The sequence below is a fragment of the Bosea sp. 124 genome (genome assembly GCF_003046175.1).
GTDB lineage: Bacteria > Pseudomonadota > Alphaproteobacteria > Rhizobiales > Beijerinckiaceae > Allobosea.
On record NZ_PZZM01000001.1, the window covers coordinates 5,220,532 to 5,277,504 of the forward strand.

The 56,973-nt window shown below is 67.2% G+C and carries 53 protein-coding genes (2 of these 53 cut by a window edge); 24 read left to right on the forward strand and 29 right to left on the reverse strand.

From position 1 onward, the window contains the following. Positions 1-474: the end of an MFS transporter gene (locus C8D03_RS24710; RefSeq protein ID WP_108050579.1), read on the forward strand. 843 nt of this gene lie to the left of the window's left edge; 474 of the gene's 1,317 nt are visible here — the last part of the coding sequence; its start codon lies off the left edge, out of view; the stop codon is at positions 472-474. Here C8D03_RS24710 and C8D03_RS24715 read toward each other — a convergent pair. The 7 genes from C8D03_RS24715 to C8D03_RS27020 all read right to left on the reverse strand — a co-directional run bounded on the left by C8D03_RS24715 (position 428) and on the right by C8D03_RS27020 (position 8,989). After that, positions 428-1,177: an FCD domain-containing protein gene (locus C8D03_RS24715; RefSeq protein ID WP_108050581.1), complete on the reverse strand. Its 750-nt coding sequence runs from the start codon at positions 1,175-1,177 to the stop codon at positions 428-430. The genes C8D03_RS24710 and C8D03_RS24715 overlap by 47 nt on opposite strands. A 134-nt stretch (positions 1,178-1,311) precedes the next feature. Next, positions 1,312-2,361 (reverse strand): aminopeptidase, encoded by a 1,050-nt coding sequence (locus C8D03_RS24720; RefSeq protein WP_108050583.1) that lies wholly within the window; start codon positions 2,359-2,361, stop codon positions 1,312-1,314. 223 nt (positions 2,362-2,584) lie between these two features. Continuing rightward, the gene (locus tag C8D03_RS24725; protein WP_108050585.1) at positions 2,585-3,361 is read right to left on the reverse strand and encodes a glutaredoxin family protein; all 777 of its coding nucleotides are present in this window, start codon (positions 3,359-3,361) and stop codon (positions 2,585-2,587) included. A gap of 91 nt (positions 3,362-3,452) precedes the next feature. Continuing rightward, complete coding sequence (locus C8D03_RS24730) at positions 3,453-5,063, reverse strand: ABC transporter substrate-binding protein (protein ID WP_108050587.1); 1,611 nt, start codon at positions 5,061-5,063, stop codon at positions 3,453-3,455. A 60-nt stretch (positions 5,064-5,123) separates the two neighbouring features. Then, a complete protein-coding gene (locus C8D03_RS24735) occupies positions 5,124-6,029 on the reverse strand; it encodes an ABC transporter permease (RefSeq protein ID WP_108050589.1) in 906 nt (301 codons plus the stop codon). Then, positions 6,026-6,979: an ABC transporter permease gene (locus C8D03_RS24740; protein ID WP_108050592.1), complete on the reverse strand. Its 954-nt coding sequence runs from the start codon at positions 6,977-6,979 to the stop codon at positions 6,026-6,028. The genes C8D03_RS24735 and C8D03_RS24740 overlap by 4 nt, the downstream gene beginning before the upstream one ends. A 12-nt stretch (positions 6,980-6,991) precedes the next feature. Further along, complete coding sequence (locus tag C8D03_RS27020; RefSeq protein WP_282568607.1) at positions 6,992-8,989, reverse strand: ABC transporter ATP-binding protein; 1,998 nt, start codon at positions 8,987-8,989, stop codon at positions 6,992-6,994. Between the two features lie 320 nt (positions 8,990-9,309). On the opposite strand from C8D03_RS27020, the gene C8D03_RS24750 reads away from it, so the two are divergent. After that, the gene (locus tag C8D03_RS24750) at positions 9,310-10,182 is read left to right on the forward strand and encodes an SDR family oxidoreductase (RefSeq protein ID WP_248308615.1); all 873 of its coding nucleotides are present in this window, start codon (positions 9,310-9,312) and stop codon (positions 10,180-10,182) included. Positions 10,183-10,276: 94 nt separating this feature from the next. On the opposite strand, the gene C8D03_RS24755 is transcribed toward C8D03_RS24750, so the two are convergent. From C8D03_RS24755 to leuC, 15 genes are all read right to left on the reverse strand, one after another. After that, positions 10,277-10,915 carry a GntR family transcriptional regulator gene (locus C8D03_RS24755; protein ID WP_108050596.1) on the reverse strand — a complete coding sequence of 213 codons (639 nt, stop codon included), beginning with the start codon at positions 10,913-10,915 and terminating at the stop codon, positions 10,277-10,279. Positions 10,916-11,218: 303 nt separating this feature from the next. Then, positions 11,219-13,786, reverse strand: coding sequence for a CaiB/BaiF CoA-transferase family protein (locus tag C8D03_RS24760; protein ID WP_210203961.1), 2,568 nt, complete (start codon positions 13,784-13,786; stop codon positions 11,219-11,221). A gap of 62 nt (positions 13,787-13,848) precedes the next feature. Continuing rightward, complete coding sequence (locus tag C8D03_RS24765) at positions 13,849-14,478, reverse strand: flavin reductase family protein (protein WP_108050600.1); 630 nt, start codon at positions 14,476-14,478, stop codon at positions 13,849-13,851. Between the two features lie 16 nt (positions 14,479-14,494). Beyond that, the gene (locus C8D03_RS24770; RefSeq protein WP_108050602.1) at positions 14,495-14,890 is read right to left on the reverse strand and encodes a Zn-ribbon domain-containing OB-fold protein; all 396 of its coding nucleotides are present in this window, start codon (positions 14,888-14,890) and stop codon (positions 14,495-14,497) included. A gap of 11 nt (positions 14,891-14,901) precedes the next feature. Then, positions 14,902-16,086 (reverse strand): thiolase family protein, encoded by a 1,185-nt coding sequence (locus C8D03_RS24775; RefSeq protein WP_108050604.1) that lies wholly within the window; start codon positions 16,084-16,086, stop codon positions 14,902-14,904. A 25-nt stretch (positions 16,087-16,111) separates the two neighbouring features. After that, a complete protein-coding gene (locus tag C8D03_RS24780; protein ID WP_108050606.1) occupies positions 16,112-17,329 on the reverse strand; it encodes a CaiB/BaiF CoA transferase family protein in 1,218 nt (405 codons plus the stop codon). Positions 17,330-17,340: 11 nt separating this feature from the next. Next, on the reverse strand, positions 17,341-18,537 hold the full coding sequence (locus C8D03_RS24785; RefSeq protein ID WP_181301229.1) for a CaiB/BaiF CoA transferase family protein: 1,197 nt from the start codon (positions 18,535-18,537) through the stop codon (positions 17,341-17,343). A gap of 294 nt (positions 18,538-18,831) precedes the next feature. Beyond that, positions 18,832-19,674: an alpha/beta fold hydrolase gene (locus C8D03_RS24790; protein WP_108050610.1), complete on the reverse strand. Its 843-nt coding sequence runs from the start codon at positions 19,672-19,674 to the stop codon at positions 18,832-18,834. Between the two features lie 13 nt (positions 19,675-19,687). Continuing rightward, entirely contained in the window at positions 19,688-20,092 is a 405-nt protein-coding gene (locus tag C8D03_RS24795) for a Zn-ribbon domain-containing OB-fold protein (protein ID WP_181301231.1), read from the reverse strand. A 10-nt stretch (positions 20,093-20,102) separates the two neighbouring features. Beyond that, positions 20,103-21,233, reverse strand: coding sequence for a thiolase family protein (locus tag C8D03_RS24800; protein ID WP_108050614.1), 1,131 nt, complete (start codon positions 21,231-21,233; stop codon positions 20,103-20,105). A gap of 66 nt (positions 21,234-21,299) precedes the next feature. After that, on the reverse strand, positions 21,300-22,211 hold the full coding sequence (locus tag C8D03_RS24805; protein ID WP_108050616.1) for an SMP-30/gluconolactonase/LRE family protein: 912 nt from the start codon (positions 22,209-22,211) through the stop codon (positions 21,300-21,302). 365 nt (positions 22,212-22,576) lie between these two features. Continuing rightward, entirely contained in the window at positions 22,577-23,581 is a 1,005-nt protein-coding gene (locus tag C8D03_RS24810) for an amidohydrolase family protein (RefSeq protein ID WP_108050618.1), read from the reverse strand. A gap of 116 nt (positions 23,582-23,697) precedes the next feature. Then, complete coding sequence (locus C8D03_RS24815) at positions 23,698-25,392, reverse strand: dihydroxyacetone kinase family protein (RefSeq protein ID WP_108050620.1); 1,695 nt, start codon at positions 25,390-25,392, stop codon at positions 23,698-23,700. Positions 25,393-25,777: 385 nt separating this feature from the next. Next, complete coding sequence (leuD, locus tag C8D03_RS24820; RefSeq protein WP_108050622.1) at positions 25,778-26,377, reverse strand: 3-isopropylmalate dehydratase small subunit; 600 nt, start codon at positions 26,375-26,377, stop codon at positions 25,778-25,780. 1 nt (position 26,378) lies between these two features. After that, on the reverse strand, positions 26,379-27,842 hold the full coding sequence (leuC, locus tag C8D03_RS24825; RefSeq protein ID WP_248308729.1) for a 3-isopropylmalate dehydratase large subunit: 1,464 nt from the start codon (positions 27,840-27,842) through the stop codon (positions 26,379-26,381). Between the two features lie 359 nt (positions 27,843-28,201). On the opposite strand from leuC, the gene C8D03_RS24830 reads away from it, so the two are divergent. The 8 genes from C8D03_RS24830 (at position 28,202) to C8D03_RS24865 (ending at position 35,941) form a co-directional block, all read left to right on the forward strand. After that, the gene (locus tag C8D03_RS24830) at positions 28,202-29,491 is read left to right on the forward strand and encodes a CaiB/BaiF CoA transferase family protein (protein WP_108050626.1); all 1,290 of its coding nucleotides are present in this window, start codon (positions 28,202-28,204) and stop codon (positions 29,489-29,491) included. Positions 29,492-29,518: 27 nt separating this feature from the next. Then, positions 29,519-30,052 (forward strand): MaoC family dehydratase, encoded by a 534-nt coding sequence (locus tag C8D03_RS24835; RefSeq protein ID WP_108050628.1) that lies wholly within the window; start codon positions 29,519-29,521, stop codon positions 30,050-30,052. A gap of 25 nt (positions 30,053-30,077) precedes the next feature. After that, a complete protein-coding gene (locus C8D03_RS24840) occupies positions 30,078-30,863 on the forward strand; it encodes an alpha/beta fold hydrolase (protein WP_108050630.1) in 786 nt (261 codons plus the stop codon). 60 nt (positions 30,864-30,923) lie between these two features. Further along, complete coding sequence (locus tag C8D03_RS24845; RefSeq protein WP_146170282.1) at positions 30,924-31,538, forward strand: DUF4286 family protein; 615 nt, start codon at positions 30,924-30,926, stop codon at positions 31,536-31,538. 110 nt (positions 31,539-31,648) lie between these two features. Continuing rightward, a complete protein-coding gene (locus C8D03_RS24850; protein WP_146170283.1) occupies positions 31,649-32,863 on the forward strand; it encodes a CoA transferase in 1,215 nt (404 codons plus the stop codon). After that, positions 32,856-34,055, forward strand: coding sequence for a CaiB/BaiF CoA transferase family protein (locus tag C8D03_RS24855; RefSeq protein WP_108050636.1), 1,200 nt, complete (start codon positions 32,856-32,858; stop codon positions 34,053-34,055). Before C8D03_RS24850 ends, C8D03_RS24855 begins: the two co-directional genes overlap by 8 nt. Before the next feature lie 29 nt (positions 34,056-34,084). After that, entirely contained in the window at positions 34,085-35,074 is a 990-nt protein-coding gene (locus tag C8D03_RS24860) for a Gfo/Idh/MocA family protein (RefSeq protein WP_181301233.1), read from the forward strand. A gap of 57 nt (positions 35,075-35,131) precedes the next feature. Beyond that, positions 35,132-35,941 (forward strand): alpha/beta fold hydrolase, encoded by an 810-nt coding sequence (locus tag C8D03_RS24865; RefSeq protein WP_108050640.1) that lies wholly within the window; start codon positions 35,132-35,134, stop codon positions 35,939-35,941. A 104-nt stretch (positions 35,942-36,045) separates the two neighbouring features. Here the strand turns inward: C8D03_RS24865 and C8D03_RS24870 are convergent, their stop codons facing one another. Genes C8D03_RS24870 through C8D03_RS24890 form a run of 5 tightly spaced genes read right to left on the reverse strand, consistent with a single transcriptional unit; the run spans position 36,046 to position 41,595 of the window. Further along, complete coding sequence (locus tag C8D03_RS24870) at positions 36,046-37,194, reverse strand: iron-containing alcohol dehydrogenase (protein ID WP_108050642.1); 1,149 nt, start codon at positions 37,192-37,194, stop codon at positions 36,046-36,048. A 36-nt stretch (positions 37,195-37,230) separates the two neighbouring features. Further along, on the reverse strand, positions 37,231-38,199 hold the full coding sequence (locus C8D03_RS24875; RefSeq protein ID WP_108050644.1) for a D-2-hydroxyacid dehydrogenase family protein: 969 nt from the start codon (positions 38,197-38,199) through the stop codon (positions 37,231-37,233). A gap of 9 nt (positions 38,200-38,208) precedes the next feature. Next, positions 38,209-39,414: an acyl-CoA dehydrogenase family protein gene (locus tag C8D03_RS24880; RefSeq protein WP_108050646.1), complete on the reverse strand. Its 1,206-nt coding sequence runs from the start codon at positions 39,412-39,414 to the stop codon at positions 38,209-38,211. A gap of 46 nt (positions 39,415-39,460) precedes the next feature. Then, a complete protein-coding gene (locus C8D03_RS24885; protein WP_108050648.1) occupies positions 39,461-40,615 on the reverse strand; it encodes a CaiB/BaiF CoA transferase family protein in 1,155 nt (384 codons plus the stop codon). A 23-nt stretch (positions 40,616-40,638) separates the two neighbouring features. Next, on the reverse strand, positions 40,639-41,595 hold the full coding sequence (locus C8D03_RS24890) for a hydroxymethylglutaryl-CoA lyase (RefSeq protein ID WP_108050650.1): 957 nt from the start codon (positions 41,593-41,595) through the stop codon (positions 40,639-40,641). 154 nt (positions 41,596-41,749) lie between these two features. Between C8D03_RS24890 and C8D03_RS24895 the strand changes: the two genes are divergently transcribed. Then, positions 41,750-42,919, forward strand: a complete 1,170-nt coding sequence (locus C8D03_RS24895) for an NADH:flavin oxidoreductase/NADH oxidase (RefSeq protein ID WP_248308616.1) — start codon at positions 41,750-41,752, stop codon at positions 42,917-42,919. 67 nt (positions 42,920-42,986) lie between these two features. Continuing rightward, positions 42,987-43,874, forward strand: coding sequence for an MBL fold metallo-hydrolase (locus C8D03_RS24900; protein ID WP_108050654.1), 888 nt, complete (start codon positions 42,987-42,989; stop codon positions 43,872-43,874). Between the two features lie 47 nt (positions 43,875-43,921). Here the strand turns inward: C8D03_RS24900 and C8D03_RS24905 are convergent, their stop codons facing one another. After that, positions 43,922-44,791, reverse strand: coding sequence for an IclR family transcriptional regulator (locus C8D03_RS24905; RefSeq protein ID WP_181301235.1), 870 nt, complete (start codon positions 44,789-44,791; stop codon positions 43,922-43,924). Between the two features lie 8 nt (positions 44,792-44,799). Continuing rightward, on the reverse strand, positions 44,800-45,642 hold the full coding sequence (locus tag C8D03_RS24910) for an IclR family transcriptional regulator (protein WP_108050658.1): 843 nt from the start codon (positions 45,640-45,642) through the stop codon (positions 44,800-44,802). Positions 45,643-45,803: 161 nt separating this feature from the next. Here C8D03_RS24910 and C8D03_RS24915 point away from each other — a divergent pair, with 161 nt between their 5' ends. From C8D03_RS24915 to C8D03_RS24970, 12 genes are all read left to right on the forward strand, one after another. Next, positions 45,804-47,024 carry a CaiB/BaiF CoA transferase family protein gene (locus tag C8D03_RS24915; RefSeq protein ID WP_108050660.1) on the forward strand — a complete coding sequence of 407 codons (1,221 nt, stop codon included), beginning with the start codon at positions 45,804-45,806 and terminating at the stop codon, positions 47,022-47,024. 18 nt (positions 47,025-47,042) lie between these two features. Further along, the gene (locus C8D03_RS24920; protein ID WP_108050662.1) at positions 47,043-47,564 is read left to right on the forward strand and encodes an FAS1-like dehydratase domain-containing protein; all 522 of its coding nucleotides are present in this window, start codon (positions 47,043-47,045) and stop codon (positions 47,562-47,564) included. A 40-nt stretch (positions 47,565-47,604) separates the two neighbouring features. After that, entirely contained in the window at positions 47,605-48,825 is a 1,221-nt protein-coding gene (locus tag C8D03_RS24925) for an acyl-CoA dehydrogenase family protein (protein ID WP_248308730.1), read from the forward strand. Further along, positions 48,822-49,712 carry an alpha/beta fold hydrolase gene (locus C8D03_RS24930; protein ID WP_108050666.1) on the forward strand — a complete coding sequence of 297 codons (891 nt, stop codon included), beginning with the start codon at positions 48,822-48,824 and terminating at the stop codon, positions 49,710-49,712. The genes C8D03_RS24925 and C8D03_RS24930 overlap by 4 nt, the downstream gene beginning before the upstream one ends. Before the next feature lie 159 nt (positions 49,713-49,871). After that, positions 49,872-50,381 (forward strand): hotdog family protein, encoded by a 510-nt coding sequence (locus C8D03_RS24935; RefSeq protein ID WP_108050668.1) that lies wholly within the window; start codon positions 49,872-49,874, stop codon positions 50,379-50,381. Positions 50,382-50,519: 138 nt separating this feature from the next. Then, positions 50,520-51,704, forward strand: coding sequence for an ABC transporter substrate-binding protein (locus C8D03_RS24940; protein ID WP_108050670.1), 1,185 nt, complete (start codon positions 50,520-50,522; stop codon positions 51,702-51,704). A gap of 228 nt (positions 51,705-51,932) precedes the next feature. Continuing rightward, the gene (locus C8D03_RS24945) at positions 51,933-52,799 is read left to right on the forward strand and encodes a branched-chain amino acid ABC transporter permease (protein ID WP_108050672.1); all 867 of its coding nucleotides are present in this window, start codon (positions 51,933-51,935) and stop codon (positions 52,797-52,799) included. A 2-nt stretch (positions 52,800-52,801) separates the two neighbouring features. Continuing rightward, entirely contained in the window at positions 52,802-53,815 is a 1,014-nt protein-coding gene (locus C8D03_RS24950) for a branched-chain amino acid ABC transporter permease (protein WP_108050674.1), read from the forward strand. Beyond that, complete coding sequence (locus C8D03_RS24955) at positions 53,802-54,560, forward strand: ABC transporter ATP-binding protein (protein ID WP_108050676.1); 759 nt, start codon at positions 53,802-53,804, stop codon at positions 54,558-54,560. Before C8D03_RS24950 ends, C8D03_RS24955 begins: the two co-directional genes overlap by 14 nt. Next, positions 54,560-55,252, forward strand: coding sequence for an ABC transporter ATP-binding protein (locus C8D03_RS24960; RefSeq protein WP_108050678.1), 693 nt, complete (start codon positions 54,560-54,562; stop codon positions 55,250-55,252). Before C8D03_RS24955 ends, C8D03_RS24960 begins: the two co-directional genes overlap by 1 nt. Before the next feature lie 4 nt (positions 55,253-55,256). Further along, positions 55,257-56,051 carry an enoyl-CoA hydratase/isomerase family protein gene (locus tag C8D03_RS24965; RefSeq protein ID WP_108050680.1) on the forward strand — a complete coding sequence of 265 codons (795 nt, stop codon included), beginning with the start codon at positions 55,257-55,259 and terminating at the stop codon, positions 56,049-56,051. An 8-nt stretch (positions 56,052-56,059) separates the two neighbouring features. Continuing rightward, positions 56,060-56,973: the 5' portion of a class I adenylate-forming enzyme family protein gene (locus C8D03_RS24970; protein WP_108050682.1), read on the forward strand. The gene runs 625 nt beyond the window's last position; only the first 914 of its 1,539 coding nucleotides appear in the window; its start codon is at positions 56,060-56,062; its stop codon lies beyond the right edge, outside the window.

Here is a 56,973-nt window from a genome sequence, read left to right on the forward strand (position 1 = left end):
ATCATGCAGGCGGCCGGCATCGTCGGCCGGATTGCACTCGGCTGGGTCGCCGATCGGACCGGCTCGGCCGTCGCGACGCTGAAGGCAGCGACAGGGCTCTCGGCCCTCTGCACCCTAGCTCTGGCCTTCATTGGGCCAGAGACATCCTGGCCTCTGCTCGCCGCGCTGTGCCTCGTCGCGGGCGCCACCGTCACGGGCTGGAACGGGGTGCAGGTCTCCGAGGTGGCGCGGCTGTCGCCACCGGGCCGTGTGAGGGAGGCCGCAGCCGGCGCGACGCTCCTGCTGTTCTCCGGCTATGCCGCCGGGCCGGCGATCTTCGCCCTCTTCGTCGAGATCACCGGCAGCTATACCGGCCCGCTGCTTGCAGTCGCGGCGCTGACCGCCGCCTCGGTCCTGCTGCCCGGCGGCGCAAGGCCCAAGGGACCTGTCACGGCGCCTGGCCGATCCGGCTCTCCAGAGCCGCCAGCGCGTTGATGTGATTGGACTGGATCAGCGCCGCCGCGAGCTGCGCGTCACGGTCCTCATAGGCGTTGATCAGACGGGCATGATCGTCATAGGAGCGCGCCATCCGGCCGGGGCGCGACAGGCTGAGGCGGCGCAGGCCGGCCGTGCGCAGCAGCAGCGAATCGAGGATGCGCTTCACCGTCTGGTTGCCAGCGAGCTGCGTGTTGAGTTCGTAGAAATCGACATTGGCCCAGACGAAGGCGTTGAGATCGTTCGACCGATAGGCCACCTCCATGTCCCGGAAGCCGGCCTTCAACCTGTCCAGCCCCTCCTGGCCGATCGAGCGCGCGATCTCGCCGGCGATCATCGCGAACAGGACCGCGCGCGCCCGGTAGATCTCGCGGATCTCGTCGATGCCGGGCGAGGCGACCCGCGGCCGCTTGCGCGGCGGCACATCGACGAGCCCTTCCTTCTCCAGCAGCATCAGAGCTTCGCGGATCGGCGTCCGGCTGGTGCGATAGCGCTTCGACAGCTCGACCGAGTTGAGGTCGTCGCCGGGCTGCCTGATGCCCTCGATGATTTCGGCGCCCATCTCGATCGCGATGCGCGAGACCAGCGACGGCCGGTCGTGCCGCTCGGCGACGATGCGCTGGACAAGGGCCTGTGCGCGCTCCAGCGAGCGCGCGTCGATGTCGGACCGCTCGGATGCGGCACGCTCTTCCTGCGGTCCGATGGCCGGACTCCTTCGATTTTGGACCGCGCGACCATATCAGCGCGGCTGTCGCCGCGAAAGGCTCGCCGCCGGAGCGGCCGCGTCCTCCCCCGCTGCGAGCCGCGGCGGGAGGACGCGATACCCCGGGCCCCGGTTCAGCCCTCGATGTCGACGAGGAAGCGGCCGTCCTCGATCCGCTTGACGCCGTCGACATAGAGCGTCGGGTGCAGGATCACGCCATCCATGTGGATCTTCGAGAAGATCGAGCCGCCGACATCGACATTGGTGCCGAGACCGAAATGCATCGTCCCCATGATGTTCTTGTCCTCGCGCTGGATGCCGCGGATGACCGCCTTCGCGTTGACGCCGACCGAGGCTTCGGCCGGGCACATATAGGCGTTCTCGTCGCCATAGGTTTCGAGGAAATCACGCAGGATGCGGGCGTCCGCGCCGCCGTCGATCTGCACGACCTTGCCTTTCTTCACGGTCAGTTCGATCGGGCTGCCGAGCCGGCCGAGATGGTGCATCGTCAGGTCGATGACGAGCTTGCCCTCGGCCGTGCCCTCATGCGGCGCCACGTTGAACTCGCCGGTCGGGTACAGGTAGTAGTAGAGCTTGCCGGCCGGGCGGTTCTCGTCTTTCTGGAAGTTGATGACCTTGTAGGCATCGTAATCCGGCTTCGGCAGCGGCGGGATCCAGATCTGGTTCTCGACGCTGTAGGTGAAATCGGTGCCATGGCGCGAGGTGACCCGGCAGGTCTTTGCGCCGGCGCCGAAGACCCGCTCACCGACATAATGCTTGCGCACCGCGATCTGGCGCATGTCGTCGGCGATGGCGCCGGACTGGAGCCATTCGAGCTGCATGCCGCCATCGAGGCAGATCGAGGGGATGCCGGCCTCCATCGAGCGCAGGCTCGCGGCGCAGTGCAGCATGCCGGTCGAAGCGATCAGGATGTTGGCGTCCGACTTCATCATCGCTTCGCAGACGGCAGCCGGGGGGTCGTAATAATCGGCCGGGCGGCGCTCGAACAGCGTCACGGTCGTGTCAGCGCCGATCTCCTGCAGGATGCTCATCACCGCCTGCCAGACGCGCGGATCGTGAGCGGTGTCCGACAGCACCAGCACCTTGTCGCCCGACTTGATGTTGCGGACGAGCGGACGGCGCAGATGCTCCATGCTGCCCGTCATGAGTGAACCTGCCGACATGTGCGTCTCCCAACGATGCGCAGGTTGAAGAGCCTGCTTTCAAATGTCGACAGATAACCATATCACAGCGCCGCAGTGAAGCCGTAACCCGAATTATTTCATGAAGTGTGGACATTTATAAGAAGGCAGGCCGCACACACATGGCGCAAAGAAAACGGCGCGCCGCCCTTTGGCGACGCGCCGGATGATGATGCTGTTGCTGCCGGCCGAAGCCGGGCCGGGTTCAGGCCCAGATCGCCTTCGGCATCGGCAGGCCCTCATAGGCCTTCAGCTCGATCGGGTTCTTCACCGCGAGGCCGAACTCGTCGAGCACATGGTTGAGCTGCCGCGTATGCTGTGCCGAATGCCAGGTGCCGCGCTCGAGGATCTGGTGCAGCGGCTGGTCGCCGTAATAGGTCGCGATCCGCTTCTGCCCGGTCTGGTCGCTGCGCGCCCACCATTGCCTGTGCTGTTCGACGACGCCCTGGCCGAAGGCAAGGATCTCATCGACGGTCGTCAGATGGTCGTAGATGGCATTGTCGTAGTCGCGCGAGTCGAGCGTGCGGCCCTCGGTCATCGCCATGACGCCTTCGGGCACCTGGAAGATGTGATAGGCAAGATTGCAGACCGTGCGCGGGCGCTTCGTGATCGGGAACTCCTGCAGCCGCTCGGGCGGGATCTGCGCGATCAGGCCCAGTGCCGTGTCGAGGAAATACTGCCAGCGCTCGTACAGTTCGGCCGGCGGCAGGCGGTGGACCTCACGCGTCTTGCCGACGAATTTGGCGACGTCCTCCAGCGATTGCGTGAACAGGATTTCGTCGCCCTTGATCAGCACCGGCACGGCGCGGATGTGGCGCCGGTTGAGCTCCTCGAATCCCTCCTCATCGTCGAGGATGTTGATCGAGTCGAAATCGACCTCCATCTCGGCCAGCAACTCCTTGACCCGAACGCAGCTCGAACAGCCGGGTTGCCAGAAGAATCGGAACCGGCTGGCATCCGGCGTCTGAAGGCTTTTCGTCATCGACTTGTCCCTCCTCGGGCTTCGCGAACTGACCGTGACGGCTCGATCCGTCCTCCCCGCGCGCTGAGGCGCGGGTAGGACGGCGCAGGCATCAGGCCAGCCAGACTTCTCCCAGGTCCTGGTAGAGCATGTGGCTCGGCGACATGGTCCACCCCTTGACGCTGTCCTGCATCACCGTGATCCGGCGCCACCACAGGATCGGCACCGAATAGGCCTGCTCCATGGTGCGCGCCTCGAAGGCGCGCACGAGCTTGCGGCGCTCGGCCTTGTCGTTGGCCTCACCCTGCTTGGCGTAGAGCGCGTCGAGCTCGGGATCGTTGAACTTGGACGAAGCGATCGGCCATTTGTCGGCCGAGAGGAACTTCGGCAGGCCCGTGGTCGGATCGTCCGTGTAGTCGGTGTAGCTGTCCATCACGACGTCGAAATTGTCGCCGCTGATCGAGGCATACCAGGTCGCCGTCTCGACATCGTGGTTCTCGACCGTGACGCCGATCTGGCGCCATTGGTCGATCAGGTAGATGCCGGCGGTAATGTAGGGTTCGATCGCGCGGTTGAGGAGCTGGATCTTGAGGTTCTCGGCACCGGCCTCCTTCAGCAGGCGCCTGGCCTCGGCCCGGTTCGCGGCCATGTCCCGGCCGAAGCCGGGCAGCTTCTCCAGCTCGGCTTCGGTCGCCGCCCACTGGCCGCCAGGCATCACCACGCCGCCGACATCCCGCAGCACCGAGATGCGGCCCAGCGAGCGCGAAGCGCCCCAGCGGTCGATCGCCAGCGACAGGGCACGGCGCACCCTCGGATCGTCGAACGGCTTGCGCTTGGGGTTGAAGCTGATGTCCTGATGCAGCAGCCAGCCGCCTTCCTGCACCTTCGCGGCCGGCCCCATGCCCTTGGTGATGCGGTCGCGCTCGGCCGGCGAGAAGCCGCGGAATTCGGCGAGGATCTGCTTGCCGACCAGCGCGTTGACCGTGGCCGCGGGCGACATGGTGATGGCGCGGAACCCGTCGAGCAGCGGATAGCCCTGGCGGAAATACTTGTCGAAGCGCTTGCCCACCCAATGCGAGCCGGCGACATGCTCGACGAACTCGAACGGGCCCGTGCCCATGATGTTGCGGATCGGGAAGGCCGGGTCCTTCTCCAGCCGCGCGGCGCTGTAGATGATGTTCCACGGCGAGGCGCAGGCTTCGTCGATGAAGGAGGAGGCGACCGCCGACATCTTGAAGACGATGGTCTGCGGGTCGGGCGTCTCGATCGCGGCGATCTTGCTCAGCGAGGCCTGCCGCGACGACACCACGCCCTTTGGCGGGTTGCGGATGCGCTCATAGCTCGCCTTCACATCGGCCGAGCTCATGATCGTGCCGTCATGGAACGGCACGTTGGCGCGCAGCTTGAAGGTATGGGTCAGCCCGTCGGGCGCGCTCTGCCAGCTCTCGGCGAGATCGCCGACGATCTCGGGATAGGCGCCGCCCTTGTAGCGCAGCAGGGTGGAGTAATGCGGCGCGACGCGCTGGAGCACGGCGAAGGTCGACGAGCCATGCAGGTCATAGGTCGGTGGCTCGGCGGCGATGGCGAAGGTCAGGATGCCACCGCGCTTGGGCGTCTCGTCGGCCGCGAAGGCCTGTGGGCCCGCAGCCAGGAGGGCGACGCCTGCCGCGCTGGACTGCAACACGGTCCGGCGGCTCGGCCGGGATACGAATGACTCTGTCATGATCGGGTCTCCTCCTTGGTTTCTTTTGGTAGCGGTCGTTCAGGCCTCAGCTCTTCAGTCTCAGGTCTTCAATCTTGGATCGAGCCAGTCGCGCAGCGCATCGCCGACCAGGTTGAATCCGAACACGGCAAGGGAAATGGCGGCGCCCGGAAACAGGATCATCCAGGGCGCGGTCTGGTAGAAATTGGCGGAGTTGCCCGACAGCATCAGCCCCCAGGCCGGCGTCGGCTCGGTCACGCCGAGACCGAGGAACGACAGCGACGCCTCGAGCAGGATCGCCTGGGCGATATAGGCCGTCACCAGGATCAGGTACGGCCCGAGCACGTTCGGCGCCATGTGGCGCAGGATGATGCGTGACGAGGAATAGCCGGCGGAGCGCGCCGCATCGACATAGGGCATTTCGCGGATCGAGAGCGCGGCCGACCGCACGACGCGCGCGGCGCGCGGGATAATCGGCACGGTGATCGCGCAGATCAGATTGACGTCGATGCCGCCGACGCGGTTGTGCCCGAGCATCGCGACCACGACCAACGCCAGCACGATGATCGGGAAGGAGAGCAGCAAGTCGATGCCGCGCTGGACGATCATATCCTTCCAGCCGCCGTAATAGGCAGAGGCCAGGCCGATCATCGCGCCGAGCGAGCAGCCGACGAAGGAGGAGATGAAGCCGATCGTCAGCGCCGTGCGGGCGCCGTACATGATGCGGGTGAGGATGTCGCGCCCGAAACTGTCCGTCCCGAACGGATGCTCCAGCGAGGGCGCCGCCAGCATCGCCTCGAAATCGATCGCGAGCGGATCGTAGGGCGCGATGACCTCCGCGAAGATCGCCGCCACCACCATCACCAGGATGGCGACGAGGCCGGCGACGCCGAGCGGCTGGCTGATCGCGAAATCGATCACGGGATTGTCGCGCCAGCGACGCCGCGACGAGGTCTGCCGGGTAGCGGTCTGCACGAGCGTCGTCATGAGTTCGTCACCCGCGGATCGAGCACGCCGTAGAGCAGGTCGACGATGAGATTCACGACCGCGAAGATGACCGCGACCAGCATCACCAGCGTCTGGACCAGGGTGAAGTCGTTGCGCGTCACGGCCTCGACGAAGAGCCGCCCGATGCCGTTGAGGTTGAAGACCTGCTCCGTCACCACGAGGCCGCCCATCAGGAAGGCGAATTCGAGCCCGATCACGGTGATGGCCGGCAGCAGTGCATTGGGCAGCGCGTGCCGGACAATCACCAGCCGCTCGAACACGCCCTTGGCCCGCGCCGTGCGGATATAGTCTTCCTGCAAGGCTTCGAGCACCGAGGAGCGCAGCATCCGCGCCACCACGGCGGCATAGCGGTAACCCACGGCCAGCGCCGGCCAGATCAGTTGCGAGAGATTGGCCACCGGATCGACGAAGAACGGCGTGTAGATCACGGGCGGTGACCAGTTGAAGACCGCGATCAGCCCGAGCACGATCAGCATGCCGAGCCAGAACGAGGGCACGGCAAGCCCCGCGATGGTGACGATCCGGACCAGATAATCGATCCAACTGTTGCGAAACAGCGCCGAGATCGTGCCGAGCGGCACGGCTATCAGCACCGCGATGATGGCGGCCATGACCGCGACCTGCATCGAGAGCCCGAGCCGGATGCCAATCTCGCGGGCGATCGGCTGGCCCGTCCACATCGAGACACCGTAGTCGAAGGTGACGATGCCCTTCATCCAGTCGCCGAACTGCACCGGCAGCGGCTTGTCGAGACCGAGCCTGGTGCGCTCGCGCTCGATCAACTCCTGCGAGACGTTGCCGCCCTCGGCGCGCAGCTTCACCTCGACGATGTCGCCGGGGATGACGCGCAGCAGGAAGAAGGTCAGCAGCCCCACCGTGAACAGCATCGGGATCATCAGAGCGAGGCGTTTGACGACATAGCGCAACATGACGGCCTCCCCTCAGAGCTTGATGCAGGCGGCGAAATGGCCGGGGCGGATTTCGCGGAGCGGCGGCACGATTGCGGCGCATTCCGACGTCGCGCGCGGGCAGCGCGTGTGATAGGTGCAGCCGCTCGGAGGGCTCAGCGGCGAGGGCGGCTCCCCCTTCAGCACGCGCCCGGCGCGGAGCTTCTCGACTGTCGGATCGGGCACCGGCGCGGCGTCGAGCAGAGCCTCGGTGTAGGGATGCAACGGCTCGCGATAGAGATCATCGCAATCGGCCATCTCGACGACACGGCCGAGATACATCACCACGATGCGCTGCGAGATATGGCGGACCACGGCGAGGTCGTGGGCGATGAACAGGAACGTCATGCCCAGCGAATGCTGGAGATCCGTCAGCAGGTTCATGATCTGCGCCTGGACCGACACGTCGAGCGCCGAGACCGGCTCGTCGCAGACGATGAAGCTCGGCTGCATCGCCAGTGCCCGGGCGATGCCGACGCGCTGGCGCTGGCCGCCCGAAAGCTGGTGCGGATAGCGCGACGCCATCTCCGGGACGAGCCCGACACGCCGCAGCAGCTCGGCGCTGTGCTCGTCCGCCTCGCGCCGGTTGCGGACCTTGCGGTAGACCAGTTGCGGCTCGTTCAGCGTGTCGCCGATCGACATGCGCGGGTTGAGCGAGCTGAACGGGTCCTGGAACACCACCTGCATGCGCAGGCGCAGCTTGCGCATCTGGTCCTCCGACGCCGCGGCGATGTCGGCGCCCTCGAAGATCGCCTCGCCGCTCGTCGGCGGCGTCAGCCTGAGGATCATCCGGCCCACGGTCGTCTTGCCGCAGCCGGACTCGCCGACCACGCCGAGCGTGGTGCCGCGCGGGATGTCGAAGGAGACGTCGTCGACAGCGCGCACGAGGCCGTTGCGGCCATGGCCGATCGGCACGTGGAAATCCTTGCGCAGGGAGCGCACGGACAGGAGCGGCGCCTCGCCCGCGGGGATGCGGATTTCCTCCAGCAGCGGCCGCGTCGGCAAAGCGGCGAGCTTCTGTTCCAGCTTGGCGTGGCGATGGCAGGCGGAGCGCCGCCCCTCGGGCAGCTCGTAGAGCGGCGGATCGGTCTCGCAGATGTCGTCGCGCAGAAGGCAACGTGCGGCGAAGCGGCAGCCGGGCGGCGGGTCGAGCAGATTGGGCGGCAGGCCCTCGATGGTGTCGAGACTGCCGCTGCGCGGCCGGTCGAGACGCGGCACGGAGCGCAGCAGACCCAACGTATAGGGGTGTCGCGGCAGGGCGAAGAGCTGCGCGGCCGTGCCCTCCTCCACGACGCGGCCGGCATACATCACCGTCAGCCGGTCGGCATAGCGCGCGACGATACCAAGATTATGCGTGATGATGACGAGCGCGATGCCCAACCGCTGGGAGAGCTCCTTCATCAGCTCCAGGACCTGGGCCTGGATGGTGACGTCGAGCGCCGTCGTCGGCTCGTCGGCGATGATCAGCTTGGGATTGCAGGTCAGCGCAATCGCGATCATCACGCGCTGGCGCATGCCGCCCGAGAACTGGTGCGGATATTGATCGAGGCGACGCTCCGCGTCGGCGATGCCAACGAGGCCGAGCAGTTCGATCGCGCGCGCGCGGGCCGCCTCCTTGCTCATCCCGAGATGGATCCTGAGCGGCTCGGCCAATTGCAGGCCGATCGACAGAACCGGGTTCAGGCTCGTCATCGGTTCCTGGAAGATCATGGCGATGTCGCGCCCGCGCAGCTCGCGCATCTGCGAGCTCGGGAGCTGGGTCAGGTCGCGGCCGCCGAACATGATCCGGCCGTCGCTGATCCGGCCTGCCGGCCTTGCGAGCAGCCCCATCACCGCCAGCGCGGAGACCGACTTGCCGCAGCCGGACTCGCCCACGATCGCCATGGTCTCGCCGGGATAGACCGTCCAGCTCACGCCATCGACCGCACGGACGACGCCACGGGAGGTGTGGAAATCGACGCGCAGACCCTCGACGGACAGAAGCGGAGTCACGGGCGATATCGCAGGCGCCGGATCGCCCTCGATCTGAAGCGCGTTCAACAAGCCTGCCACCATCCGGCCGCAAGCCGAGAGGCCGGCGCACCGACGCAAGACGGAATCCGGATGCGGATCGTCCCCACGCGTTCTCTCCCATTTTTTGAGGCTGCCTTAACGTGCTGGCGCCTCTTGCTTTTTCTTATTTTTCTACAAGAATGTAAAATGCATCATACGATCAGAATTCACTTGCGACAAGCCGCCTCGGCGGCTTTGTTCGCCGGACCTGCCGCCGGAACCCACTGAAAACACGACGAAGGAAGCCCCGGATCGAGGTCATGGAAGACGACCGCGCCTGCCGGCAACAGGCGGGTCCGGGCACGCCCGCGAGCCCGGCCGTTTGCGACGAATCCCGGCAGGAGGTCCCCTCCCCGGGCAAGAACGACACCCAAGACGACATTGGAGAGAACGCCGACATGGACAAGGTTTTGATCGTCACCGGCGGCAGCCGGGGAATTGGCGCCGCCACAGCGAAGCTGGCCGCCGAACGTGGCTGGAGCGTGATGACGACCTATCTCGAAAGGCGCGAGCCGGCCGAGGCCGTCGTGCAGGAGATCAGGGCAGCCGGGGGCCGGGCCGCGACGATGCAGGCCGACACCTCGAAGCCGGAGGATGTGCAGAAGCTGTTCGACGAGACGGAACGGCAGTTCGGGCGGGTCACCGGCCTGGTCAACAATGCAGGGATGAACGGCGGCCCGGCCAAGCTGATCGACACCCCGATCGAAGAACTGCGCCGGCTGATCGACACCAATATCTTCGGCTGCATCCTCTGCGCCCGCGAGGCGGTCACGCGCATGGCGAGGAGCCGCGGCGGCAACGGCGGCGCCATCGTCAATCTCGGCTCGGTCGCGGCGCGTCTCGGCAGTGCCGGCGAACGCGTGCACTACTCCGCCTCGAAGGGCGCGATCCTGAGCTTCTCGCAGGGGCTCGGCCGCGAGGCCGTCAAGGACGGGGTGCGCGTCAACTGCGTCAGCCCCGGCATCACCGAAACCGAGATGAACCCGCCCGAACGGCTCGCCCGCGTCGTGCCCGTCGTCCCGATGGAACGTGTCGGCCAGCCCATCGAGATCGCGCAGGCGATCCTGTTTCTGCTCTCCGAGGAAGCCTCCTACATCACCGGAACGGAGGTGACCGTCTCTGGCGGGCGATAACGCCTCCACCTATCATTGTCCCGGGCCTCCCTTCGGACGCCCGGGACAATGGGCGATCGGGGGGACGATGTCGGCGGAACCCCCGGGATGCTCTTCAGGCCACCGCCTGATGCGCCAGGAGCTGGCTCCAGCCGCTCTTGATGTGATTGACCATGGCTTCGACCGCGCCGGCATGGTCGCCCTCCGCGGCCTTCTTCAGGAAGAAGTCGTGCTCGACCTTGACCTGCTCGTTGCGCGCGACGTTCTTGTCCTGGCTGGTGAAGGGATATTTCGCCCAGAGCACGCGGACGAATTGCAGTGTCTGCGGCCGGTCCGCCAGTTCGTACAGCTTGAAATGGAAGCGATAGTTCTCGGTGCGGATCTCGTCGAGCCGGCGCGCCTGAATCGCCCTGTCGATCAGCACCTGGATGCGCTGCAACTCGTCGATCTTGTCGGCGGTCAGCGCATGCAGCGCGTGCGTTGTAAGATCCCGCTCGAGGTTCAGGCGCAGATCGTAAATTTCCTGGGCATGGTCCTTCTGGAACTCCGGAACCAGCACGCCCTTATGCGCCAGCCCGACCACGAAGCCTTCCGCCTCCAGCAGTTGCAGGGCCTCGCGCACCGGCGTGATCGACACGCCGAGTTCCTTCGCGAGATCGGCCTGCTTCAGCTTCGCGCCCCGCTCGTAAATTCCCGCAACAATGCGCTCGCGCAAGATTTCGGCAACGTGATCCTGCTTGGTCTGATAGGCCATATTGTCGTTCTGCCAGTTGCCGGTGCGGAGTGTATTGGCTGGAATGCAATCATCAAATCCGAACTGTCACCGCCGCCCGGACTGCAAGACTGATGCATTCTACCTATTCAAAGGACTTGCCGCAACCACGCCGCCCGTGAAGGCAGAGCTTTTGCCCGGGATGTTTCGCCTATGCTTGGCGCCATCGCGCATGCTTCGACGGCATTCGAGATCTACGATCGACAGCGGCACCCGCGCCTCGCGCATGGCGAAGCCCGATTGCCCCGAACGCACAACGACATCGCCGGCACCCCGGATGGCGCTCTACAGGATGCCCTGCTGAACGAGATCCTCGATTTCACTCTCCGAATAGCCCAGATATTCGCGCAGGATGTAAGCGTTGTCCTCGCCATAGCAGGGCGCGCCGCGATCGATCGGCCCGCCGGCATAGGAAGGCGTGCGGCTGAGCTTGATCGGATATTCGCCGACCGGCCAGCGCCCGATCTTGAGGCCATTGACTTCGGTCATCCATTCGAGCGCCGCGAGCTGCGGATCGCTGTCGCAGCGGTCGCCCGCCGTCTGGCAGACGCCTGCGGCCACACCCGCGCGCTGCAGCAGGTGCATCGCCTCGAAGACATCGACGCCGCCGCTCCAACGCTGGATCGCGGCATCGAGTTCGTCCTGATGCGCCAGCCGGTCGGCCAGCGTCGCGAAGCGTGGGTCGCCGCGCAGGCCCTGCAATCCCGCCGCATCGGTGAAGCTGTGCCATTCCGCCTCGTCGAAGCAGGCGATGGCAAGCCAGCGATCCTCGCCCTTGCAGCGATAGGCGCCATGCGGCGCCGCCGGCTTGTAGGGCGAGCGGTTGCCGAGGCGCTGCCAGGGGTGGCCATTGGCGGACCAGTCGAGCACCGGGATCACGGTCTGGAAGATGCCGGCCTCGCATTGCGAGGAATCGATCCACTGGCCCTGCCCCGTGCGGTCGCGGTGGTAGAGCGCCCCCAGCGCCGCCAGCGCGAAGCCATAGGCGCCGGCCCAGTCGAGATAGGAGTAGCCCCAGCCGGCCGGCATCGCCGGCTCGGGCAGTCCCGACATGTCGGTCGTGCCGGCGAAGGAGGCAGCGACCGGGCCGACCGTCCGGAAGCGGCCATAGGTCCCCGCGGCGCCCATGCCGGATTGCTGGACATAGATGATATCGGGCCGGATCGACTTCAGCACGTCGTAGCCGAGCCCGAGCCGGTCGAGCACGCCCGGCGAGAAGCCCTCCGCGACGATGTCCGAGATGCGGATCAGGTCCTTGGCGATCTGCAGCCCCTTGGGCGTACGGATGTTGAGCGAGAGCCCGCGCTTGCCGGCGTTCTTGTGGTTGAACTGGCCGCCCATGTCGGAATCGGTGACGCCCTGCAAGGGCGCGGTCGCGGCCTCGCGCGCCGCCCGGCCGCCGACCGGCGCCATCGCGGCGAGGCGTGTGTCGGGATTGGCCTTCCATTCGACCTTCAGGCTCTCCGCGCCGAGCGACGCCAGGAAGCGCGTGCCGCCTGCCGAAGCGAGGAACCAGGAGAAGTCGAAGATGCGGATGCCCTGCAGCGGAAAGGGCTTGCCGCGCGGCGACAGCAACGGCTCTCCAGCCGGAGGTTTCGGCACGGCGAAGGGCTTCTTCGCCACGAGGGAGCCCAGCACCTGCGCGGTATCCTCGCCGATGAACGGCGCACGCCGGCCCGGATTCCAGTCGGTGGCGTCGCTCAGCCATTTGCTGGTCGGATAGAGGAAACTGCGGCCGAGCTCGGGATGCGCGACCTCGGTGATGGTGCGGCGCTGGAGCCAATGCTCGTCAATGGCGTTTTCGTGTGGCTTGCGCACGGGCGCCCAGAGCAGCCCCTCGTTCTGCGCCCGGTGCCACGGCACATCGTCGTAGCGGAAGGCGCGCACGAAGCGCTGGATCACGTCGAGCGTATGGTTGCTGGCCTCGTCGCTGTCGGTCGAGCCCGGAACGTTCCGGGCAGTGAGGTCCGCGTCGCTGCCCGGCGGCTTGAGATCGGCCGCCATGCCATACTCCTGCAGGAACGGCACCAGCTTGACCTTGTCCTTGGCCGAGACGCCCCAGGTCATGACCCAGCGGCCGTCCTTGGTGTGGCTGATATTGGGCGTGCGGTTGGGCTTTTCGACCGCGTGCCGCGCCGTTTGCCGATAGAGCGGCGCCCGGCGCATCACCCAGGACATCAGGTCGAGTTCGGTGTTCTTGGAGACCGCCTCATGAATGGCGGAGGAGACGTCCTGCCCCTCCCCCGTGCGCTGGCGATGCAGCAGCGCGGCGACGATGCCACCGGCGAGCTGTTCGCCGGCGATGGCGTAGGCATGCCAGAGTTGCGGCGCGATCGGCGGCAGGTCGTAGCCGCCGGGCGCGGCATCATAGCCGCAATTCATCATCACCCCGCCGAGCGCGAGATGGATCAGGTCGGACGCCTTGTAGTCCTTCCACGGGCCGGTATCGCCGAAGGGCGTAATCCGCGCCGTGATCAGGCCGGGGAACAGGCTCGCCAGCGGCTCGGTGATGCCGGCATCCGCCAGTGTGGCGCCGCGCAGGCTGTCGAGCACGATGTCGGCGCTGCCGATCAGGCGCAGCATCTCGTCCCGGCCCGAGACATGGACGGATTTCTTGCCGCGGTTATAGGCCCAGAAGAAAAGCGAGCGCTCGGGATCGGGCGTGTCCTCGTGGAACGGACCGATCCTGCGCGTCGGCGAGCCCCCGGCCGGCTCGACCTTGATGACCTCGGCGCCAAGCCCCGCCAGCAGCAGGCCGCAATACTCGCCGAGCTCGTCAGCGAACTCGATGACCCGGATGCCATCCAGCATTCCGGGCTTCAGGGTGTTTAGCGGCACGGTCGACATGGTCATCACGTTTCGGCTGGTGGGCCGGCGCGGCCTGGCCGCCGCGCCTTCCAAGGCTGCGGGCGGGGCTATTCGGCGATCTTCTCGGGACCCGGGATGACGCGCGGGATTTCCAGCCTGTCGCCGGTCCGGACGTACCAGTTGCCTTCCATACGGCCGAGCAGCCGCAGCCGGGGCGTGTCGATATGGAAGCGCGCGGCATCGCGCACCGCCTCGTCGACGACATGCATCAGCACGATGCGGCCGAGCACCAGCGAGCGGTGCGGGCCAAGCTCGACGATCTGCAGCAGCTTGCATTCGAAGGAGACCGGGCTGCCGCCGATGCGAGGCGCGGAGACCATCTCGGAGGGCACCGCCTCCAAACCGGCCTCGGCGAATTCGTCGACCTCCGGCCGGAACTCGGCAGCCGTGATGTTCATCTCGGCCGCATGCTGCTCGCCGACCATGTTGACGACGAAATCGCCGGTCGCGCGTATGTTGCGGCCGGTATCCTTGCGGTCGCCGGGCCTGCGGTCGTTGATCGCAAAGCCGAGGACCGGCGGCTCCTCGCCGAAAGCGTTGAAGAAGGAAAACGGCCCGGCATTGGGCTTGCCGTCCTCGTCGCGGGTCGAGACCCAGGCGATCGGACGCGGAACCACGGTGGAGGAGATCAGCTTGTACCGCTCGAGCGGGCTGAGCGTCGAGAAATCGAACTTCATGGCTGTGTGAACCGACCTATTTGCTGAGGCGCACCTTCGGCACCGTGCCGATCGCGCTGTCCTCGCCGTAGCAGATCTCGACCTCTCGACCGATCCAGCTTCCCTGGGGCTCTTCACCGACCAGGTTGCTGATGACGATCGGCCCCTCGTCGAGCTGGACGGCGACCGAATTGTAGGGCGTCGGGAAGTTGTCGAAGTACTGCTTGTGGAAGATCACCCAGGAGATGATCTTGCCCTTTCCCGACAGCGCCTTCCAGGTCGAGGACATCGACAGGCAGTGCGGGCAGTTCGGCGCCGGCGGATAGCGGAAGCTCGAACAGTCGTCGCATTGCTGGAGCTTCCAGCCATGGGCGCGGATGCTCTCCCACATCGGCTGGTCGTACATCGAGATGATGGGCTGGGAATTTGCCATGGCCGCGCGCCTCACGTCCCGTAGATGATTGAAACGGCCTTGCCGGCGACGTCCGAATTGTAATGGACGAAGCGGCAATCCTCGACCTGGCGCGCGCCGCACTCGCCGCGCACCTGCCTGACCGCCTCGACCTGGTGGTTCCAGCCCTGCATGTAGGTCTCGGAGAGATGGCCGCCGCCGGTGTTCACCGGCAGCTTGCCCTTCAGCGAGATGCCATCCTCCTGCATGAAGCGACCGACATCGCCCGAGCGACAATAGCCATAGCCTTCCAGCGCCAGCGGCACATGGCAGGAGAAGCTGTCATAGATTTGGACGGCGTCGATGTCCTTGTGTTCGACCCCGGCCATGTTGAAGACCTGCTCGGCGCAGGCCTCCTGGGCCGGGCGGTAGAAGTCGAGCAGGCGCGGCTCCAGGCTGGTGGCGCCGCGATTGAGGTCGTAGCGGCCGACGCCGTGGACCAGAACCGGCTTCTTCCGCGTCGCCGCCTTCTCCGCCATTTTTTTGGCGCGCCCGGCCTCGGCGATGATCAGCGCGACGCCGCCATCGTTGATCAGGCAATAGTCGAACAGATGCAGCGGCTCGCAGATATAGCGCGAGGCCATGTACTGCTCGATGGTGATGGTCTTGCGCATCAGCGCATGGGGATTGAGGCTGGCGGCGAGCCGCTGCGCCACCGCGACCTCGCCGAGCTGTGCCTCGGTGCAGCCGGTCACCTCCATGAAGCGCCGGAACATCATCGCATAGAGGGCGCCCTGCGAGGTGAAGCCCCAGGGCGCATGGTAGACATAGGACAGGAACATGTTCCCGCCCATCGCCTCCGGCCCGCCATACTGGATGGCCGCCGAGCGCTGGTCGTTGCCGTAGACCAGCGCGACGACCTCGGCCATGCCGGTCTGGATCGCCATGCAGGCCTCGATCACGGCCAGCATCGCATCGGCCTGCGAGCCCCAGCGCGGGTTGATCCCGAGGATCTCGCCGGTGCGCTCATACGCAATGGTCGGGCCGACGATCAGCCCGTCGATCTCGTCGCGCTCGATGCCGGCATCAGCCAGCGCCTTGTTGAAGGCAATCGCGGCATAGCCATAGGAATCATGCGGCTTGTCGCCGGCCAGCACGCGGGCATGGTCCGAGACATAGTCGCTCTGGCCGACGCCGATGACGGCCCCGACCTTGCTCAGATTTCTTGCGGTGGTCATCGGGAACCGGCTCCGGACTGCGTGCTCATTCGATGACCCCTTCCGCGCGCAGGGCCTTCACGCGCTCGGGCGCATAGCCCAGCACCTGCGTCAGGATCGTATCGGTATGTTCGCCGAGCAGCGGCGGGCGTTTCAGCTCGACCCGTTCGCCATCGAGCAGGAAGGGCGGCGCGGTGAAGCGGGTCTCGCCCATCTCGGGATGGTCGATCGTCTCCCAGTAGCCGCGATGGCGGAGCTGGACATCATCTTCCATCAGGTAGCGCGAATGGGCGACGACGCCCGCCGGCACGCCGGCGGCCTGGAGTTCCATCATCGCGGCGGTCGCATCGCGCGAAGCCGTCCAGCGCCCGACGGCAGCCTCGATGCGCGCGACCTGCGTCAGGCGGCCCTTGGCGGTGGCAAGATCGCGGTCGGCGGCCAGCGACGGCTCGCCGATGGTCTTGCACAGCGCCTGCCACTGCGCGTCGGTCAGCACCGCGACGGCGCACCAGTCGTCGGCGCCGGCGCATTTGAAGATGCTGTGCGGGGCGTAGTGAGGCGAACGATTGCCGCGCCGCTCCTGCTCGATGCCGGTCGCGGCATTTTCCAGCACCGACGGGCCCATGCAGTTGATCGTCGATTCCACCTGCGACAGATCGATCTTCAGGCCCTTGCCGGTGGCACGCTTGTGGCGCAGCGCCGCCATCAGCGCGAAGGCGGCGTGGTAGGGGTTGGCGGCATGGTCGGGGAAATGCGTGCCGGGCCCGATCGGCCCCTCGCCCTCATAGCCGGTCTGCCACATCAGCCCGGTCACGGCGCTGATCGTCATGCCGACGCCGAGCAGATTGGCGAGCGGCCCGGTCTCGCCATACATCGGCATCGACAGATAGATGATGTCAGGCTTGATCGCCTTGATGTCCTCATAGCCGAGGCCGAGCCGGTCCATCGCGCCGGGGCCGAAATTGTTGCTGACGACATCGGCCTCGCGGATGATCTCGAACAGAATCTCGCGGCTCTTGGGGTTCTTGAGATTGATCGAGAAGCTCTTCTTGCCGGTGTTGCGCGAGGCGAAATAGCCGCTGCGGTTGATCCCGGCGACGCCGTCCTTGAACGGCCCGCCGACGCGCACCGGATCGGGCCGCGAAGCGCTCTCGATCTTGATGATCTCGGCGCCGAAATCGCTGAACAGCTTGGTCGAGAACGGGCCTGCCCCGGCCCATGTCAGGTCGGCGAAACGGATGCCCTTGAGAAAATCGGGAACCATCTCCAGCGCTCCTAGCGAAGGCTCTGCCGGGCGGAAACCGCGCCCAGGATCGCATCATTGTCTTCGCCCAGACGCGGGGCGCCGCGCTCCAGCCGCCAGAGCGGCTCGGAGAGGCGATAGGGCGCACCGGGGAAGACGGCATCCTTGCCGAGCCCCGGCACGGCCAGCTTCTGGAAATAGCGCCGGAAGATCAGTTGCGGATCGGCCTGCAAATCGGCGATGCGGCTGACCGGCGCCATCACGAGCTTGCGGCGCAGCGCCTCGGCGCCGAGTTCGGCCTTGGTCTTGTCGGCGACGAAACGCTCGAACAGCGCCCGGAACTCGTCTTTCATCGGCGCGGTCGCACGCAAGGGACGGTCGGCCCAGTCGGGCTGCGACAGCCTTGCGAGACCGTCGAAATTCTCGTCCCTCATCCACTGCAGCAGCCCGGACCACGAGGCGCTGAGCGAAAGCGGCGCGGCGAGGAAGACATAGCCGTCCTTGCAGACGAAGGCGCTTTCGGTGGCGTCGCGCACACCCTCGCCGCCACGGCTCGAAACGCGCCCCTCGAGATCGTAGACCTGATTGGCATTCTGCAGCGAATGGGCGATGGCCTCCTGGGCGGAGACGTCCAGCATATGGCCGACGCCCTGCCCCTCTGTGTGCCACAGTGCGATCGCGGTCGCCGCCGCCGCATAGAGCGAGGTGACGAAGACGCTCTGCTGGCCGGCGAGCTGGAGCGGCGGCTTGCCGGGCTCGCCCGACAGCCAGGCGATGCCGCCCAGCGACTGCGCCACGAGATCGGAGCCGACGAAATGGCTGTAGGGGCCGGTCAGCCCGAAATAGGAGATCGCCGTGACCACGCGCACGCCGGGCACCGCCAGAATCTGCGCAAGCTCGATTTCGGCCTCCCGGCCCGCCTCGTAGACGACAACCTGCGAGGCGGCGACGAGATCGTCGAAGACCGCGCGCCCGGCCGGCGTCTTGAGGTCGAGCGTGACGCTCTTCTTGTTGAGGTTGAAGAAGGCGAAGGGCACGCCACCGAAGCTCGCCGGATCGACGCCCGTCAATGTCGGTGGCGTCCTGCGGTCGGCTCGCCCCTCCGGCGCTTCGATCCGGATGACCTCCGCCCCGAGATCGGCAAAGAGCCTCGTGCAATAGGAACCGAGCTCGCGCGTCAGATCGAGAATCCGCACGCCGCCATAGGGTCGACTGTTTTCAGATGCCATCGCGTTTCCCGCCAGCTTTTCTCTGCTGTTGTCGGTCGGACTCGGCCGGTTCAGGCCTCCCGGCCGGCTGTCTGAAAATAATGCATCATATAATAAATATAGCAAGCTGCGCGGCACGCATGCGCGCATGCGGAACATCGCGCAACCACCCACCCTCCGAGGCGAGCGAGTATAAGCCGCGTTTTTTCAATATCTTGAGAGAGGCCTTTTGCAGGAATCCACGCCCGCCGCCTGCGTCGCTTGCCACAGCGTCGGCTATCACGAAAACCGCATTCCAGTTTTCGGGCCGATGCTCTAGCCGAGCAGCGTCTCAAGCAGCCGGTTGAAGGTCTCGGGCGCCTCATAGGCGACCCAGTGCCCGGCATCGGGGACGAGATTGAAGGTGACGTCCGGCCGGATCTGCCTCAGCAGCGCCTCGCGCTCGGCGAAGTACCCGTTGACCACGACATCCTTCGCGCCCCAGACCGCGTTCAGCCGGTCCGGCCGGGAATGCTTCAATGCCTCGGCCAGTGACGGCGAATTGGCGAATCGGCGGCTCTTCACCCGGGCGAGCCCGACATTGCGCTCCTGGATCGTGATCGCGAGATCGTCGATCCGTGTCGCGTCGGCAATCATCAGCAGGCCGAGATTGGCGCGGTTGATCTCCCGGCGTTCGGCATCCGGCATCGCGCGGTCGGTCCGGGTCAGCTCGACATTGCTGCGCTTGATGCCGAGCGCACCGGCACCGACCAGTGTCAGCGAGGCGAGATCGCGCGGAAACTGCGCAGCGGCATGGCCGGCGATCAGGGCTCCAAAGGAAAAGCCGACGAGATCGACTTTCTGCTGGGGCGGAAAGATCTGCTCCAGGCCGCGCGCGACCACGGCGCCGATGCCCGCCGGCGTCGCCTCGGGAGCTTCGTCCGAATCGCCGAGGCCGGGAGTATCGGGCACGAAGACCCGGCGGGAGCGCTGAAAATGCGGGATGGTGCGGACCCAGTGCCGCCAGGAGCCGTAGCCACCATGCAGCAGGACCAGAGGCCGCCCCTGCCCCCAGACGCGCCAGACCATGCGCCCGTCACCGCAGGGCGTCTCGATGCTCTCGGCCGACGCATCGAGACGGTCCAGGATATCGTCCGGCGAAACCTCGACCGTGGTCATGCCTCGCGCCGGCTCACGCCGCCACGAATTTCGGCAGGGTGAAGCTCTCCGTCAGGTCGTCGAAAACGACCTTGAGCGGCAGGCCCTCGGCCGCATTGTCCGGCCGCGCCCCGCGGAAATTGCTCATCAGCCACGGCCCCTCCTCCAGTTCGACGAGGCAGACATCATAGGGCACATCGCTGGCGAATCCGTCCCAATAGGCACGGTGGAACGTCACCCAGGAAATCAGCCTGGCCTTGCCGCTGACAACCTCCCAGTCCTGATCATCCGAAAGGCAGACCGGACAGACCGGGCCGGGCGGAAAATGCCGGTCGCCGCAGGACTGGCAGCACTGCACCGAAAGCCGGTGCCGGCGGGCGTTCTGCCAGAACGGCTCCATCAGCGCATCGCCATCGGGAAGCGGCTTGGTATAGCTCATCGATGCCTCCTCAGGACCGCGTATAGATGATCGAGCGCGTGCAGGGCGTGGTCGCGACATAGTGCACCACCTCGCAGTCGTGCACCTGACGGAGGCCGCATTCGCCGCGGAGCTGGCGCACCGCCTCGATGTTCAGAGCCCAGCCCTGCATGTAGGAATTGGACAGGTGGCCGCCATCGGTGTTGGTCGGCAGTGCGCCGTTGAGCGACAATCGCCCGCCCTCGACGAAGGCGCCGCTCTCGCCGCGCTTGCAATAGCCGAAGCCCTCGAGGCTGAAGAGCACGGTCGGGCTGAAATTGTCGTAGCACATCAGCGCATCGACATCGTCCGGCCCGATGCCGGCCATCTCATAAGCCTGGCGCGCCGTATCCTGCGCCTCCGTGAACCAGAAATCGGGGTCGAAATTCGCCACGGCGGAGCGCCGGAAGGCATCGCGCCCGCCCGCTCCCGAGATCAGCACGGGTGGCTTGCGCAGATCCTTCGCCCGCTCGGCGCTGGAGAGGATCATGCAGACGGCGCCGTCATTGATCAGGCAGTAGTCGAGCAGCCGCAGCGGCTCGGCGATCGGGCGCGCCTCCTCGTGGTCGTCGATCGTCATCGGCTTCTTCATCACCGCGTCGGGATTGAGGATCGCGTGCTGGCGGAAGGCGACCGAGACTTCGGCGAGCTGGCGCGTCGTCGTGCCGTAGCGCTGCTGGTGCATGCGGAACATCATCGCATGCGCGGCGCCCGGCGAGGTAAATCCCCAAGGATCCCAGACGCTGGCGGAATCGTCGCCACCATAGTTCATCCGGCGTGAGCGGCCGATATTGGTGTAGATCAGCGCAACATGGTTGGCGGCGCCGGTCTCGATCGCGAGCATCGCCTCGATGATCGCCATCCCCGACATCCGGCCATGGCCCGGCAATGCCAGGGACCAGCGCGGATCCAGGCCCAGCACCTCGCCCATGCGGGCGTAGTACGGGACGCGGCAGGTCACCAGCCCGTCGATCTCGTGCTTCTCCAGCCCGCTATCGAGCAGGGCCGCCTTGAACGCCTCGGCGCCCAGCGCATAGTCGCTCTTGTGCGGGAAATTGCCATAGGCCGTGTTGCCGACGCCGACGACGGCGACCTTGTTCTTGAGATGGTTCATCGAAGCCATGGCATCGTCCGGTCTGGCGGCCGCGCGTTTCGCAACGCGGGCGGCCGGGTTTGGAGGGGTCCGCGATCAGGGATATTGCGCGCCGCGCTGTCCGACATAGACGGCGTAGACGGAGGAGGCGCAGGCCATGAACAGGCGGTTGCGCTTGGGGCCGCCGAAGGTGAGGTTGACGCATTGCTCGGGCAACCGGATCTTGCCGATGAGTTCGCCATCGGAGGCGAAGCAATGCACGCCGTCGCCGGCGCTCGTCCAGACATGGCCGTCGACATCGACGCGGAACCCGTCCGAAATGCCGGGCTCGATCACCGCGAAGACACGCGGATTGGACAGCCGCCGGCCCTCGATCACATCCCACGCCATGATGTGGTGATCGCCCTCGGGATCATGCGTGATCGAGGTATCGGAGATGTAGAGGATGCTCTCGTCGGGCGAGAAGGCGAGGCCGTTGGGCTTGGCCATCGCGGCCGTGACCGATTCCAGCGCGCCGGTCACGGGGTCGAGCCGGAAGACGTTGTTGACGCCGATTTCGCCCTCGCCGCGATTGCCGGTGTAGTCGCTGAGGATGCCGTAATCGGGATCGCTGAACCAGATCGTGCCGTCCGACTTCACCACCACGTCGTTGGGCGAGTTCAGGCGCTTGCCCTCGAAGCGGTCGGCGAGGACGGTGATGCTGCCGTTGGGCTCGGTGCGGGTCACGCGGCGTGCGCCATGCTCGCAGGTCACGAGCCGTCCCTGCCGGTCGCGCGTGTTGCCGTTGGCATGGTTCGAGGGCGAGCGGAAGATGCTCACCCCGCCGCCGTCGACCCAGCGGAACATGCGGTTGTTGGGGATATCGCTCCAGAGATAATAATCGCCATCGGCGAAATAGACCGGCCCCTCGGTCCATCTCATGCCGGAATGGATCAGCTCCACCCGCGCATTGGCGACGATGGCGGATCTGAACCGCTTGTGGTCGATGATCTCGAATTCCGGGCTCATTCTGGCGTTTCCATCCGCAGCTCGATCCGGTCTTCGTCCGTCGCGATGCGATCGGCGCCGCGACGAAAGATCGAGACCTTCGCGTCCCGAAGCCTGCCGAATTTTTATATGATGCATTCTATTTGGCATGGGTGGAGTGTCAAGCACGACCACCCTTGCGCCGGGCGCATGCGCGCCGGCGCCTGTTTGGCTCAACCCTCTCCGTCATTCCGGACAAGCCGCGAAAATGGCGCCGATCCGGGATCCATCATAGAGGGCTGCACTCTACGATGGATTCCGGGTCTCCGCTTCGCTGCGCCCGGAATGACGGCGTTTTCGCGGGTGTGCCGAGCCTCTGATCGTTCGGTTCCTTTCCGGCCAGCCTCTCAGGAAAGCCGGTAGAACGAGCGCGCATTGCCGGCGAACATCGCGTTGCGCTCGTCAGGGCTGAACGAGGCCGTGATCTTCTTCAGCGCGTTCCAGAGCGTGCGGTAGCTGCAGCTCTGGCGGTCGACCGGGAAATTGCTCTCCATGATGCAGCGCGCCGGGCCGAAGGCCTCGATGCCAGCCATGACATAGGGCTCCCAGGCCGTCGCCAGTTCGTCCGAGGTCAGCGGGCGCGGCAGCGTATGAATGCCGTAGCCGTTATAGGTCATGCCCTGCCCGCCGATCTTGACGAAGACGTTGGGCTGGGCCGCCACGCGCTTCAGCAGCGCCCGGAAACGCTCGAACTCGGCCGGATAGAGCTTCGCATAGGGGCCGATGCCGAGCCGCCCGCCGATATGGTCGAGCACGATCTTCGTGTCTGGGAAGGCCTGCGCCAGCGCCGTGACATCGTCGAGCTGCGGGTGAAAGACCCAGGCGTCGAAGCTGAGGCCGCGCTTGCCGAGCTGGGCGAAGCCGCGCTGGAAATCGGCATCGACCAGCAAATGCTCCTGCGCCATCTGCGGCAGATATTGCGCCAGCGCCGCGTCATGGACAAAGGTCGCGCCCTGGCGGATGCCGCGAAAACGCCCTCCGCCCGCTTCGATATGCGCGTCGAGGAGGTCGCCCGCCGCATCGCCCAGCCGGAAATCGACCTCGCCGACAATGCCCTCGCAGACGCGCGTCGAGCCGTAGAGGCCGCTCGCCGACATCGCCGCGACGCCACGCAAAAACTCCGTCTCGCCGAGGACGCGATACTCCGCTGGGCCGCTGGCGCGCAGCATCGAATGCGCCTGCACATGCACGGTCGAGATGATGTTGTGCCCGCCCTTGCGGATGTCCTCGACCAGTTCCGGCAGCAGGTAGCAGCCTCGCTTGTCGTCCCAGAGATGGTGGTGAGCGTCGATGATCGGCAGGTCGGGATCGACCACCTCCTCCGGCTGCTCCAGCGCCTGCCAGGCGTTCATATGAGCGAAGGTATTCGGGAAATTTCCGATAAAAACCGGCGCGTTTTCAGGAGTGTAGCGGTATCCAGACATGCGTCTCGTCTCCGGCTCGATGAGCTTCGGCGGGAAAGGGCGGATCAGCGGATGAAGGGCGCGAGCGCCTTCATCCAGACCGTGATGGCGACAGCACCGCCATCGGGCGAGCCGAGCGCGCGGGCGCCCAGATAGCTGGCGCGGCCGAGCTTCGGCATCATCTCGGAGGTCGCGGCGGCGCCGGTCTCGGCGGCCGTCACAGCGGCTGCCCAGGCCGCGGCAGCCGGCTTGCCGGCCTTGCGCGCCGCCATCCAGGCGTTCAGGGCGGGATCGAGCGCGTCGAGCATCGTGCGGTCGCCAGGCTTCGCGCCGCCGATCTCGCCGACGCTCGCGATGCCGGTGGCGAAGGCCTCGTCCCAGGCCTTCGCGTCGGGCTGGGGCTGGCCGGCGAGGCGACCCGCCGCGCGCAGCAGCGCCGTGGCGTAGAAGGGCCCGGAGCTGCCGGCGATGTTGCGCCGCAAGCCGTCGCCCATGGCCGAGAGCGCGCTCGCCGGCGTCCCCCAGGCGCCTTCGGGCAAGGCACGGATCGCTTCGGCGCCACGAACCATGCTGGCACCAAGGTCGCCGTCGCCGGTCCTGGCATCGAGATCGGTCAAATGCGCCTCGGCCGCGTCAAACGCGGCGGCGACGGCGAGCGCCGCCTGCTTCAGCACGCCGGCAAGCGGGCCGGGAGCGACAGCCTCAGTGGGTTTGGCAGCTGGCGGTGCGGCGACGACATGGCGCTTCGCCGGGATCAGGCCCGAGCCCATCCAGGCCGGAGCCTTGGCGGGGGCCTCCAGCAGAGCGAGGCGCTCGTCGTCCAACCTCAGCACGGAGAGCGAGCAGCCCGGCATTTCCAGCGCGGTCAGAAAATCGCCGGTCTGCGCCCAGGCAACCGTGATGCCCTTGCCGCGCAGATGGGCAAGCGCCCGTCGTGCGACGATCGCCAGCTCCATCGGCGGCGTCGCGCCCAGCCCGTTGACCAGCAGCGCGACCTTCGCCCCGGCCTTCAGGCCGCGATCGCGTGTGATCGCGTCGAGGATGGTATCGACGAGCTGGTCGACCGGCTTGATCTGCGTGCGCTCGACGCCTTTCTCGCCATGGATGCCGAGGCCGAGCTCGATCTCGTCCTCGCCCAGTTCGAAGCCGGGCTTTCCAGCGGTCGGCACCGTGCAGGAGCCGAGCGCCACGCCCATGCTGCCGAGCTCCGCAGCGGCCGCCCGCGCCAGCGCCGCCACCTCTGTGACGCTCTTGCCGGCTTCGGCTGCGGCCCCTGCCACCTTGTGGATCAGCACGGTGCCGGCAATGCCGCGCCGGCGGGCCGGCTCGACGATGCCCTGCAGCGCCACATCGTCGGCGACCACGACGATCTCGGCGGGAATGCCCTCCTGCTTCGCCAGCTCGGCAGCGAGGCCGAAATTCAACCTGTCGCCGGTGTAATTCTTCACGATCAGCACGACGCCGGCCGGGCCGGCGGCGACACGGATCGCCGCCAGAATCGCGTCGACGCTGGGCGAGGTGAAGACGTCGCCCGCCACCGCCGCGGTCAAAAGCCCCTCGCCGACATAACCCGCATGGGCCGGCTCATGGCCGCTGCCGCCGCCCGAGATCAGCGCGACGCGCCGCGCCTCGCGCGCCGGCAGATCGGCCCGGACGATCACGTCCTCAGCGTCGAGCAGCGCCTGGCCGGGCGAGAGATCAGCCTGCCCTTCCAGCATTTCCCGAACGATGTTGCGCGGATTGTTGATCAATTTCTTCATTGAGACGCCCTCCCGAATTGGCTCGCTCTGACGGCGCACCCGAATCGTGCCGCGACGATGCCGAGGGACACCGGCGCCGGGCAAGTACAGGGAGGCCGCGTCCGCTGCGGATGGCGGACAGGAGATGAACTGTCGACAGTCCTAGAGCGACCGCGTCGAAAGGGAAAGAGCGCGTCGCGCGGAAAATCGCGGCCGCCGCCGACGTTGCGTCATTCGGCTACGCAAATTGCTCTCAAGCGGAAACACGGCGTCATCCGGGACAAGCCGCGAAGCGGTGCAGTTCCGGGACCCATCACGGGGCAGTGCCGCGCCCTCCGAAGGATCCCGGCGCTCCGTTTCGCTTCGGCCAGGATAACGCGGTGTTTCCGAACGAACTCGTCAGCCCCTAGGTGTTGGCTGCGCCGTAGGAGTTCTCGAAAGCCTCGATCGCTTCCGACAGGCCAAGCGTGTAGCCGAGTTCGTCGATGCCGTTGACGAGACATTGCTTGGCGAAGGGGTCGATCTCAAAGCCATGGCTGGTGCCGTCCGGCAGGGTCACCGTCTGGGCGGGAAGATCGACGGTGATCTCAGCGCCGGGCCTGGCGAGCAGGTCGGCGATCAGGCCGGTCACGACCTCCTCCGGCAGCGCGATCGGCAGCAGACCGTTCTTCAGGCTGTTGTTCTTGAAGATGTCGCCGAAGCTCGGCGCGATCGCAGCGCGCATGCCGTAGTCGTAGAGCGCCCAGACCGCATGCTCGCGCGACGAACCGCAGCCGAAATTCCGCTCCGCCACGACGATCTTCGCAGGCGCATAGGCCGGCTGGTTGAAGGGCAGTTCGGGTGCCGGCTTGCCGTCCTTGCCGAGACGGTTGTCGGCGAAGAGGTAATTGCCGAAATTGTCCGAACGCGGCTTCTGCAGATAGCGCGCCGGGATGATCTGGTCGGTGTCGCAATTGCTTTGCGCGATCGGCAGCGCAACGGCGTCGAGGCGGGCGAAGCGTTCCATGTCAGGCCTCCGCCATCAGCCGGCGCACATCGCTGAGCCGCCCGGTCACGGCTGCGGCCGCCGCCATCGCCGGACTCATCAGATGCGTGCGGGCGCCCGGACCTTGCCGGCCGACGAAGTTCCGGTTCGAGGTCGAGGCACAGCGCTCGCCGGGCGCGACCATGTCGCCATTGGTGGCCAGGCACATCGAGCAGCCGGCAAAGCGCCACTCAAACCCCGCGCGGGCAAACACCTTGTCGAGCCCTTCGGCCTCGGCCTGCGCCCTGACCAGACCCGAGCCCGGCACGACCCAGGCCTCGACGCCCCTGGCGACCTTGCGGCCGTTGACCACCGCGGCGGCCGAACGCAGATCCTCGATGCGCCCATTGGTGCAGGAGCCGATGAAGACGCGGTCGATCTTGACATCCTCCAGCGCCATGCCCGGCGTCAGCCCCATATAGGCCAGCGCCCGGCCCATCGCTTCGCGCCGCTCGGCGGTCGTCGCAGCGGCCGGATCGGGCACATAACCGTCGATCGGCGAGGCGTCCTCAGGCGTCGTGCCCCAGGTCACCATCGGCGCGATCTCGCTGGCGTCGAGGATGCATTCGCGGCTGAACACGGCGCCGGGATCGGAACGCAGGTCACGCCATTGTTCGACCGCCCTGTCCCACTCCTCGCCCTGCGGCGCGCGCGGGCGGCCCTTCAGATAGGCGAAAGTGGTCTCGTCGGGCGCAATCACGCCGGCCCGGCCGCCGGCCTCGATCGTCATGTTGCAGATCGTCAGCCGCCCCTCCATCGAGAGCGCCTCGATCGTCGAACCGGCATATTCGATGGCATGACCGGCCGCGCCCGCAACGCCGATCTTCGCGATCAGCGCCAGCACGACGTCCTTGGCGGTGACGCCCTCGGCCAGTTTCCCCTCGATCAGGACGCGCATCCATTGCGGCTTGCGCTGCCACAGCGACTGCGTCGCCAGCACATGGCCGACCTCGGTCGCGCCGATGCCGAAGGCGAGCGCGCCGAAGGCGCCATGGGTCGAGGTGTGGCTGTCGGCGCAGACGATGGTCATGCCCGGCAGGCTCAAACCCTGCTCGGGGCCGACCACATGCACGATGCCCTGGCGCGGATCGCCGAGCCCGAACATCTCGATGCCGTTCTCGCCGGCGTCGCGCGTCAGCGCCTCGATCATGGTGCGTCGCTCGGGGTGATTGACCGCCGTCATGTCGCGGCTGTGCGTCGGCACGTAATGGTCGGCCGTACCGAAGGTGCGCGAAGGCGCGCGAGGCTTGAGCCCGCGCGCGCGCAGGATCTCGAAGGCCGGCGCCGTCACGTCATGGATGAAATGCCGGTCGATGAAGAGCAGATCCTGGCCATCCTCGCGCGAAAGAATGCGATGCTTGGCCCAGATCTTGTCCAGCAGCGTTTGCGGTCGGGCGTCCGGTACGAGATCCACGACAATATCCTCCGGATCGGGCGACAACCCGATCTTATCCAAGTGCGGCATCCTGCCCGATTTCGTCCCGGTGCCGGAATGCTCTTTGGGCACCTCGCCATCGCGAACCGCGATGGCGGGCCAACACCGTCACACCATGGCGATGACCTGTCTCGAAGCTGGCACGCGCCTCCACCAGACGGCTTGACAGTCCGTGAGGGCGATTCCTAAAGTGTCGACACCAAAACAAACATGATCGACCGGGCGCCGGTCATCGCAAAGGCCAAAGCGGCCACTCCGGGAGCATTGGCGGCGAGTAGCCGGGCTGAACCTGAGGCTTCAGCCATCATGCGACGCGGAGTTTCCCAGCGGCGCGGTTCGCCGCCAACCAGAACAGCCTCGGAAATCCAGCCGTGCCTCAATCCTCGCCCGATGATCCCGCATCGCCCGGCAGCGCCGCCGCCGCTCTGCGACCGCTCCGCTCGGGCCCCCTCGCCGGCATCCGCGTGCTCGACATCGCCACCATGATCGCCGCGCCGCTGGCCGGATCGATCCTCGGGGATTACGGCGCCGATGTCGTCAAGATCGAGTTGCCCGGCGCCGGCGACACCGTGCGCAAGCTCGGCGAGCAGCGCGAGGGCGTCGGCCTCTACTGGAAGACGCTGAGCCGCAACAAGCGCAGCGTCGCGCTCGATCTGCGCCTGCCGGAAGGACAGGCCCTGTTCCTGCGCTGGCTGCCGCAATTCGACGTGCTGATCGAGAATTTCCGTCCCGGAACGCTCGACCGCTGGAACCTGAGCGAGGTGCGCCTGCGCGAGGTCAATCCCTCGCTGGTGATCCTGCGCGTCACCGGCTTCGGCCAGACCGGCCCCTATAGCGGAAGGCAGGGCTTCGGGACGCTCGCCGAGACCATGAGCGGCGTCTCCTCCGTGCTGGTGCGCGACATGCGCGGGTTCCCGAAGGACCAGCCGGCGCTGACCTCCTTTCCCATGGGCGATGTCTCGGCCGCGATGATGGCGGTCAACGGCACGCTGGCGGCACTCGTCCAGCGCGAGCGCACCGGCAAGGGCGAGACGGTCGATCTCGCCATCTATGAATCGCTGCTGAAGTTCATGGAGCTCGAACTGCTCCAGCACGACGCGACTGCTGCGCCCTCGCCCACCTTCGTCGAGGAGCGCTACGCCGACTCCGCACCGCGCGGCATGTATCGCTGCAAGAACGACGAGTGGATGTCGCTTTCGGGCAGCGCCCAGCCGATCGCCGAGCGCATCCTGTTGCTGGTCGGCGGCGAGGAGCTGGCGAAGGATCCGCGCTTCGCCAACAACGCATTGCGCGTCCGCAACATCGTCGAGCTCGACGCCATCATCCAGGGCTGGTGCGCGCAATACACCCGCGAGGAGGCGATCACCCGTATGAGCGCAGCCGGCTGCGCGGTCGGGCCGGTCGAGACGGTGCGCACGCTTTTGTCCAATCCGCAGGTCGTGGCGCGGCAGGTCGTGACAACGGTGCAGGATCCCGATCTCGGGCCGCTGCGCATGACCAGCGTCATCCCCCGTTTCGGCGGCCACGAATTGCAGCCGCCGCGTCCGGGGCCGACGATCGTCGGCGCCGACACCGCCGCGGTGCTGTCAGCCGATCTCGGCCTCTCCGCCACCGAACTGGCCGAACTCGACGCGCAGGGCGCGATCGACCTGCCGTCCTGATCCGCACTGCTTCCGAAAGGCCGTTCCGTGACCGACACCGCCGTCTCCGCGACTGCCCCGGCTCCCCGCAAGGAGAGCGGGCTCTTCCTCGAGGATTTCGAGGTCGGGCAGATCTATCGCCATCCCTTCGGCCGGACCTTGACCGAGACGGACAACAGCTGGTTTTGCCTGCTCACCCTCGGCATGAACCAGGTCCATTTCAACGAGGATTATGCCAGGCGCACGCCCTTCGGAAAGGCGATCATGCCGAGCCCCTTGACGCTTGCGGTCGTGACCGGGCTCTCCACCATGGATTTCGGCCAGAACACCATGGCCAATCTCGGCTGGAAGGAGGTGACGCTGCCGCGCCCCGTCTTCGCTGGCGACACGCTCTACGCCCGCACCACCATTCTGGCCGTGCGCAAATCCACTAAACGACCCTCGGTCGGCATCGTCGATGTCAGCACCCAGGGTTACAATCAGGACGGCAAGGTCGTGCTGACCTTTCTGCGCACCATGATGGTCTACCGGCGCGGCCATTCCCCGGCGGCTCATCTGCCGGACATCGAGCCGGACGCCTGAGCCTGCCTGCCCACGGAGCGCCACGATGCCACCTGCCCTGCTCACGCACGAGGTCACAGGCGACAGCCGCGACATCGCTCTGTTGCTGCTCCATCCGCTCGGCGCCGATCTGCGCTTCTGGGATGCCTGCATCGCGCACTGGCGCGGACTTTTCACCTGTGTCGCGCCCAATCTGCGCCAGAGCACGACGGCGCCTTCTCTGCGCCCGACCACGCTGGAGGAACAGGCCGACGATCTCGAGGAGTTGCGCGCGGCGCTCGGCTTCGGGCATCTCGTCCCGGTCGGCTGCGCCATGAGCAGCATGGTGGCCGCCTGCTATGCGGCGCGCCACCCCGACCGGACGGCCGCGCTGGTGCTGGCCAATGCGACACCGCGCTCCTCGGAGCAGGCAGCCGCGATGCTGACCGCGCGCGCCGAAACCGTCCGCAGCGGAGGCATGGCCGCGATCCTGCCGCAGGCGGTGGAGCGCCCCTTCCTCAATCTGCCGAAGGACCGGCGCTACGAGGATTATCTTGCCACCTTCGCCGGGCAATCGGCCGACGGCTACGCCCTCGCCTGCCTGGCGAGCGCAGGTTTCGACGCCGCCCCGCTGCTGCCGCTGGTGCGCTGCCCGAGCCTCGTCATCGCCGGCGAGCATGACGTGCTGCTGCCACCAGCACTCGGCCGCGAGGCCGCGAGCCTGATCCCCGGCGCCCGTTTCGAGATCATGCCCGACGCCGCGCATTTCGCGCCCTACCAGCGCCCCGAGGCCTTCGCTGCGCGTGTCGCCAGCTTCCTCGACGCAGCGCTGCGGCGAACCGTTCCGGCTTGACAGCTCGGCGGGCCCGCCCATACGAGTGTCGACAGATTATCCTCAAGGAGCGAGATGACCATGGCCAAGAAGAGCTCCGAGAAAGGCTCCAGGAAGGGCTTCCTGCTGGTCCTGATGCAGCCACCGGCATCCATGGATGAGGAGTTCAACGCCTGGTACGACAGCGAGCATGTTCCCGAGCGCCTGGCGGTGCCCGGCGTGGAGACGGCCATCCGCTACTCCTCGGCCGAGGGCGTGCCGAACTATCTCGCGATCTACGACCTCGCCGACAAATCCGTGCTCGACACCGAGGCCTATCTCAAGGTCGCGGGCGACCGCTCCAGCCCCTGGACCAAACGCGTCACCGGGCGCACGAATGTCTACCGCTCGATCGGCGATCAGGTCTATCCGGGCGATGCGATCACGCCGCTGGCGTCGCGCGTGACGATCATCCGCTTTCGCGGGCTGCCGGCCCCAGCCGAAGCCGGCGTCGTCAAGGCGATGCGGGCGGCCTTCGAGCCCCGCCCCTCGACCATCGGCGTCAGGGTCTTCGCCTATCCGGTCGGCGGAAAGGTCGACTATATCGGCTTCGTCTCATCCGCGATGCCGGACGAGGCGGCGGTGGACCCGCGCCTGTTCGCCAAATTTCACGGCTCGATCGACCTGTTCAACACCTACGTTCCCAGGCCGCGCTAGCGGCTGGCGAGGGCGGACGATACCGCCGACGACATTCATAAGTGTCGACATAGCGATTGAATCCCCCCGAGCCGGCCCATGCCGGCCGACGCCTGGAGGATGTGAGGCCGATGACGCAATCCGCCGCCCCGGACGAAACAAAGTCAGCCCGGCCCGGCACCTTTGCGCCGCTGGCCGGCCTCGTGATTCTGGAGGTCTGCACCGGCGCCGCGCTCTCGTTCGCGGCCAGGCTGCTGGGCGATCTCGGCGCTGAGGTGGTGAAGATCGAACCGCCGGAGGGAGACGCGCTGCGCCGGCAGGGGCCGTTCATGAGCGGGACCGGCGAACCCGCCAGCGCCCTGTTCGGCTATCTCAACGCGGGCAAGCGCTGCGTCGGCATGGAGATAGCCGATCCGGCCGCGACGCCGCTTCTGGCGCGGTTCGTCGGCCGGTCCGATCTCGTCCTTTTCGATGCGAATGCGGAGGCAGCGATGCTGCGCGACCTGCTGGTGGCCGGCCGCAGGCAGGGACCGGCCGCCCTCGTGTTCAGCCCTTACGGCCGGAAAGGCGCCCGCGCCGGCCGGGCCGGCTCGTCCTTCACGGCGCAGCATTCGGGCGGCTACGCCTATCATCAGGCCTATCCGGCGACCGATCCGGGCAAGGTCCCGCCGACGGGAGCAGCCGACCGCGAGGCCGACATGATTCTGGGTCTCGTCGCAGCCAATGCGGCGCTCTGGGCGCTCATGTCCCGCCGCGACGACGAGGCGCGCCCCGTCGTCGATCTCTCGGCCGAGGATGGCTTCGCCTATCTGCTGGTCGATGCGCTGGCCGACCTGAAGGAAGGCCGCCTCGGCCCGACCCGCAAGCGGCTGCCCGGTCAGGGCATCACCATTGCCGGCGGGCTGGTCTGGTTCCTGCCCTGCAGCGACGGCGCGATCATGGTGTCCCCGCGCGAGGACCACCAATGGGCGCGCTGGGTCGAGATGATGGGCGATCCCGCCTGGGCCCGGGACAAGGAGCTCTGCGGCTCGCGCGCGATCCGCACCACCAACGCCGCCCGCCTGCAGGAGCTGATGGAGCCCTGGGCGGCCGGGGTGAAGGCGCAGGACACCTTCCGGCAGGCGCAGGCCGCCAAGATCGCCTGCTTCCCGATCTGCTCGGCCACGGATCTGCTGGAGAACCGCCAGCTCCTGTCGCGGCTGTTCTTCGAGACGCTGTCGGCTCCCGGCAAGACCGACATCACCATGCCCGGCCTGCCCTTCCTGGTGCGTTCGAGCAGCGGCGCCACCCTGCCGCGCCCGCGCCGACGGGCCTTCCCGCAACTCGTGGAGCAAGCCGATGTCTGACGGACTCAGCCCCGCCCCATCCGCCACCGCCGACTGGACGCAATGCCTGAACGGCGTGCGCGTCGTCGATTTCAGCTGGGTCGTCGCCGGCCCGATGGCGACCAAGCGGCTGGGCGCGATGGGCGCGGAGATCATCAAGATCGAGTCCGCGACCCGGCCGGAATTTTCCCTGCGCCACGCCTGGTTCTCGGTCGTCAACAACAACAAGCGCAGTTGCACGCTGAACATCGCCTCGGCCGAGGGCCAGGCGCTGATCCATGCACTGGTCGCGAAGAGCGACATCGTGGTCGAGAATTTTTCGTCCCGCGTCCTGACGAAGAACAACCTCTCCTATGACGACCTGCGCAAGGTGAAGCCAGATATCATCTATGTCTCGGCCTCGGGCCTCGGCCGCACCGGGCCGGAAAACGAGATGCTGGCCTATGGCTCGCTGCTGCAGGGCTACAGCGGCCGTGTCGCCATGATCGGCGCCATGAATGCCGGGCTCGAGGGCATGGGCATCGCCCCGGGCTGGACCGACCCGGTGACGTCGCTTTGGGAAGGTTTCCTCATCCTCGCCGCCCTCCGCCACCGCCGCGAGACCGGCGAGGGCTGCTATATCGACCTGTCGATGCTGGAGGCCAGCGTCACCTTGCTGCCCGACGCATTGCTGCATGCGGCGCTGGGCCAGGCCACGGCCGAGCAGGGCAGCGAAAGCGAGATCGGCGCCTCGCCGTCAGGCTGCTTCAGGTGCAAGGGCGAGGATGCCTGGCTTGCGGTCTCGGTGCGCGACGACGGCGAATGGCGCGGCCTGCGCGCGGCGCTGGATGTGCCAAACGACCCCGCCTTCTCCAGCCGCGAGGCGCGGATCGCCGGGCGCACCGGGCTCAACGCGATCGTTGCCGCATGGTGCGCCGGGCGCACTGCCGTCGAGGCAGAGGCCACCTTGCAGTCGCATGGCGTGCCATCGGCGATCTCGCAGGGCATCCGCGAGGTCCTTGACGATCCGCACCTGAAGGAACGCGACCTCTTCCGGCAGGTCGGGGACGGAAGCTGGAGCATCGCTTTGCCGTGGATGGAGGCCGGCGGCTGGCGCGGCGGCCTTTCCGCCCCGCCGAAGCTCGGAGCCGACAACGACTACGTCTTCGGCGAGTTGCTCGGCGTTTCGCCCGAGGAGCAGGCCAGGTTGAAGGCGGCCGGCGTCATCGCCTGAATGCCCGAACGAGAGCGAAGGAACGACGCGTGAGACTGGCTTTCATCGGCGCCTCCCACTGGCATCTGGCGCTTTATCTGGAGCCGGCGCTCGACGCGCCCGGCACGAGCGTCGTCGGCGTCGCGGACCCTGACCCCGTCTTCATCGCCAATCTGTCGGCAAAGCTCGGCTGCGTCGGCGATGTCGATTTTCGCGAACTCTGCCGCCGCACGAAGCCGGACTTCGTCATCGCGCTCGGGCGACATTGCGACATGCGGGAGGAAGCGATCTTCCTGATCGAGGAAGGCATCCCCTTCGCCCTCGAAAAGCCCTGCGGGCTGAACCTGCGCGAGGTCACCGAGCTTGCAGCTCTCGCGGAGAAGCGCGGCAGCTTCGCCGCCGTGCCGCTGGTCTTCCGCAACGGCGATTTCCTGCCGCGCCTGCAGGAGATGGGTACCGAGGGCATCCAGTATATGAGCTACCGCTTCATCGGCGGCTTCCCCTCGCGCTACGAGCAGGCCAATTGCCACTGGATGCTCGACCCCAGCCTTTCGGGCGGCGGCTGTACCATCAACCTGTCGCCGCATTTCCTCGATCTCGCGGTGCTGCTGATGGGCGATGAGGTGCGGGTCAGGCAGGCCGTGATGTCGAACGCCGCCTGGGGCCGCCCGATCGAGGATTATTCGGCCGTGACGCTGGAATCCGGCACGAATCTCTGCCTCGTCGAAACCGGCTATATCTATCCGGCGCCAACCAGCACCTTCGATATGCATTACGCGATCCGCTCGCCCTCGCGCTACATGGTCGCGCATGACCCCGAAACGGTCGAGATCGTCTCCAATGCCGGCGAGCGCGAGATGGTGCGCAGCCTCACCACCAATGTCCCGCACTACCGGACCTTCGTGCATGACGCGATCGAACGCGTGTGCAAGGGCCGCCCGCCCGTGGCCGGCATCGCCGACATGGTGCCGATCATGCGCCTGTGCGAGGAGGCCTATGCCAAGGCCGGCCCCCTGCCCCTCCGGGCGCCGCTCGTATGAACCGCCCGCGGGGCGCAGGCCTTTCCTTTCCTGAACCGACGATTGCGGAACCCGACCATGACCAGAGACCAGATCGTCGACCTGAACGGCCTGTCCTTTCGCTGCCGCATCGATGAACCGGCGAATGCCGCCAGCAGCACGCCCTGGCTCGTCTTCAGCAATTCACTGATGACGGATCTGACGTTGTGGGACGATCAGGTCGCGGCCTTCGGCGGCCGCTACCGCATCCTGCGCTACGACCAGCGTGGCCACGGGCAGACCTCGGTGCCGCCCGCAAGCTGCGATTTTGAGACGCTCGCCGACGATCTCGCCGGCCTGTTCGATGCTCTCGGCATCGCCCGCGCCGTCCTCGTCGGCGTCTCGATGGGAGGTATCACGGCGCTCAGCTTCGCGGCCCGCCATCCCTCGCGCCTGTCGGCGCTGCTCGCCTGCGACTGTACGGCCAAGGGCGTGCCCGGCGCCGGCAACGCCTGGGACGAGCGCATCGCCCTCGCGAAGGCTGGCGGAATGACGGCGCTCGCCGGACCGACGATCGAGCGCTGGTTCCGCCCCGAGCATGTCGAGAGCCCTGCCGGCAAGCGCGTCCGGCGGATGGTCGAGACCACGCCCTTCGACGGCTTCGTCCGTGCCTCGGACGCCCTGCGCGACTTCGATGTCACGGCGGGCCTGACGGGGCTCTCATGCCCGGCCGCGCTGCTGGTCGGCGCCGGCGACGGCGCCCTGCCCGGCGTCATGAAGCAGATGGCCGAACAGGTCTCCGGCGTGGCCTTTATCGAGATCCCCGATGCCGGGCACCTGCCCAATGTCGAGAACCCCGACGCCTTCAACCGCGAACTCGCGGCGTTTCTCAAGCGCGTAGCGGCCTGAGCGCCTTTCCCACGCGAGCGCTCATCCTGAGGAGGCCGCATAGCGGCCGTCTCGAAGGATGAAGGCTGAGGGATAACTTCAAGCCCTCCCTGGAGGCCTGCCGGTCAGGCGGCCTCGCGCAGGATTTCGCGGATCGCGTCCGCGTCGATGTCCTTGCCTTCGCCGAGCGGCAATTGCCCCGCCTCGGCGATATGCGAGACCACCGCCTCGATATCGACCTTGACCATCTCGGAGGTCCGGATCGGGCAGCCCATCTTGGCGAAGAAGGCCGCCATCGCCGCAATGCCCTTCTCGGCGGCCTTCGCCGCGTCGGGCTCGGTGATGCCCCAGACATTGCGGGCATGGCGCAGCAGCATCGGCAGCTTGTTCGCGGCCTGATGGCGCAACAGGCTCGGCATCACCATCGACAGCGTGCGGGCATGGTCGATGTCATAGAGCGCCGTCAGCGCATGGCCGATCATATGCGTCGACCAGTCCTGCGGCACGCCCGAGCCGATCAGCCCGTTCAGGGCCTGGTTGGCCGCCCACATGATGTTCTCGCGGGCCTCCGGCGTGTTCTTCTCGACCAGTTCCGGACCCCATTCGATCAGCACCCGCAGGATCGCCTCGCTGAAGCCGAACTGCACCGGCGCATTGACCGGCAACGTCAGATACTGCTCGACGACATGGGTGAAGGCGTCGACCACGCCGTTCTCGAGTTGCCGACGGCTGAGGCTCGCCATCGTGGACGGATCGAGCACCGCGAAGCGCGGCCTCGCGCCGTCCTGCGCGAAGGGCAGCTTGAGATGGCGTGCCTTGTTGGAGATCACCGAGACGGGATTGCTTTCCGAGCCGGTCGCCGGCAGCGTCAGCACCGCGCCGACAGGCAGGATTTTTGTGACGGCCCCGCCCGTGACGAGATGCTGCCATGGATCGGGCATGTCGAGCGGCGCGACATAGGCCAGGAACTTCGCCGCATCGACGACCGATCCGCCGCCGACGCCGAGAACGAAATTGCAGCCCTTCTCGCGCACCAGCGCCGCCGCCTTCATGATGGTCTCATAGACCGGGTTGGCCTCGATGCCGCCGAACTCGACGACCTCGACATGGCCGAGCGCCTTCATCACCTGCTCATGGACGCCGTTGGCCTTGATGCTGCCCCCGCCATAGAGCAGCAACACGCGCGCATCGGCCGGCACCAGCGTTGCAAGTCCGGCGATCTGCCCGGCGCCGAACAGGATTTCGGTCGGGTTGTTCAGACGGAAACTGATCATGGCTCTGTCCTTCGCAGGCGATCGGAGATCGCTGTGTCATGTGTCCGGATGCAGCAGGCGGATCGGCTTGCCGTCGAGGAAGGCCAGCACGTTCTCGATGCCCTGCCCGTAGAATTCGGCAAAGGTCTCGCGCGTGCCGTAGCCGAGATGCGGTGTCAGCACCGTGTTCGCTAGCCGTCTCAGCGGATGCTCCGGCGGCAGCGGCTCGCGGTCGTAGACATCGAGGGCGGCGATCAGCGTCCCGGCCTCCAGCGCCGCGATCAGCGCCGCCTCGTCGACCAGCGGCCCGCGCGAGGTGTTCACCAGGATCGCGCCGCTCTTCATCAGCCCCAGTTCGCGCGCGCCGATGACGCCGCGTGTCCTGTCAGACAGCACGATATGCAGGCTGACCACATCCGCCTGCGCCAGCAATTCGTCCTTGGTACGATAATGCGCACCGCCCTCGGTGGCACGGGCCTCGTCGAGATTCGGGCTCCAGGCCAGCACATTCATCCCGAGCGCTTTGCCATAGCGCGCCATGTGCCGGCCGATCCGCCCGAGCCCGACCAGGCCCAGCGTCTTGCCCGCGAGCTCCGGCCCGGCGGGCACGCCGTCCTGGAAGCCTCCGGCGCGGATCGCGGCGTCGCCGCGCGCGATGCTGCGCGCCGCCGCCATCATCAGGCCGAGCGCCAGTTCCGCCGTGCCGACGCCGGTCTCGCTGCCGCTGGTATAGGTCAGCGTGATGCCACGGGCCGCCATGCCGGCGAGGTCGATCGTCGCGCCGCGCTTGCCGGTCATCCCGAACAGCTTGAGCTTGGGCAGCCGCGCCACCAGCGACGGCGGAAAGGCGGTGCGTTCGCGCAGCGCCATGACGATGTCGAAATCGGCCAGCTTCTGCGCCGCCTCGTCCTCGCTCGCAAAGGCCTCGTGAAAGAACACCACCTCGGCGCGCGCCTTGAGCGCGCTCCAGTCGCCGCTCGCGTCCGCGATGCGCTGCCAGTCGTCGAGCACGGCGACTTTCGTCATGGTATCACCTCAATAGGAGCGTGGCAGGCCGAGCACATGCTGGGCCACATAGGCCAGCACGAGATTGGTCGAGATCGGGGCGGTCTGATAGAGGCGCACCTCGCGCCATTTGCGCTCGATATCGTATTCCTGCGCATAGCCGAAGCCGCCATGCGTCTGGAGCGCGGCCTCCGCCGCCTTCCAGGTCGCTTCAGAGGCCAGCAGCTTGGCGATATTGGCATCGGAGCCGCAGGGCCGGCCCGCCTGGAACAGGGCAGCCGCGCGCCGGCAGATCATGTCGGCGGCCTCCAGCTCGGCATAGGCGCGCGCCAGCGGGAACTGGACGCCCTGATTCTGGCCGATCGGCCGGCCGAAGACGACGCGCTCATTGGCATAGGCGACGCCCTTCTTCAGCAGCCAGCGGCCGTCGCCGACGCATTCGGAGGCGACGAGGATGCGCTCGGCGTTCATGCCGTCGAGGATGTAGCGGAAGCCCTGCCCTTCCTCCCCGATCAGGTTCTCGACCGGAACCTCGAGGTTCTCGATGAAGACCTCGGTGGTGTTGTGGTTGATCAGCGCCTTGATCGGGCGGATGTCGATGCCGTTGCCCTTGGCGGTGCGCAGGTCGACGAGGAAGACCGACAGGCCGTCGGTGCGCTTCTTGACCTGATCGAGCGGCGTGGTGCGGGCGAGCAACAGCATCAGGTCCGAATGCAGCGCCCGCGAGGTCCAGACTTTCTGGCCGTTGACGAGGTAATGGCTGTTACCCTTGCGCTCGGCCCGCGTCTTCAGTTGCGTCGTGTCGGAGCCGGTGGTCGGCTCGGTGACGCCGAAGGCCTGCAGGCGCAGTTCGCCAGAGGCGATGCCCGGCAGATAGCGCCGCTTCTGCTCCTCGCTGCCATGACGCAGCAGCGTCCCCATGATGTACATCTGCGCATGAGCCGGGCTCGCCGTGCAGCCGCTGGCGTTGATCTCTTCGAGGATGACCGCCGCTGCGCGCAGCGGCAGTCCAGAACCGCCATACTCCTCGGGAATGAGCGCGCCGAGATAGCCGGCCTCGGTCAGCGCCTTGACGAATTCGGTCGGATAGCCGCTGCGATTGTCGAGATCGCGCCAGTATTCACCGGGAAAGCCCGTGCAGATCCGGCGCACGGATTCGCGCAGCTCCGGATAGTCCTCGCCAAGGGCGACGACCACGTCGGTGTCGAGATCCGCAGCGGCGTGATGGCTGTTCATGGCATATCCTTTCAGGCCGGAGCAGCGCGTCGCCGCGCCGACGGGGTCAGCGCGGCCGGGCAGCAGCGCCCGGCAGAATGTCGTTGTGTTCTCCGAGACCGGGCGCGGCGCGGCGTTCGCGCGGGCGCTGGCCGTCGAAGGTCAGCGGAATGCCCATCAGGTCGATGCCGTCGCCCTCGCAGCGCACGGTCATGTCGAGCGCCTGAGTCTGGCTGTGATGGGCGACCTGGTCGACGGTGAGCAGGGGCGCGTTGGGCACGCCGGCCGCGTCGAGCAGCAGGCCGAGCGCATCGGAACCATGCCGCCGCACAGCCTCGGCGATGCGCGGGATCAGCCGGCCACGGTTGACGACACGCGCGCTGTTGGTGGCGAAATCGGGGTCCTGCGCCATTTCGCCGAGGCCCAGCGCACCGCAAAGCTTGCGGAACAGGTTGTCGTTGCCGGCCGCGACCATCAGCCAGCCATCTTCCGTCTGGAAGGCCTGATAGGGCACGATCTCGGCGGTGCCCGAGCCCTGCGGCTTGCGCACCTCGCCCGAGGCGCCGAAGGCTGCGAGCGGCACGGTCATCCAGGCGAGCCCGGTCTCGTAGAGCGAGGTCGAAACCTCCCGGCCCGCGCCGGTGTCCTTGCGCGCGACGAGCGCCGCCAGCAAACCGATGACGCTCCACATGCCGGCGCCCATATCGACGAGCGAGACGCCGACGCGCACCGGCGGCCGGTCGCCCTCGCCGGTGACGCTCATAATGCCGGTGCTGGCCTGGACTAGCGGATCGTAGCCCGGCTTCTTCGCCAGCGGACCCGTGGCCCCGAAGGCGCCGATGTCGCACCAGATCAGCGCCGGCTTTGCCGCCCGCATCGCCTCGGCCGTCAACCCGAACTTGTCGAGGATGCCCGGCCGCAGGTTCTGGATCACCGCATCGGCCTCATTCAGGATGAAGTCACGGAGCGAGGCCGCCTCGGCCGGCGAGGAGAAGTCGACCGCCACGCCTTCCTTGCCGCGATTGAGCGCATGAAAAATGCTGGCCGTGCCGTTCCAGAACGGCGGGCCCCAGCCGCGCGCATAATCTCCGCTCGCCGGGTTCTCGACCTTGATCACCCGCGCGCCGAGATCGGCCAGGATCAACCCGGCAAAGGGCGCGGCGACGCTGTGCCCGAGCTCGACCACGGTGATGCCGTCCAGCGGCCGTCCTGCGGCGTTCATCGCCCGATCCCTCCTCGCGGCTGTCAGGCGCGCTGCGCCTTGAACCGTGTCAGGGTTCCACCCTTCATCACCTTGCCGGGCAGCGGGTGGCCGACGAACTCCTCCGCGAGCTTCGCCACCTCGACCAGCGCGTCGAGGTCGATGCCCGTCTCGATGCCCATCTCGCCGCAGGCGAATACGAGGTCCTCGGTGCAGACATTGCCCGCCGCGCCCTTGTGCCCGGCGAAGGGGCAGCCGCCGAGGCCGCCGACCGAGGAATCGAAGGTCGCGACGCCGAGCTCCATCGCCGCGATCGCATTGGCGACGGCGCAGCCGCGCGTGTCGTGCAGATGCAGCGTGATCTCCAGCTCCGGCCATTTGTCGCGGATCTTGCCGACCAGGCTCTTGATCTGGCGCGGCGTGGCCCAGCCCATGGTGTCGGCGAGCAGGAGGTTCTCAAGCGCGCTGCCATGGTCGCCCATCACCTGCATGGTCCGCGCGATCAGCCCGACGACCTTCTCTTCCGGGATATAGCCCTCGAAATTGCAGCCAAAGGCGGCCATCACGCCGAGCGCGTCCGTCACGATGCCAGCGCCCTTGTAGCGGGCGATCCAGTCCGGCATCTCGGCCACGGTCTCGTCGATGCTGCGGTTGGTGTTGCGCTTCACGAAGGTCTCGCTGGCGGTCAGCGTCAGCTTGCCGTCGATGTCGATCCGGCCGCTTTCGAGCGCCCGTTCCAGCCCCTTGGGATTGAGCCAGAGCGCCGTGTAACGCACGCCCGGACGCTTGCGGAGCTGTGCGAAGACCTCCGCCGTGTCGGCCATCTGCGGCACCGCCTTGGGATTGACGAAGGAGCCGACCTCGATCTCGCTGACGCCCGCATCCGCAAGCGCGTCGATCATGCGAAGCTTCTGTTCCGTCGAAAGAATTTTCGGTTCGATCTGCAGCCCGTCGCGCGGGCCGACCTCGACCATCTTCACCCGTTTGGGCAGATCAGACATGCGGCGTCCTCTGGCAAGCGTTCAGTCCCGGACTGGCCTCGTGGCGGGCCATTTCTCGCAATGCAAATAATCTATTCGCGTATTGAAATCCATCCCCGAAACGTGTCTATTCGCGAAAATCAAAAAATGACGAGGACGCGCCGTGGATAGCCTGTTGTTCACTCCCATCACGATTCGAGGCGTTCGGCTCAAGAACCGCATCGTGCTCTCGCCGATGCTGACCTACTCGTCGGTGGACGGGACATTGAGCGATTGGCACCTGATGCATCTCGGCAAATACGCCGCCGGCGGCACCGGGCTCGTCTTCATGGAATCGACCAAGGTCGACCCGCGCGGCTGCACCACGCCGGCCGATCCCGGCCTGTGGAACGACAGCTTCATCGCGCCGATGCAGCGCATCACCGCCTTCATCAAGCAGTTCGGCGCGGTGCCTGGCATCCAGCTCAGCCATTCCGGGCGCAAGTCCCGCCATGCCCGCCCCTGGGAGGGGCGCGGCCCGCTGGAGATCGTCCCCGAATTGCCTGGCGGCGGCGAATGGGAGCTCGTCGCCCCCAGCGCTGTGCCGCACGAACCCGACCATCCGGTGCCGACAGCGCTGACGAAGGACGGCATCCGCGAGCTGGTCGAGGCCTGGGGCAAGGCCGCGATCCGGGCGCAGAAGGCCGGCTTCGATGTCGTCGAGATCCACGCCGCCCATGGCTATCTGATCCACCAGTTCCTCTCGCCGCTCGCCAACCAGCGCAGCGACGAATATGGCGGTTCACTGGAGAACCGGATGCGCTTCGCCATCGAGGTCGCGGCCGAAACCCGCCGCTGCTGGCCGCAGGACAAGCCGCTCTTCATGCGGATTTCCGCCGTCGACAACGCCGGCTGGGAGATCGAGCACAGCGTCGAACTCGCCAAGCGGCTGAAGGCGGTGGGCGTCGACGTCATCGACTGCAGCTCGGGCGGCCTCGCCGACATGAACCATGTCTCGACCACGGCCGGCACCGGCTATGGCTATCAGGTGCCGCATGCCGAACGCGTCCGCCGCGAGGCCGGGATCATGACCATGGCGGTCGGCCACATCGTCCATGCTGATCAGGCCGAGGCGATCCTGCGCGAGGGTCGGGCCAATCTCGTCGCGATCGGCCGCGAGATGCTGCACAATCCGAACTGGCCGATCGACGCCGCCCAGAAGCTCGGCGTCGAGCCCGGCTTCGACCATATCCCCTCGCCCTATGGCTACTGGCTGGAGAAGCGGGCGCGCTCGCGCGTCGCCGTCCAGCCCTCGACCTGGCGCGCCGGCATCGACGCTCATGGCGAGCACACACGCTCGCGCTGATCGTCTTGCCTGTCGCTTTTTGCCGCTGATCTTCGCCCGCTGATACCCTCGAGAGAGAGCGCTGCCCATGTCCAGACTTCCCGCCCGGCAGGTGCCTGCCGTCTATCATCGCCGTTTCGGAGACTGGCTGGTCTCGACCGTCAGCGACGGCTATGTCGATTCACCGCCCGGCGCGATGCCGGGCCTGACCCAGGACGAGGTCGACGCGCTGATGGTCGCGGCGCAGGGCACGGCTCCGATCCGCACCTCGGTCAACATGTTCGCGCTGCGCGGGCACGGAAAGACCTATCTGTTCGACGCCGGCTCCGGCACCACCATGGGACCGAGCTGCGGCCGCCTGCCGGACTCGCTCGAGGCCGCCGGCATCGCGCCGGGCGATATCGACGCGATCGTGCTGACGCATGTGCACCCGGACCACTCCAACGGGCTGACCAGCGACGACGGCAAGGCCCTGTTCCCGCGGGCGGAGATCATCGTCCACGAGACGGAGATCTCGCACTGGTTCGACGATGCCGCGATGGCGGTCGCGACCGAGCGGGCCAAAACCCGCTATTTCGCCTCGGCGCGCTTCCGGCTGGCGCCCTATAAGGGCCGCATCCGCACCTTCCGCGATGGCGAGGAGGTCCTGCCCGGCATCACCGGCATCCTTTGCGCCGGTCACACGCCGGGCCATGCCTCCTATCGCATCGTCGGCGGCCAGGGCGGCCCTGACCTGATGATCTGGGGCGATACGGTGCACATCCCCGAGATCCAGGTTCCCCGGCCCGAGATCACCATGCTCTACGATGCCGAACCGCCGCTGGCGGCCGCCTCGCGCAAGATGATCTTCGAGACGGTGGTGCGCGACGGCCTCCTGGTTGCCGGGATGCATGTGCATTTCCCCGGCTTCGCCCGGATGGCGCAGGTCGATGGCCAGTACCGCCTGCTGCCCGAGCCCTGGAACTACGAGATCTGACCGCGATGCCCTGCTCTCGCGCCGCGCGGGAGAGCAGGGTCCTCCCCTCATCCCCGGCGCGGCGGCGGGACGGCCTCGATCGCGTGCAGGTCGGCCTGCAGTTCGGCTGCGAGTTTCATCAGCTCCGGCGCGATCACCTTGCGCAGGAAGGCGGGACTATGGGTCGCCGAGGAGCCGGCGCAGGTGAGCGCATAGGCGGGCCTGCCGTCGCGGCCGTAGATCGGCACGGCGGCCGTGTTGTAGCTCTTGTGGAACACGCCGATGTTGAGGATGTAGCCGCGCTCGGCGAAATCCCGCATCGCCTCGCGGAAGGCCGGCTCGGTCTGGGGCCAGCGCGGGTTCGGCAGCGCGTAGGTTTCGATCAGCTTATCGCGCTCGGCTTGAGGGAAGCCGGCGAGCAGGCCCCAGCCGGCGGCCGAGGTGATCAGCGAGAGCCTTGTGCCGACGCGCAGGTTCATCACGAGCTGCGCCTCGCTCAGGCATTGCTGCACGAAGACGACCCGGCCGCCATCGCGCGCGGCGAGGCCGCTGGCCGAGCCGGAACGGTCGGCGAGTGCCTGCATCCGCGCCCGCGCCTTTTCGGCCAGCGGGACCGAGGCGAGCGCGGCGCGCCCGAGCTTCAGCACCGGAATGCCAGGACGCAGCTTGTCGCCCTCGACCGGGATCAGGTAGCCCATGCGCGAGAGCGTATGGCACAGCCGCCAGACGGTCGGCTGCGGCAGTCCAGTCATCGCCGCAAGCTGGGTGCCGCCGATCTCGGATTTGCGCGGACCGAAGCAGCTCAGGATTTCCAGCCCGCGCGCCAGCGCCGTGACGAACTGGCGGTCATCCTGATGAGCCTCGTCGTCGAGCAGCGATTCGCGCCGTTCCGGCGCGGCCTTCGCCGGCTTGCCAGCCCGTTTTCGCGGCGGTTTCACGAGCCCCCTCATGCTGCGCGCTCCGCCACGTCCTCGAGCATGCGGGCAAGCTCCCTCAATCTCGGCCCGACCTCGCCCTCCAGCACCGCGATCGGCAGCAGGGAACTCTCGCCGCCGCAGTTGATCACGAAGGCCGTGCGCCCGTCGATGCCGCGCACCGGCACGGCGGCCGTGTTGTAGCCGGGATGGAAAACGCCGGCATTGATGATGAAGCCCTGCGTCCGGTAGCCCTCGCAGGCTTGCAGGAAGCTGCCTTCCACCGCCGCCCAGCTCTTGCGAGCGGCCTCGTCGTCGCCCAGTGCGACCTCACGCTCCTGCGGCGACAGGTCCGCCAGATAGCCCCAGCCGAGCGAGGAGGTTACGAGCGAGACGCGCGAGCCCGTCTGCAGGTTCAGCACCAGTTCGGAGCTGCCCTCGCAACGCAGGATCAGCCGCATGCCGTTGTCCTCGCAGACGGCGATGCCGGAAGCGGCGGCGTAGCGGTCGGCGAGCTCCTGGAGATAGGGCTTCGCCAGTTCGGCGGTCTTCATCTCCGACAGCACCATGTAGCCCAGGCGCAGCACGGCCAAAGCCGGCCGCAGCCGGTCATCGCTATCGGTGGTGAGATAGCCGAGCTTCGTCATGGTGTGACACAGCCGCCAGACCGTGGGCTGGGGAATGCCGAGCAGATGGGCGATCTCGGTGACGCTCAGGCTCGGCCGGGCAGCGCTGAAACAGCCGAGAATGTCGAGCCCCCGCGCCAGAGCCGCGACGAACTGACGATCCTGCCCATCGCCATAGGGCGCCGCCGGCCGGGCCGGTCGACCCGCGCCCGCACGTCGCGCAATTGGAGGAACGTCCGGGCTTCGCATCAAGGTCGGGTCCTACCACCATTTACAAGCAGCACAAATATCAATACGGTCGAATTCAGCGAGTGATCTACTCGTATAGCGAATAAAAAACGTCAAGGCTTGGATCGTCGCTGCCCGCTTCTCCGGCCGGAACCAAAAAAGTCGCGGAGGAGTCTCAAGGCATGGCCAGCCCCCTCGGTCATATCAAGGTCGTGGAGATCAGCGTCGCCATGGCGGGGCCGTTCTGCGGCATGATGCTGGCGGATTACGGTGCCGACGTCGTCAAGATCGAGCGCGTCGGCAAGGGCGACGACAGCCGCGAATGGCCGCCGCATTTCGACGGCGAGATGTCGCATTATTATGCCTCCGCCAACCGCAACAAGCGCAGCGTCGCGCTCGACCTGAAGTCGCCCGAGGGCATCGCGATCGCGCGCGGCCTGATCGACAACGCCGATGTCGTGATCGATAATTACCGCTTCGGTGCGCTGGCCCGTGCCGGGCTGGACTATGAGAGCCTCTCAGTGCGCAATCCGCGCCTGATCTACTGCGCGATCAGCGGCTTCGGCGCCAGCGGTCCGCGGCGCGACGACCCGGCCAACGACCTGTTCATGCAGGCATTCAGCGGCGGCATGAGTGTCACCGGCGAGATCGGCGGCGGGCCGATGAAGATGGGGCTGTCGGTGGCCGATCTCGGCGCCGGCTTCCTCGGCACCACCGGCATCCTGATGGCGCTAGAGGCGCGCCATCGCACGGGGCGCGGCCAGCGCGTCGATACCTCCCTGCTGGAGGGGCAGATCTCGATGCTGTCCTACCATCTCACCCGCTATTTCGCGAGCGGCCTCGTGCCCCAGCCGAGCGGCAGCGGCGCGCCTCTGGCGGTGCCCTACCAGGCCTTCAAGGCGGCCGACGACTGGCTCGTGATCGCCGCCTTCAACGACCGGATGTGGCTCGGCTTCTGCGAGGCGGTGGGCCGGCCCGACTGGGTCGCCGATCCGCGCTTCCTGGGCGCCAATGATCGCGCCGCCCATCGCGAATTGCTGGTCGACCTGATCAACGAGCATCTCGGCACGCAAGCCGCACAGACCTGGATCGCCCGTCTCGAGGCGGCCAGCGTGCCCTGCACCCTCGTCAACAGCATCGACAAGGTCGTCGAGGATGAGCAGGTGCTGGCTCGCGACATGATCGTCGACATCGAGGTGCCGGAGCTTGGCCGCATCAAGGTGGCCGGGCTGCCGCTGAAATTCTCGCAGACGCCGGGCGAGATCCGGCGCCACCCGCCGCATCTCGGCGAGCACACCGCCGAGGTCCTGCGCGAGCTTGGCTATGACGAAACCACGGTGGCCGCACTTGCCGGGTGCGGCGCGATCGGCCTGCGCACGCTGCGCCGGCCGGCATCCGCCTGAGGCGCGGGGGAGACACCCATGAGCACCATGCTGACCGACGAGATCCGCGGCTATATCGGGCTGGAGAGCGAAACGATCGGGGCCTGCGACGGCATCGAGCCGGGCGCGGTGCGCCGCTATGCGCAGGCGATCATGGACGACGATCCCGACTACGCGCCCGGCGCCGGCAATCCGCGCTTCGGCGGGCCCGTCGCGCCGCCGCTCTACCCCTCCTTCATGTTCCGCCAGCCCCTCGGCACGCCCGACGCACTGAGCGAGCGCGCCGAGGACCCCGATTTCGACGGGCTGCTGGCCGGCGCGAGCGACGGTCTGCCGGAGCTGCCGCTGCCCGGCCGCGCCCTGCTCAATGGCGGCTCGGAAATCGAGTTCTTCCGCTACGCCCGCCATGGCGAAACGGTGGTCCAGCGCTCGCACTACGCCGACATCTACGAACGCGTGTCCAAGAACGGCGCGATGCTCTTCGTCATCACCGAAACCGAATACCGCACCGGCGGCGGCGACCTGCTGCTCCGGGCCCGCAAGACCGCCATCCGGCGCTGAGAGCCGCCGCAATTCGTATCCAGGGAGCGAACCCGTGAACATGCACACCAGCCATCCGCGCGCCGAGGACGAGATCGGCGCCTTTCAGCTCCCGCCCTCCGTCCGCGAATACCGCGATCTGGCGCGCCGCATCGTGCGCGAGGAACTGATGCCGCTCGAGCGCGAATTCCTGGCGAGCCCCAACCATGCCTATGGCCTGCCGCCGACCGTCAACATCCGGTCGGTCTTCGACAAGAAGACGGCCGACCGGCTCGAAGGCATCTCGCGCGACAGCGGCTTGTTCAACGTGCTGGTGCCGGAGGAGTTCGGCGGCCCCGGCCTCTCGCTGCTGGCGCAGGTCGTGCTGGAGGAGGAGTTCAACTACTCGCCGGTGCCCTTCCCCTATGCCAGCGTCCCCAACATCCTCTACGAGTGCCGCGGCGACCAGGTCGAGCGCTTCCTGAAGCCGGTCGTCAGTGGCGAATGGACCACCGCTTTCGCCCAGACCGAGCCCGGCGCCGGCTCCGATCCCGGCGGCATGATGACGACGCGCGCCACCCGCGACGGCGATGGCTGGGTGCTCAACGGCACCAAGATGTGGATCTCCAATGCCGGCGACTGCGAACTGGTCATGGTCCAGGCCGTCACCGATCCGGAGAAGCGCCAGCGCGGCGGTATCACCATGTTCCTGGTGCGGCGCGACAACCCCGGCATGAAGGTCGAGGTGCCGGGAATCGCCACCTGGCTCGGGCCGCGCGCCTCGCAGCACATCATTCATTTCGACGATTGCCGCGTGCCCGATTCCGACGTGCTCGGCGAGGTCGGCAAGGGCTTCGTGCTCGGCCAGAAATGGCTGACGATCCACGACCGGCTGATGCGCGGACCCTATGCGCTGGGCAAGATGCAGCGCGCGCTCGACATGTCGATCGACTGGGCCAAGCAGCGCAAGACCTTCGGCAAGCCCATCGCCGAACGCCAAGCGATCCAGTGGAAGCTGGTCGACATGTATGTCGATATCCAGGCCCTGCGCTCCATGACCTACGAGATGGCCGCCCGTGCCGATTCCGGCGAGGATGTGCGCACGGAAGCCGCGCTCATCAAGATGACCTCGACCGATTGGGGCGCGCGCTGCCTCGACCACGCCATCCAGATCCATGGCGCCATGGGCGAAGCGCTCGAGCTGCCGCTGACGCTGTTCTACCGCGTGCTGCGCCACGCCCAGATCGGCGGTGGCACCAGCGAGATCCAGCGCGTCCTCATCGCACGCAAGCTGCTCGCGTGACGCAGGAGGCGCAGATCGCCCGCCCGCTGCCGGGTCCGGCAATGGACGGCGCGCCGCCCTGGGCCGCGCTCGCGGCACAGTCGCGCCAATTCCGCACGCCTTGCGGGGCGGGCGAGATGGTCTGGCATTGCTGGGGCGAAGGCGGCGCCCCGCTCGTGCTGCTGCATGGCGGCGCCGGGAGCTGGCTGCACTGGATCCGCACGATTCCCGCCTTCGCGGGCGAGCGGATGGTGGTGGTGCCGGACATTCCCGGCCTCGGCGGCTCCGCCGTACCGCCTGAACCGGACCCGGCGACCATTGCCGCCATCGTCCTGAGCGGCCTCGAGGAGGTCATCGGCAAGAGCCCGCAGGGCGAAGGCGCGCGCTTCGACATCGCCGGCTTTTCCTATGGCGGGGCTCTCGCCGGTTTCGTCGCCGCACAGGCGGGCTCGCGGGCGCGCTCCCTGACTCTGGTCGGCTCGGGCGGGCTCGGCATCGCCATCAACAGCGTCGCGCTCGAACGCGTGCGCGACAAGAGCGGTGCCGAGCGCGACGCCGCCAACCGCGCCAATCTGCTGCGCTGGATGATCGCCGACCCGGCCCATCTCGATGCGCAGGCCGTGGCGATCCAGGACTGGAACAGCCGCCACGCCCGCTATGACAGCCGGCCGATCGGCCGCGGCGCGCTCCTGCCGGAGCAATTGCGCCAGCTCGACATCCCGATCGCCGGAATCTGGGGCGAACAGGACCACGCCGTGCGCGGCTCGCTGCACCATGTCGAGGCGACCTTGCGCGCCATCCGGCCGGAGATGCCGTTCCGTATCGTTCCCGCCGCAGGGCACTGGGTCGCCTATGAGGCGCCCGACGCCTTTGCCCGTGCGCTGCGCGAGGTGCTCGCTCCGCCATGACGAATCCGCATGGCAACTCGACCCTTGACGATAGGTCCGCGCCATGTGATCGTCGTCGATAACGAATGAATAATTTGCATAGCGAATACGGGAGGTTGTCATGATGTCTGCAGAAGCATTGTCGCCCCGCCCGTCCACCGGCGTTTCTGGAGCGCGGCCATGACGGCCGCCGCAGCCCTGCGCCAACAGCCGCAGCCCATCGTCCGCGTCTTCGAGGATGTGGCGGTCGGCGACGAGATCGGCCCGCTGTTCAAGGGGCCGCTGACCACAGCGCATCTGATGCGCTGGTCGGCCGCCATGGAGAACTGGCACAAGATCCACTACGACCTGCCCTTCGCCACCGGCCACGACAAGCTGCCGGGCCTGCTGGTGAACGGGTCGCTCAAGCAGCAGTTCATCGCGCAGTTGCTGAAGGACTGGGCCGGCCCGGCCGGCTGGCTCTGGAAGATCCGCTTCCAGTTCCGCGCCATGAACCTCGTCGGCGAAAAGCTCTCGGTCTGGGCCAAGGTCACCGCGACCCGCGTGTCTGCGGGCTATGGGCTGCTCGATGTCGATCTCGGCATCCGCAACGAGGCCGGCGTCGAATCCACCCCCGGCGCGGCGACGGTCGCGCTGCCGTTCCGCGATGGGCCGGCAGTCCCCTACCCCTTCGTGCCGCCGGCCGCGTGAGCCGGCCCGCGCAAGACAATCTGGCGCGCCGGGCGACCGGCCGTGCCGACGGAGAAAGACGAGAGCCGACTGCGTGAACTGACGTCAATCAATAAGGGCGCATCCACAGAAGCTGCGCCTCATCCCGGGAGGTAACCAATGAAGACCCTGAAGAAAACCCTGTTTGCGGGTGCTGCTGCGGCGGCGCTGTTCGCTGCTTCGCCGGTTCTCGCGGCCTGCGAGCTCAAGATCGGCGTCGTCGGCGGCCTCTCCGGCGCGACGGCCCAATGGGGCCTGGCGCTGAAGGGCGCCGCCGAATATCTCGCGGCCGAGGCCAATGCGGCCGGCGGTGGCGGGCTCAAGGTCGGCAACGAGCTTTGCAAGATCTCGACCATCGCCGTCGACAGCAAGGCGACGGCCGAGGGCGCGGCGGCGGCCGCCAACCAGCTCGTCAGCCAGAACGTCAAGTTCATCCTCGGCCCGGTGGTGACGCCGGAGGCGACCGGCATCAAGCCGATCGCGCTGCGCAACAAGCTGCTGGTGTTCCAGAACAGCTTCGCCAAGGACGCGATCGGACCGCGCTGGCCGCTGGTGTTCCATGAGGGCCCCGGCCCCAGCGTCTGGGCGGATTCGATCGTCAAGGTCGCGAAGACCAAGTTCAACATCAAATCCGTCGTGCTGGTGGCTCCCAACGACCAGGGCGGCACCGACATCACCTCGGTCGACATCGAGGCCTACAAGGCCAACGGCATCGAGGCCTCGGAAGAGTTCTACCAGCGCGGCAACCCGAACTTCGCGGCGGTGGTGGCGCGCGTCCTGGCCAAGAACCCCGACACGGTCGATACCTCCTCGACGGCGCCCGGCGATGCCGGCGTGCTGGTCAAGCAGCTTCGCCAGGCCGGCTTCACCGGCACGATCGGCCGTCTCGGCGGCCCGGCGACGGACGAAATCCTGCGAGTCGCCGGCGGCCCCGACGTGCTCAAGAACTTCTACTGGTACGAGAACGTACCGCTGGAGGACCCCAACATCCGCGCCATCGCCGACGACTACAAGAAGCTGATGGGCACGGCGCCGCCGGAAAACACCATGCTCTACCTCTGGGTCGGCGTAGGACGCCTGCTGTTCCAGGCGATCTCGAACGCCGGCACGATCACCGATACCGAGAAGGTCGCCGAAGTGCTGCGCAAGCTGCCGATCAACGACAAGAATCTCGGCAAGGGCCGCTGGACCGGCAAGTCCTTCTTCGGCATCCAGCAGGAGGTCTCCTTCCCCTTCGGCATCGGCCTGATCGTGGATGGCAAGGTGCAGCCGATCCTGCGCGCCGAAGTGCCCGAGGTCGATTGACGACAATCGAGGGATCCGCCGGCGCGACCGGCAAACCCCTCGATCCCACCGCCTTCGAACCGCTGCGTCTCCCTCAGTGGCGTCCTGTCGGCCCATCGCGAATGCATGATGCATTGATGATGGGCCGAAGACCCGCCGGAACGCACCAAGACAAATGTCTGGCCGGTCCAGCGCCCCGGGCGGCTTCGCCCCGGACGCGCCACCGCACAGGACCTGGAGGAACGGCTCATGACGGGCTTCGTGTCGGCCGGCTTGATCGGCATCAGTCTCGGCGCGCAATACGCGCTGCTGGCGCTCGGTTTCACGCTGATCTTCGGCATTCTCGGCGTGGTCAATTTCGCGCATGGCGGCTTCTATGTGCTCGGCGGGTATGCCGCCTATAGCTGCGTCGCCTTTCTCGGCATGCCGTATCCGCTGGCCGTGATCGTCGCGATGTTCGCGACCGGCGCGCTGGGCTACGTCTTCGAGCTCTTCGTCGTGGAGCGCGTGGTCGACGACCATCTCGCGACGCTGATGCTGACATTGGGGCTGTATCTCATGATCGGCACCGGCGTTCAGGCCGTGTTCGGGCCGGAATCGCCGCAATTCAGCTTCCCCATCACCGGGACGCTGCGCTTCGGCGGCTTCTACATCCCGCTCGAGAACCTCGTCGTCCTGGCCGTCTGCCTCGTCGCGATCGGCGCCGTCTACTTCCTGATGTACCGCACCGATCTCGGGCGCGGCTTGAGGGCGCTGGCCGACAACCGGGCGGTCGCCGCCACGCAAGGTTTGCGCCCGAAGCTACTGTTTCCGCTGGCTTTCGCGCTGTCGTGCGGCCTCGCGGGCCTGACCGGCGCGCTGGTCACGCCGATCCTGTCGCTCGGCCCGCTCGTCGGCGAGCCGGTGCTGGCGATGGCCTTCCTGACCGTCATCCTCGGCGGCTTCGGCTCGATCGTCGGCGCCACGGTCGCGGCCTTCCTGGTCGGCCTGATCGAAGCCTATTCGGTCGTCTATCTCGGCGGTTCGAAGGGCGCTCTCGCGCTGTTCGTGCTGGTTCTCATCGTGCTGATCGTGAAGCCCTCGGGCCTGTTCGGCAAAGAAGCGCGGGGAGCCTGACCATGGCGCGTATCAGCCAGTTCGGCAGCGAGATCGCCGCGATCGCCATCATCGGCTTAAGCTTCCTCATCCCCTTCATCACCGACAGCCCCTTCGCCTATTCGACGCATAACCTGATCGCGGTCGCGGTGACGGCGGCCTTCAGCGTCTACATCATGCTGCGCATGGACCTGCTGACCTTCGCCGTGCCGGCCTTCATGGCGGTCGGCGGCTATGCGGCGGCCATCGCCAGTCTAAAGGGCGGGATCGTCGACAGCTTTGCCCTGACAGCGCTGAGCTTCATTGCACCCGCGATCGTGGCGCTGCCGCTTGGCATCCTCGTATTGCGGCTGCGTGGCATCTATTTCGTGCTCGTCACCTTCCTGCTGACGCAGATCCTGCAATTGCTGATCTTCGAGACGCCGGGCCTGACCGGCGGCACCAACGGCCTCGTCGGCATGCCGGCGACCATGATCTTCGGCATCGAGCTCGCCGACAACAAATCCGTGCTGCTGCTGGCCATCGGCGTCGCGTTCGCCGCAGCCGTCATCACCGCGCTCGTCTCGGGCTATCTCCGGCGCGAATTCGCGGCCATCGAGGAGAACGAGGTGCTGGCGCAAAGCCTCGGCCTCGTCGTCTGGCGCTACAAGGTGATCGGCTTCGTCGTGGCCGCAGGCCTTGCCGGCATGGCCGGCTTCTCGCTGGTCAACATGCTGCTGACCGCGCATCCGACGTCGTTCTCGCCGCAATCCTCGGTCAACTACATCGCCTACACCATCATCGGCGGGCGCGGCTCGATGCTCGGACCATTGGTGGGCAGCACGCTCCTGGTCTGGATGTCGAGCATCTTCAGCACGCATGGCGAGTTCTCGGAAGGGCTCTACGGGCTGCTGATCATGGTCGTCGTGCTGGCCGCGCGCGGCGGCGTCGTCGGCACCGTGGCCGCGCTGTATCGGCGGCTGTTCCGGCAGACCCGCGCGACCGCCGCCACACCGATGGTCGGCACGGTGAAGGAGGCAGCTCATGAGCACGGATAACGCGGCGGGCCGGGCCGGCTCGCTCGACGTCAGGTCGATCTCGAAGAATTTCGGCGGCCTGCGCGTGTTCAGCGAGATCAGCTTCACGCTGGCGCCGGGCGAATTGATGGGCGTGATCGGCCCCAACGGCGCCGGCAAGACGACGCTGATCAACGTGATCTCGGGCAAGCTTCCGCCCAGCGCCGGCAGCATCCTGCTCGATGGCCGCGAGATCGGCGGCATGCCGTTCCATTCGCTGAGCCGGCTCGGGCTGGTGCGCAGCTTCCAGCAGACCAACACCTTCAAGAGCGCGACGGTGCGCGAGAACCTCGCCCGCGCGATCCGCTTCAGCGGCAGCCCACCCTCGATCTGGGGCAAGCTCGACGGCATGCTGAGGCAGTTCGACCTCGTCCCGCGCCTCGACGTACCGAGCGACAAGCTGCCCTACGGCCTGCAGAAGATGCTGGGCCTTGTCCTGGCCTACACCACCTCGCCGCGCGTGCTGCTGCTCGACGAGCCGGCGGCCGGGCTGGAGCGGCGCGAGCGCCAGCAGGTCGACGCCTTCGTCAAGGCGGCCCAGGTCGATCATGGCTGCGCCGTGCTGATCGTCGAACACGACATGGACCTGATCAAACGGCTCTGCCCGCGCATCCTGGTGCTCGACGCCGGCCGCATCCTGGCCGAGGGCGCGCCCGCCGAGGTACTGGCGCGGCCCGATGTCATCGCCGCCTATATGGGCATCGTCGACGACGAGGAGGCCGCCTGATGCTTTCGGTCGAGGATATCGAAGTCCGCTATGGCGGCATTACCGCGCTCCACAAGGTCTCGATCGAGGTCGAGGAGGGCGAGACCGTGCTGCTGATCGGCGCCAACGGCGCCGGCAAGTCGAGCCTGATCAACGCTGTGATCGGCGCGACGCAGATCTGCGGCGGGCGCATCCGCTTTCGGGGCCAGGACGTCAGCGCCCTGACCTCCGACCAGCGCGCGCGCGCCGGCATCGGCTATTCGCCGGAGGGGCGACGGGTGTTCGGCACGCTCTCGGTCGCCGACAACGTGCTGTCGGGGGCCTTCGGCATGGGGCGCAAGCACCAGCAGGAGGCCTTCGACTGGCTCAGCTCGACCTTCCCGATCCTGGCCGAACGCGCCAGCCAGCCGGCCGGCCAGCTCAGCGGCGGCGAGCAGCAGATCGTCGCCTTCGCCCGCGCCATGAGTTCCTATCCGAAGCTGCTGCTGCTCGACGAGCCGTTCCTCGGCCTCGCGCCGGTCTGGATCCAGCGCATCAGCGATGCGGTGCGCGAAATCCAGCGTCGCGGCACCACCATCCTGATGACCGAGCAGATGGCCCGCCCGGCGCTGAAGCTCGCGACGCGCGGCTACATCATGCGCGGCGGCGAGGTCCGGCGCAGCGGCAGCGTCGCCGATATCGGCGATGCCGCCCTTGTCGAGGAGTACCTGTAAGTCGATGCGCGAGACCTATGACACGCTCCTGATCGCCCGGCCTGCGCCGGAGGTTCTCGTCGTCACGCTGAACCGCCCGCAGGCCTCGAACGCCATGAACACGCAGATGGGGCTCGATCTCCTCGACGTGTTCGAGACGATGCTGGCCGATCCGTCGCATTGCCGCGCCATCGTCCTCACCGGGGCCGGCGAAAAGGCCTTCTGCGCCGGCGGCGACCTGAAGGAGCGCAACGGCATGACCGATGCGACCTGGCAGGCCCAGCACCACATCTTCGAGCGCATGGTGCGCGCCATCATCGACTGCCCGATGCCGGTCACCGCCGCCGTCAACGGCGCGGCCTATGGCGGCGGCTGTGAAGTCGCGCTGTGCTGCGATTTCATCTATGCGGCGCGTGGTGTGCGCTTCGCCCTGCCCGAGGTGACGCTCGGCATCATGCCGGGTGCCGGCGGCACGCAGAATCTGCCGCGCGCGGTCGGCGAGCGCCGCGCCAAGGAACTCCTGCTCTCCGGCAAGCCCTGGTCGGCCGAGGAGGCCGCCGATTGGGGCATGGTCAACCGCGTCTGTGAACCCTCCGCCCTGCTCGCAGACGCCATCGCAATCGCTGGAACGATTGCCGACAACGCGCCGATCTCGATCCGGCAGGCGAAGCGCTCGATCCATCATGGCCTGTCGCTGAGCCTCGCCGACGGGCTGCTCTTCGAGATCGAGGCCTATAACCGGATGATCCCGACGCAGGACCGGCGCGAGGGCGTCGCCTCCTTCAGCGAGAAGCGCAAGCCGCGCTTCGAGGGCCGCTGAGGCCGCCCATGCCGGACACTTTCTGCTACGGCAACGAATTCGCCACGCTCGTGCAGCGCTTCGGCGATCGCATCGCGGTCGAGGACGTCACCGGCACCATCACCTATCGCGCGCTCGGGACGAAGGCGGCAGCGCTCGGCCTGGCGGTGACGCAGGCTGGAATCGCGCACGGCCAGCCCGTCGCGAGCTTCGTGCGCAACGGCATCCCGGCGGTGTGGACCAGCATCGGCATCGTCATGTCGGGCGCCGCCGAGGTCGCGCTCAATCCCGGATTGAGCGAGGCGGATCTGCGCTATTGCGTCGAGCTGGCCGGCATCCGCCATGTCGTGACGACGCGGGCGCAGGCCGGCCTGTTCGAGACGCTCGGCGCCCGAGTCCATTGCATCGAGGAGATCGGCACGGCCGCATTCGGCCTCGGCAGCTTCCCACGCGCACGACGCGAGGACTGGGCCCGGATCGGTTTCACCTCCGGCACCACCGGGCCGCCCAAGGGCATCGTCACCAATCAGGGCGGACGCTTCGCCGCCAACCTGCTGCAGCGCGCCGCGATGCCGCACAAGCCCGGCCGGAAGAGCCGCCTGCTGCTGATGACGCCGTTCTCGCATGGCGCGGGGCTGCTGACCTATGCCTATCTCGACCTCGGCGGCGCGGTGACACTGCTCGACGGCGTCGATACCGACCTCGTCCTCGGCATCCTCGAACGCGGCGAAGCCGACGAGATGTTCGCGCCGCCGACCGTACTGGCCAAGATCGTCGCGGCAGCGGAAGGCCGCCGGCTGCCTGGCCTCAAGACGATCTATTGCGGCACCGCCACGCTGTCGCCGACGCTTTATGCCCGTGCGCGTGCCATCTTCGGCCCGGTCATTCGCGTCACCTATGGCAAGACCGAGGTGGTCAACCCGATCACCGTGCTCGAACCGCC

Excerpts from the sequence above, each read along its gene's own strand:
- C8D03_RS24720 (WP_108050583.1), bottom strand. The coding sequence starts at position 2,361 with ATGTCGGCAGGTTCACTCATGACGGGCAGCATGGAGCATCTGCGCCGT.
- C8D03_RS24725 (WP_108050585.1), bottom strand. The coding sequence starts at position 3,361 with ATGACGAAAAGCCTTCAGACGCCGGATGCCAGCCGGTTCCGATTCTTC.
- C8D03_RS24730 (WP_108050587.1), bottom strand. The coding sequence starts at position 5,063 with ATGACAGAGTCATTCGTATCCCGGCCGAGCCGCCGGACCGTGTTGCAG.
- C8D03_RS24735 (WP_108050589.1), bottom strand. The coding sequence starts at position 6,029 with ATGACGACGCTCGTGCAGACCGCTACCCGGCAGACCTCGTCGCGGCGT.
- C8D03_RS24740 (WP_108050592.1), bottom strand. The coding sequence starts at position 6,979 with ATGTTGCGCTATGTCGTCAAACGCCTCGCTCTGATGATCCCGATGCTG.
- C8D03_RS24750 (WP_248308615.1), top strand. The coding sequence starts at position 9,310 with ATGGAAGACGACCGCGCCTGCCGGCAACAGGCGGGTCCGGGCACGCCC.
- C8D03_RS24755 (WP_108050596.1), bottom strand. The coding sequence starts at position 10,915 with ATGGCCTATCAGACCAAGCAGGATCACGTTGCCGAAATCTTGCGCGAG.
- C8D03_RS24760 (WP_210203961.1), bottom strand. The coding sequence starts at position 13,786 with ATGACCATGTCGACCGTGCCGCTAAACACCCTGAAGCCCGGAATGCTG.
- C8D03_RS24765 (WP_108050600.1), bottom strand. The coding sequence starts at position 14,478 with ATGAAGTTCGATTTCTCGACGCTCAGCCCGCTCGAGCGGTACAAGCTG.
- C8D03_RS24770 (WP_108050602.1), bottom strand. The coding sequence starts at position 14,890 with ATGGCAAATTCCCAGCCCATCATCTCGATGTACGACCAGCCGATGTGG.
- C8D03_RS24775 (WP_108050604.1), bottom strand. The coding sequence starts at position 16,086 with ATGACCACCGCAAGAAATCTGAGCAAGGTCGGGGCCGTCATCGGCGTC.
- C8D03_RS24780 (WP_108050606.1), bottom strand. The coding sequence starts at position 17,329 with ATGGTTCCCGATTTTCTCAAGGGCATCCGTTTCGCCGACCTGACATGG.
- C8D03_RS24785 (WP_181301229.1), bottom strand. The coding sequence starts at position 18,537 with ATGGCATCTGAAAACAGTCGACCCTATGGCGGCGTGCGGATTCTCGAT.
- C8D03_RS24790 (WP_108050610.1), bottom strand. The coding sequence starts at position 19,674 with ATGACCACGGTCGAGGTTTCGCCGGACGATATCCTGGACCGTCTCGAT.
- C8D03_RS24795 (WP_181301231.1), bottom strand. The coding sequence starts at position 20,092 with ATGAGCTATACCAAGCCGCTTCCCGATGGCGATGCGCTGATGGAGCCG.
- C8D03_RS24800 (WP_108050614.1), bottom strand. The coding sequence starts at position 21,233 with ATGGCTTCGATGAACCATCTCAAGAACAAGGTCGCCGTCGTCGGCGTC.
- C8D03_RS24805 (WP_108050616.1), bottom strand. The coding sequence starts at position 22,211 with ATGAGCCCGGAATTCGAGATCATCGACCACAAGCGGTTCAGATCCGCC.
- C8D03_RS24810 (WP_108050618.1), bottom strand. The coding sequence starts at position 23,581 with ATGAACGCCTGGCAGGCGCTGGAGCAGCCGGAGGAGGTGGTCGATCCC.
- C8D03_RS24815 (WP_108050620.1), bottom strand. The coding sequence starts at position 25,392 with ATGAAGAAATTGATCAACAATCCGCGCAACATCGTTCGGGAAATGCTG.
- leuD (WP_108050622.1), bottom strand. The coding sequence starts at position 26,377 with ATGGAACGCTTCGCCCGCCTCGACGCCGTTGCGCTGCCGATCGCGCAA.
- C8D03_RS24840 (WP_108050630.1), top strand. The coding sequence starts at position 30,078 with ATGCCACCTGCCCTGCTCACGCACGAGGTCACAGGCGACAGCCGCGAC.
- C8D03_RS24845 (WP_146170282.1), top strand. The coding sequence starts at position 30,924 with ATGGCCAAGAAGAGCTCCGAGAAAGGCTCCAGGAAGGGCTTCCTGCTG.
- C8D03_RS24850 (WP_146170283.1), top strand. The coding sequence starts at position 31,649 with ATGACGCAATCCGCCGCCCCGGACGAAACAAAGTCAGCCCGGCCCGGC.
- C8D03_RS24855 (WP_108050636.1), top strand. The coding sequence starts at position 32,856 with ATGTCTGACGGACTCAGCCCCGCCCCATCCGCCACCGCCGACTGGACG.
- C8D03_RS24865 (WP_108050640.1), top strand. The coding sequence starts at position 35,132 with ATGACCAGAGACCAGATCGTCGACCTGAACGGCCTGTCCTTTCGCTGC.
- C8D03_RS24870 (WP_108050642.1), bottom strand. The coding sequence starts at position 37,194 with ATGATCAGTTTCCGTCTGAACAACCCGACCGAAATCCTGTTCGGCGCC.
- C8D03_RS24875 (WP_108050644.1), bottom strand. The coding sequence starts at position 38,199 with ATGACGAAAGTCGCCGTGCTCGACGACTGGCAGCGCATCGCGGACGCG.
- C8D03_RS24880 (WP_108050646.1), bottom strand. The coding sequence starts at position 39,414 with ATGAACAGCCATCACGCCGCTGCGGATCTCGACACCGACGTGGTCGTC.
- C8D03_RS24885 (WP_108050648.1), bottom strand. The coding sequence starts at position 40,615 with ATGAACGCCGCAGGACGGCCGCTGGACGGCATCACCGTGGTCGAGCTC.
- C8D03_RS24890 (WP_108050650.1), bottom strand. The coding sequence starts at position 41,595 with ATGTCTGATCTGCCCAAACGGGTGAAGATGGTCGAGGTCGGCCCGCGC.
- C8D03_RS24900 (WP_108050654.1), top strand. The coding sequence starts at position 42,987 with ATGTCCAGACTTCCCGCCCGGCAGGTGCCTGCCGTCTATCATCGCCGT.
- C8D03_RS24910 (WP_108050658.1), bottom strand. The coding sequence starts at position 45,642 with ATGCGAAGCCCGGACGTTCCTCCAATTGCGCGACGTGCGGGCGCGGGT.
- C8D03_RS24915 (WP_108050660.1), top strand. The coding sequence starts at position 45,804 with ATGGCCAGCCCCCTCGGTCATATCAAGGTCGTGGAGATCAGCGTCGCC.
- C8D03_RS24920 (WP_108050662.1), top strand. The coding sequence starts at position 47,043 with ATGAGCACCATGCTGACCGACGAGATCCGCGGCTATATCGGGCTGGAG.
- C8D03_RS24925 (WP_248308730.1), top strand. The coding sequence starts at position 47,605 with ATGCACACCAGCCATCCGCGCGCCGAGGACGAGATCGGCGCCTTTCAG.
- C8D03_RS24935 (WP_108050668.1), top strand. The coding sequence starts at position 49,872 with ATGACGGCCGCCGCAGCCCTGCGCCAACAGCCGCAGCCCATCGTCCGC.
- C8D03_RS24940 (WP_108050670.1), top strand. The coding sequence starts at position 50,520 with ATGAAGACCCTGAAGAAAACCCTGTTTGCGGGTGCTGCTGCGGCGGCG.
- C8D03_RS24945 (WP_108050672.1), top strand. The coding sequence starts at position 51,933 with ATGACGGGCTTCGTGTCGGCCGGCTTGATCGGCATCAGTCTCGGCGCG.
- C8D03_RS24950 (WP_108050674.1), top strand. The coding sequence starts at position 52,802 with ATGGCGCGTATCAGCCAGTTCGGCAGCGAGATCGCCGCGATCGCCATC.
- C8D03_RS24955 (WP_108050676.1), top strand. The coding sequence starts at position 53,802 with ATGAGCACGGATAACGCGGCGGGCCGGGCCGGCTCGCTCGACGTCAGG.
- C8D03_RS24960 (WP_108050678.1), top strand. The coding sequence starts at position 54,560 with ATGCTTTCGGTCGAGGATATCGAAGTCCGCTATGGCGGCATTACCGCG.
- C8D03_RS24965 (WP_108050680.1), top strand. The coding sequence starts at position 55,257 with ATGCGCGAGACCTATGACACGCTCCTGATCGCCCGGCCTGCGCCGGAG.